We start from the raw sequence: 57,671 nt of genomic DNA on the forward strand, positions 1-57,671 counted from the left end.
GGGAGTTCGGCAGGAGCACCACGGCGGTGGTGCCCCCGTACGGTGACGTGCGCAGGTGCACCCGCACACCGTGCCGGGCCGAGAGCCGGCTGACCACGAACAGCCCGAGCCGGTCGCTGTCGAACAGGTCGAGGGCCTCGGACTGCTCGATGCGCCGGTTGGCCTCGTGGAGGGTCTCTCGTCCCATGCCGAGCCCGCGGTCCTCGACCTCCAGGACGTATCCGGCGCCGACGGGCTCGCCGCTGACGCGGACCTTGGTGTGGGGCGGGGAGAACTGGGTGGCGTTCTCGATGAGTTCGGCGAGCAGGTGCGTGAGGTCGGCGACCGCACCGCCGATCACGGCGGCCTCCGCCAGCTGGCGGACTTCGACACGCGGATAGTCCTCGATCTCGGAGACGGCGGCCCGTACGACGTTGGTCAGCGGGACCGGCATCCGCCAGGCGCGCCCGGGAGCGGCGCCCGACAGGATGATCAGGCTCTCGGCGTGCCGGCGCATCCGCGTCGTGAGGTGGTCGAGGCGGAACAGGTCGCCGAGTTCGCCGGGGTCGTCGGCGCGCCGCTCCATCGAGTCCAGCAGGGTGAGCTGCTTGTGCACCAGGACCTGACTGCGGCGGGCCAGGTTGACGAAGACGCCGCTCACCCCGTTGGCGAGCTCGGCGCGCTCGACGGCCGCGCTGAGGGCCGCCCGGTGGACGGTGGCCAGCGCCTCGCCGACCTGGGTGATCTCGTCGTCGGCGGGCGGTCCGGGCGGGTTCTCGACGTCGACGTCGATGTCCTGGCCGGCCCGCAGCCGGTCCATGGCGTGCGGGAGCTTGCGGTGGGCGATCTCCAGGGCGGTGTTGCGCAGCGAGACGAGTTCCACGACGAGGGCGCGGCCGATGCGCACGGAGATGACGAGAGAGGCGGCGACGGCGGCGAGGCCCAGCAGTACGGCGGCTCCGGCGGGGCTGAGCCCGGCCTGGGCGAGGGGGTCGGTGCGGTCGGCGGCTGCGGCGTGCGCGGCGGCCCCGATCTCGTGCATGGAGGTGCTGATGCTCGTGTACGCGGCGTCCCAGCCGGCCGGCACGCCGCGGGCCGCGTCCTTGGCCGACCCGGTGGCCGCGCCCGTGGCCGTCCCAGCGGTGATCACCCGGTCCTCGGCAGCGGTCAGCTCGGCGTAGGCCGCGCTCTTGGTCACCGACTGCCAGGCGGCCTGCTGGGCGGCGGGCAGGTCGTCGGCGGAACTCGCGGTGAGGGCGCGGCGGGTCTCGACGACGCCGACGAGGCGCCGAAGCGTTTCGGCGGTGCGCGGACCGGGCGCGGCGATCAGCGCGTCCTCACGGGAGAGGAGCTCCCCGGCGCGGGCGAATTCGAGCAGGACGCGGGCATCGGGGCCGAGTTCGGCCTTCTGACCGCCGGAGAGGGAGCCGTCGACCGAGAGGGCACCGTCCACCACGCGGGTGTACGTCTCGTACGCCGCGTCCGTGGTCGCACGCCGCTCCGCGACGTCCTTGCGGGTGGAGCCGAGTCCCTCCGCCGCGGCGACGAAGGCCCCGACCCGGACGACGACTTCGGTGCGGTAGTCGCCGGACTCGGCGACTGTGTGCCGCTCGCCGAGCCGCAGCCGCGCGACCGCGGCGTCGGTGCGCCGCGACTGCTGCTCCAGGGCGGCGCCCTGGTCGGCGGCGGGGTCGGCCAGGTAGCGGACGGCGGCGCGCCGTTCGGCCTGGAGCTCGGTGACGGCGGCGGCGACGGGGGTGCGTATCTGCTCGTCGACCCGCTGGACGCGGCTGAGCCGGGCGATGTCCTGGGCGGTGCTGACGGTCGCGAAGCCCCAGAGGGCGAGCAGCGAGACGACGGGGACCATCAGGAGCGACACGATCTTCGCGCGGACGGTGGCGGGGCGCAGCCGCAGCCGCAGCCGGCGGGACCCGTCATCGGAGCCGGCCGCCGGGCCGGGACGGCCGGTCGGCCGGTCCTGCTGCGCCGCCGGTTCCTGGGCGGGCGGTCCGGCGTGGGCCCGGCGGCCGCGCGCCGGGGGCGCGGGCAGCTGCGGCGCCGCTGCTTCCGGTGGTCTGCGGGGTGTGCGCATGGGCTCCTCGTTCGGGGTGCGGTCCAGCGGGGTCGGGTCGGGGAGTCGGGCCGGGGTCGGGCCGACGGGCCGACGGGCCGATCAGGCCGAGGTCAGCGGTTCAGCGGGCCGGCGCGGCCGACGCGGCCGACCCGGGTGCCTGCTCGCCCAGGTGCCGGGCGGCCGAGGCGGAGGCGGCACGCTCGTCTGCGGTCGGGGAGAGCGCGACGAACGCCGAGGTGATGAACAGGTACGAGCCGAGCCCGACGGCGAGCGGGAAGATGAACTGCATCGCGGTGGCGCCCGGCAGGACGCGGTCCGAGGGGACGACACGGACGGCGACCGCCATCATCCCGGTGTAGTGCATGCTGCTGACGGCGGCGCCCATGACGAGCGAGGCGACGGCCACTGCGGCCGGCGCCTTGATGTTGAGCGCGGCCCAGAGCGCGGCGGTGGCCGCGACGACGGCGATGGCGACCGAGAGCCCGACCGTGAGCGGGTCGTACGAGATGCTGCCGTGCAGGCGCAGGGCGGCCATGCCGAGGTAGTGCATGCTGGCGACGCCGAGGCCGGTGGTGAGCCCGCCGAGGACCAGGGCGCGGCCGCGGTCCCTGCCGTAGCCGACGGCGAAGACCCCGGCGCCGACGACGATCATGGCGACGAGCAGGCTGAGGATGGTCAGCGGCACGTTGTAGTGGATCTCGGTGCCGGTGACGTTGAAGCCGAGCATCGCGACGAAGTGCATCGTCCAGATGCCGGTGCCGATGGCGGAGGCCGCGGTGAGGAGCCAGTTGCGGCGGGAGGATCCGGTCGTCGCGGCGAGTGCGCGGACGGTGCAGCGCAGCCCGAGGGCGGCGCCGATGGATGCCATCACATATGACAGTACGGGTGTCAGCCAGCCATAGGCCGCGTGGTCGAGGTGTCCCATGGCCCCGGGACGCTAGTCCGGGTGAGGGCACGAACAAGGGGCGCATTTCGAAAGCAGCTGGAACTGCTGGAATATGACAGAGCTACGTTCATCTTCGATCACGCCACGTGCCACCTTGCGCACGCACCGCACGCACCGCACGTACCGCATGCAGTGCACACGCAGCTCGCACCCCCGGCACAAGCCCGTGGGGGATCATGTCCACATGAGCGAAGACCACACGCACGTGCAGGAGTTCTTCGGGGCACGCGCCGCCGACTGGGACCGGAAGTTCCCCGATGACGGGCCCGCGTTCACGACCGCCGTGGCCGAGTTCGGCCTGCGCTCCGGGGACCGGGTGCTCGACGCGGGCTGCGGAACCGGGCGGGCGCTGCTGGCGCTGCGCGCCGCCGTCGGCCCGGCCGGCACGGTGCTCGGCACGGACCTCACCCCGCAGATGCTGGCCGCCGCGCGGCAGGCCGGCCGGGGCGCGGCGGGCACACTGCTGCTCGCGGACGTGGCCCGGCTGCCGCTGCGCGACGGGGCGCTCGACGCCGTCTTCGCCGCCGGGCTGATCGCGCACCTGCCCGACCCGGAGGCGAACCTGCGGGAGCTCGCCCGCGTCGTGCGCCCCGGCGGCCGGCTCGCCCTGTTCCACCCGATCGGGCGAGCGGCCCTCGCGGCGCGGCAGGGACGCGAGCTGACGCCGGACGACCAGCGGGCCGAGCACAACCTCGGCCCGCTGCTGGCCGGTTCGGGCTGGGACATGACCTCGTACGCCGACGAGGACACCCGCTTCCTGGCGCTCGCGGTGCGCCGCGCCTGACTCGCCCACCTCTCACACACATGCGTACGCCGGCACCTCGCCCGGGGTCCGGGGAGGTGCCCCGGATCACGCCGGAGGCTGGGCCTCGGCCCCGGCCGGCCGGCGGGGATGCGGCACGGGGCATCCCCCCGAGCCGGGCACGGGAAACGTGCCGAGCTCGCCCACGTCGTAGCCGCGGGGGTAGCCCTTGATCTCCGGGTTCTGCCGGGCGTAGTGCGGGGCCTTGCGCGGCGGGAGCAGCCGGACGGCGCGGCCGCGCAGCTTCAGGGCACCCCGGAACAGCGCCTTGACCTGCGGGCGGGGGCTCTCGTAGCGGAAGGCGGACAGCAGCGGCTCGTCGAGGAGGGACAGGCTGAGGGCGCGCACCGCGGGGGCGAGCGGCGCCGGGTACCAGGAGGCCATCAGGCCGATGGTGGAGTCGGCGACCTTGCGGCCGCCCTCGTCCCAGCCGAAGTGGGCCTCCTCGTAGGCGTTCAGGGCCTCCTCGAACTCCTCGTAGGAGTCCGGGATGTCCGTGATGCCCATGTGCCGACCGAGTTCGGCGTAGTAGTTCGCGCTGGCCCGGCGCTCATGGTGGGTCATCGGGCGCCAGCCGTACGCGTCCAGCCAGCGCGCCGGAATCACCACGAAAGTGCACAGGACGTAGCGCATGTCCTCGTTGCCGATGTCGTAGGCGCGGTGCATCTGGTTGACGCGGCGGATCGCGGTGCGCGCGGTCTCGCTCTCGAATCCATGCTCCACGACGGCGTCGAGGAGCAGCGCGGTGTCGTCGTAGCGTTTCTGCGGGCGGTCGGTGAACTCGGCGGTCTCGGCCAGCAGACGGCCGATGGCGGGCACGGCGTAGGTGCGGAAGAGGGCGAGCTCCAGCGCGCGGGTGAAGTCCCAGGGGAACTCGTAGGTGGCGGTGAGCCGGTAGATGGTGAGGAAGTCCTTGTCGGGGTCGAGACGGAGGATCTCCCTCAGCCGGTCGTAACGCTGCACCGGGTGTCCCTTTCTGTGGCGGGGACCCAACTCTACGTGCAGGTGGCGGGCTTGGAAATCGTCGCCCGCAGGCTCTCGACGCGGGGGTTACCCGCTGGTTAGGGTGCGCCGACGAGAGAGCGACCGGGAGGCCACGTGTCCGACGAGGAGGAGGGCGGTTCGCTCTATGTGCTGACCGCCGTGCTGCTGACCCCTGCGCAGTTCCCGAGCATCCTGGGCGACGATTTCCCGGAGGCCTGCGCGCTGCTGGGCGTGAAGCCGGTGGCGCGGGGGTACGGGCTGGTGCTCGGCCAGGACGAGGAGGGCGCGCGCTGGACCGTCGTCGTGGACGACGTCTCGCTCGTGGCCATGGCGATCGCCTCCTGGGACTGCGGCATGGAGTACGACCTGTCGCCGGACGAGCGGACGATCGTGGTCTCGCTGGCGGGCTGGCCGCTGGACCTGTCGGTGGCGACGCCGGGGATCCCGGATCCGCACGACCCGGAGCAGGGCGCCGACGGCACCGGGCGAGTGCCGCTGGCGCCGCCCTCCGCCGAGGCGTGGGGTCCGGTGCAGCGGCGCATGGGCGCGGACCAGATCGCCCGGGAGTGGTCCGACTGGCGCGAGCGCATCGCGACGGACGGCGGGGCGGCCGCCGCGGCGCACCCCGGGCTCGCGCGGGCGCTCAAGGAGGCCGTGGAGTACACGCAGAGCCCGCCGCCGCCCGGGCGGGTGCGGTCGTCCTTCGCGGGCGAGGGTGCGCGGACCCTGCGGGTGGACGGGCCCGGGTGGTCGCTGGTGGCCCGGACCGACGACGCGGCCTTCGTACTGCTGGACGAGGAGGCGGGCGAGGTGCTCGCGGTCCCCCGCGACGGGGATCCTGATCTCGGTCTGCCGAAACTGCCGGAGCTGCTGGCGGCGCTGGACCGCATCGCCGTACGCCCGGTCTGAACCCGAGGGAGATGCTGTGCTGGTGGAGTCGGAGCCGGTGGCCGTGGTGGTGGGCGGCCGCGCTGAGGTCGCCGACGACGACTGGGGGCGGGAGACGGCCGTGATCCGCCTGGACGCCGGGCGGTTCGGCCCGGAGGCCCTGTACGGGCTGGCGGAGTTCTCGCACCTCGAGGTCGTCTACCACTTCGACCGCGTCCCGGTGGAGAAGATCGAGACGGGCGCGCGGCACCCCCGGGGCAACCCGGACTGGCCGCTTGTCGGCATCTTCGCCCAGCGCGGCAAGAACAGGCCGAACCGGCTGGGTGTCTCCCGGTGCCGGATCCTGAAGGTGGACGGTCTGGACGTGCACGTGGAGGGCCTGGACGCGGTGGACGGCACCCCGGTGCTCGACCTGAAGCCGTACCTGGCCGAATTCGGCCCGCGCGGAGAACTGCGCCAGCCGGAATGGGCCACGACGCTGATGCGGGACTACTACTGACCTGATGACCCGGGGCCCGCCACGGCGGAGTGCGGGCCCGGACGCCCCGTCCGGGCCCGGGCCGGCCGGCCGACCCCGGGTACGGGCGGTCATCCGCGGATGCGGCCGCGCCCGCTCAGCGGCCGAGCTGCTTCCTGGATATACCCCGCAGACGACGCCGCTGGGAGGAGTCCAGCAGCAGATAGGCGGCCGCCGGCACCCCGATCAGGACCAGCAGCCCTGCCCAGAACCCGACCGTCCAGAACAACACGATGGCTGCCGCGACTCCGGCAACCGCGACCTTGCCGCGCTTGGACATCTGCGGACACCTCCAGCTGTCGTCGACCACTACCCCCTCAACGCGCCACCGCGACCCCGCGTTCCCGCCCCCGCTCCTGACGAAGACGCCGTACGCCTCCCGGCCGAGGCCTCCCCCGTCCGGGCCCGGTCCCGCCGGTCGGCGGCTACCGTGCGCGACCGGGCCGCCACGGACCCGGCCGCCCGGGCCGGGGGCTTCGGCCCGGCCGCCCGGCAACCCCTGGCGGTGTATCGGCGTCGAGTGGCCGACGCAGTGCTTGTCGGGGCCCGGGGCCGGGACGACGATGGGGGCGCTCCGGGTACCGCGGCACCACGGGAGGGTGACATGGACGATCCGTCGGTGGCGCTGGCGGGCGGGGCTGATCCCGCCGAGCGCACGCGCGTACTGCGGCGGGCGCACACCGCGTTCACGCAGGACGGGCTGGTCGAGGCCCCGGTCCGGGCGGTGATCGCGAAATCCTGGCGGCGGTGTGCCCGGGCCCGGGTCGGCCCGGAGTGCACGCCCCGGGTGGACCTGGCGGAGGCGGAACTGCGGTCGTACCGTGCGCAGCACCCGCTGGCCCGGGTGATGCCGGTGTTCCGGGACCTCGTGGGGGCCTTCGCGGCGCACGGGGCCCATCTGCTGGCGGTGTGCGACGCGCGGGGCAGCCTGCTGTGGGTGGAGGGCGAGAGGGCCACGCTGCGCCGGGCGGAGGGGCTCGGCTTCGTACCGGGCGCGCGCTGGGCCGAGACGGCGATGGGGACCAACGCGCCGGGTACGGCGGTCGCCGTCGGGGAACCGGTCCAGGTCTTCGGGGCCGAGCACTTCAGCCGTCGGGTGCACCCCTGGACGTGTGCGGCGGCCCCGGTCCGCGACCCCCGTACCGGCCGGCTGCTCGGCGCGGTGGACATCACCGGCGGCGACGGCCTGGCCCATCCGCACTCCCTCGCCTTCGTGCAGGCGGTGGCCCGGGCCGCGGAGGCCCAGCTGGCGCTGCTGGACCCGTTCCCGCAGGCCGCCGGGGACACCCTCGGCGCCCTCGGCCGGGACGAGGCGCTGCTGATCGGCGGTGACGGCGCGAGGATCCGCCTGGGGCGGCGGCACAGCGAGATCATGGCGCTCCTCGCGCACCATCCCGAGGGTCTGTCGGGCGAGGAGCTGGCGATCGCACTGTACGAGGACGAGTCGGTGTCACCGGTGACCCTGCGCGCCGAAATGTCACGGCTGCGCGGGCTGTTGGGCGCCCGCGCCCCGCTCTCGCGGCCCTACCGTACGGCGGCGCCGCTGGAGGCGGACTTCACCGTGGTGACCCGCCACCTGGCGGCCGGCGCCGTGTCGGCGGCGCTCCACCACTACGCGGGCCCGCTGCTCCCCGGCTCGACCGCGCCGGGCATCGTCCGGCTGCGGCGCCGGATCGAGGACCAGGCACGGGCCGCCGTGATCGCTCGGGCGGACGTGGGGCTGCTGACGGACTGGGTGTGCGCCCCGTGGGGCGCGGACGATCCGGCGGTGTGGCGGGCGCTGGCCGCGGCGCTGCCGCCGGAGGGACGGCCGGCCGCGCTGGCCCGCGTACGGGCCCTCGACGGCGAACTCGGCATCGGGCCCGCGCTCAGGACGGGCGCCGCACCCGGATTCGCCCCCGGCTCCGGCTCCGGCACCGCACCCGCACCCGCACCCTTCGCCGGACCACCCCCCACCCGGCGGGAGCCGGCGCGTCCGGGACGTGCGGGACGTGCAACGTATCCGCAACCTGCCCGCTCCTAGCCTCCTCCCGAGCGCTGTCCGACGGCGGCCGGCGCCCGGCAAGGGGAGGACACCATGGCCCGTTACGCTGCGCCCGGTACCGAAGGCGCGCTCATGTCGTACGCGTCCCGCTACGGCCACTTCATCGGCGGCGAGTACGTCGAGCCCGCCCTCGGCGGGTACTTCGCCAATCCCTCCCCCGTCAACGGCCAGCCGTTCACCGAGGTCGCGCGCGGCACGGCGGAGGACGTCGAGCGCGCCCTCGACGCGGCGCACGCGGCCGCGCCCGCCTGGGGGCGCACCTCGGTCACCGAGCGCTCGACCGTCCTGCTGCGCATCGCGGACCGGATGGAGCAGAACCTGGAGGCCCTGGCGGTCGCGGAGACCTGGGAGAACGGCAAGCCGATCCGGGAGACCCTGGCCGCCGACATGCCGCTGGCCATCGACCAGTTCCGCTATTTCGCGGGCGCCCTGCGCGCCCAGGAGGGTGCGCTGAGCCAGCTCGACGACGACACCGTCGCCTACCACTTCCACGAGCCGCTGGGCGTCGTCGGGCAGATCATCCCGTGGAACTTCCCGATCCTGATGGCGGTGTGGAAGCTGGCTCCGGCGCTGGCGGCGGGGAACACGGTGGTGCTGAAGCCGGCCGAGCAGACCCCGGCCTCGGTGCACTACTGGCTGAGCCTGGTGGCGGACCTGCTGCCGCCGGGCGTGGTGAACATCGTCAACGGCTTCGGCGAGGAGGCGGGCAAGCCGCTGGCGTCAAGCCCGCGCGTGGCGAAGATCGCGTTCACCGGGGAGACGTCCACGGGACGGCTGATCATGCAGTACGCGGCAGAGCACCTCAAGCCGGTCACCCTCGAACTCGGCGGCAAGAGCCCGAACCTGTTCTTCGACGACATCTGGGCCACGGACGACGACCTGCGCGACAAGGCCCTGGAAGGGTTCAGCATGTTCGCCCTCAACCAGGGCGAGGTGTGCACCAGCCCCTCGCGCGCCCTGATCGAGCGCGGCCGGTACGGCGACTTCCTCGACGCGGCCGTGGCCCGCACCGAACTGATCGTGCCGGGGCACCCGTTGGACACGGAGACGATGATCGGCGCGCAGGCCTCCGAGGAGCAGCTGCGCAAGGTCCTCTCGTACGTGGAGATCGGCCAGCAGGAAGGCGCGAAGATCCTCACCGGTGGCCGGCGGATCGACCACGGCGGTGACCTGGCCGGTGGCTTCTATGTGGAGCCGACCATCTTCGAGGGCGACAACCGGATGCGGATCTTCCAGGAGGAGATCTTCGGCCCGGTCGTGTCGGTGACGTCCTTCCAGGACTTCGACGACGCCGTCCGCATCGCCAACGACACGGCGTACGGCCTGGGCGCCGGCGTCTGGACCCGCGACGTCAACACCGCCTACCGCGCGGGCCGCGCGATCCAGGCCGGCCGCGTCTGGACGAACTGCTACCACGCCTACCCGGCCCACGCCGCCTTCGGCGGCTACAAGCAGTCGGGCATCGGCCGGGAGACCCACAAGATGATGCTGGAGCACTACCAGCAGACGAAGAACTTATTAGTAAGTTACTCCCCCAAGAAGCTCGGCTTCTTCTAAGAAGTTAAGGACGGCGCCTGACCTGCATAAAAGACACGACCGGGCACCGTCCTCTGGCCTCGGTGAAGCAATCAAAACCGGTCGATTCCAGAGTCGCTTCTCTCCCATAACCTAATTCAGAGACAAGATCCGGGCCATACATGGGCCAGGGCGACCTCCGGACAACCCGGCTACCAGCAGACCCTGGTCGCTACACCACCCGACAGCCCAAGACCGACGCACGGCGTTGGCCCGCGGCTGAGGTCGGCTGAACGCCAGGGACGCCGGAGGCGTTGACGCTCCCGCTACACCTCTGGCAACCCCCGGGCCAGACATGACCCACGGCACAAGTCCGGGCGCGGGCTGCCCTTGGGCCCGCGCCCGGAGCCGGGTGTCAACCAAGTTCGACGACGGTCCCGCTGGAGCCCGGTACTCCGCGCTTCGCCGTCCGGGACGACGTCGTGCTTGCCTACAGCGGCGGCGACCCGCTCAGCGGCGGCTCCTACCAGTTCGTGGACTTCCAGCACGGTGTGCCGCTCGCGTCCGCCATTACGACCGGTTCCGGATCGCGCCAGATTTCTTCAGCCTCGAGGATCTCGGGTGTCAGCGTGTCCCCGGGTATCCGGTCACCGTGGCCCGCCGCGCGCGGAGCGGCGGGCCGACCGCTCGCGTCCCCTATCTCGGGTGGTTCTCGATCAGCCCGGCTTTCCTCAGCTCCTCGAAGTGGTTCCTGATCTCCGTGGTGAGGTTCTCGGCCGTCAGGCCCCCTTCTCCGTATGCCTGATAGAGGCGAATTCCGAACATGATCGAGGTGGGGTCGCCCGAAAAGATGGGCTGACGCTCTTTCACGTCGACGGCGCTCGCGGCCCCCAACAGCACCTCGGGGCTGAACCCGGCCGCCGTACCCACGTAGCCGTAGTGGACGTTGGACCAGAAGTCGTCCCGCATCCAGAAGCCGGTACCGGGGATGCTGGTCGAGTTGTTGACCTTGCCGTCGTTCAGGTCCGCGATCAGGCCCTTGTGGTCCCACGGGCCGCCGGTCTTGACGAATTCCTTCCACGCCAGCAGCGCCGCCGCCTTGTCGGCGTACCAGTTCGGTTTGACCCACTTCGTCACACCCTGGACCGTGTTGATCTCGTGCATCTTCTGCACCGGGCCGGAGCGGGAGTTGGTCGACATCTCTTTGGCCATGCGGTCCGCGATCTGGTTGTAGACAGGCACCGGCACCTCGGGAGCCCGTCCGGTGGGGTCGACCAGCTTGACGGGGTTGTTGTGCGCGTAGGTGTAGGCGGCGAGGTTGCGGGGTTCGGAGATGCCGCCCGCGAGCTTGGTGTCGAGGTACTCCGGCAGGGCCGGGTCGGCGCTCGCCCACAGTTGGGTTCGCGGGTTGTAGTAGCGGGCGCCGTGGTAGTTGAGGCCCGTCTCGCCGTCGAGTTCCTTGCCGGTGTACTGGTACGGCGTGTCCGCCTGCCCGGCCCGTTCCTCCACCCAGGTCTCCCCGGACGCGAAGTACTCCAGGTGCTCGGTCACCGCGCCCGTGTTGTCCGTGACGTACCCGGACGACCCGAGGTGGTCGGTGTGGAAGAACGACCGGTCGTTCTCGACTCCGCTCGCGACGGTCTTGGTCGTCAAGCGGGTCTCGCCGATGAAGACGTGCTTGTACCCGGTGCCGTCACGCTCGCTGTAGTTCTGGTTGGGGTACAGCGACAGGCTTTCGCCCTTCTTGACCACGCGCTCGCCCGCCGCGTCGTACACGTAGGAGACGGTGGCGCCCGCACAGCCCGCGGGACCCTGCTCCACCGCCGAGGCCGTGGTGTCCTGGTTGCAGGCGAGGCGGTTCTCCTCGTCCCACACGTACTGCCTGCGCTTGTCCGCCGCGGCGGTGTTCACCGTGGCGGTGAGGTTGCCGTCGGCGTCGTAGGCCTGGGTGATCGGGCCGACCTGACTCGGCGCGTGGGGCTTGCCACCGGCGTAGGTGTAGCCGTAGTCGTAGCTCGTCCTGTCCTGCACGTCGGCCGGGTTCGACGGGTCGTCGACCGGTTCGATCGGTCCGGGGGACCCTGCGCCGGGCGGGAAGGCGGGGACGCCGCCGGTGATCTCGTGGCGCTGGGACTTGCTCGTCGTGTTGTGGAGGGAGTCGTAGCCCAGCGTCAGGGTGTACTTGTTGACCTGGTTGTTCTTGTCCGTGTACTGCCCGGACGCCGACGTCAGCCGGTTCAGGTCGTCGTAGCCGTAGATCTGGGAGCTCGGGCCGCCGATCGCCGAGCTCCGCGGCGCGGAGTTCGCCAGCGCCGTGACGTTGCCGGCGTTGTCGTAGGTGTAGCCCAGGTCCTGGAACGTCGACCCGGTGGGTGCGTCGGACTTAATCGTCGCGAGCCTGCGGTCCTCGGCGTCGTACGTGTAGGCCGTGCGCACCCCGTTGCCGGTCTCCTGGAGGGTCTTCTGACCGAACTTGTCGTAGTCCAGCCGTTCCAGGTAGGTGTAGTCGGTCCCGCCCTTGACCCCGGTCGCCCGCGTGACCTGGCCACCGGAGTCGTAGCCGTAGGTGAGCACCTCGCCGTCGGGGTAGGTCAGCTGCAGCACGCGGTTGAACGTGTCGTAGCGCCACGCGGTCGTGTAGGTGCGCGGTGACCCGCCGGCGGCGGTGATCGTGCGCGTCTCCCTGGTCAGCTCGCCCAGCGGCCCGTAGCCGCGGGTGGTCGTCCCGGCCGCGTCCCGGACCTCGGCGATCCGCGACGCGGCGTTGTCCGCCGCGCCCGGGGCGCCGTAGGAGTAGGTGACGTCGTTCGCCGGGAACTTCGGGTACCGGACGGCCTTCACCCGCGCGTAGTCGTAGTCGTACTCGATGCTCTGGCCGGCGGCCCGCAGGTTCGCGGTGATCTTCGCCGTGACGTTGCCGGCCAGGTCGTAGCGCGTCTCGGTCCGGCCCGCGTCCGGGTTGTCGAACACCGTGCGCCGCCCCAGGCCGTCGTACTCGGCGCGGGTGACGTTGTCCTTGTCGTCGGTGATGGCCGTGACCCGGCCCAGCGGGTCGTTCGCGTAGCTGGTCCAGACCGCCGTCGAACCGCTGAACTCCTTCACCGCCGAGGTCGTGTCGCGGACTCCGGTGTAGATGCGGCGCTGCTTGCCATTGGCATCGGTCACCGTGTTCTCGAACCGCGTCGTACCGGCCCGGTCCGGCCCGAATCCGTACCCGTTGGTCGTGCTGACCCCGTCCGGCCGCACCGTCCTGACCGGCCGGTCCAGCACGTCGAACGAGTCCTTCGTCGGGGCCACCGTGTCGAACGCGGCGTTGAGCTTGGTGTTCGCCGCGCCCTTGGGCTCGGTCACCGGGTAGTACTTCTCCGTCGTGCGGCCGAGGAAGTCGAACTTCAGCCGCCCGGACACCGTCATCACCGGCTGCGGCGCCGTCCCCGGCGACGCGGCGACCGACGCGTCCTTCTTTGTCTGCAGCGCCCGCTTCAGACCATCGCTGAACGTGACGGTGTCGATGGTGTCCGCCCGCACGCCGCCCGAGTCCCGGTCCAGGTTCTTCGTCGTCGCGTACGGGACGGCCGCCTCGGGGTGGTACTCGAAGTCGATCGTGACCTTGCCGCTGCCCGCCTCGTACGGGCCGGTGACCGAGTCCAGCCGGCCGACGCTGTCGTACGCCATCGACAGCGGCTGGTCGTTCTGGTCGGTACTCCGGTCCGGCAGGCCGTACTTCAGGTTGTGCGTCGTGGCCGACCGGTACCCGAAACTGTCCACGACGGACTCGACGTGCACGCCGACGACGGTGTCGTAGCCGTACTCCAGCTTGTAGCGCTGACCGGACTTGTTCGCCGGACGGGTCACCGACCGCAGGTTCCCGTCCGGGTGGTATTCCAGGTCCGTGACCGCGATGTCGGCGGGGGTCGCGTACTCCCTGATCTGCCGAAGCGCCCCCGTCGCACAGTCCACCGTGGCCTCGCGATGCCGGAGCGAGGTGTCTGTCGCGGTCGCGCGCTGGGACACGGACCGGGCCAACCCGACCAGGTTGCGGTCCCGGCACGCCTGGTCGGACGCGGTGTACCCGAAGTCGGTCTGGACGTCGTCTTCGACGCCGTCATCACCGGCGTCGAACGATCCCGTCAGGTTGCCGTACTCGTCGTAGGCCATCACGGTGTGCGTGGTCTTCGCGGGTTCCTGCGCACCCTCGTGGAACTTCTTGTCCACCCGGGTCAGCTGAGGGAACACCGACGCCGTGGTGCCCGCCGGATCGGCCGCCGTGCCGGTGGCGATGTCGTGGAGCTGATAGGTGTTGACGGTCTCGGTGAACGGTCGGCCCGCGCCGTCGGTGGTGAGAGTGCGGGCGAGCAGGCCCCTGGTGTAGACGCTGCCGGTCCTGTACTCGTCGCTCACCGCCCGGTAGAGGGCGTCGCCCGCGCCAGGATCGCGGACCTCCGAGACGACCTTGCCGAAACCGCGGAACTCGCGCTCCAGCCGGTCGTACGTGCCGTTCTCGTAGCGGTAAGTCGTGAGTTGGTTGTCGGCTCCGTCGCCGGTCTGACCGTCGAACACGGTGGTGCGGGACAGGACCCAGCGGCTCTCGGGCATGGCCTGGGTGTTGCCGGTACGGGAGTAGTCCAGTTCGATCCGCGCGCCCATCGGGCGCGAGACCGTGCGCAGGAGGTTGGTGCGCCCGGTCTTGTTGGTGGCGACCAGCAGCTCGTTGTCGCGGGTCGACTTGACGTGGTCGGCGAGGCCGTCGCCGTTGACGTCGCGCAGGCTGGTCTCGGCCCGACTTATGCCGGTGGACGCGCTGGCGCCGGGGTTGAAGACGAAGACGCCGACGGGAGTGGGCAGGCCGACGGTGAAGTAGACGCCCGCGCCGAGACTGGCGTTCTTGTCGACGGCGATCTCGGGGAAGCTGCCGCGGAAGGGGGCGGGTGCGGTGAAGCTGGTGCCGGTGTTGACCGCGACCTTGATCGGGTTGGCCCCGTCGGTGAACACCCGGTCGGTGAGGCCGTCGCCGTTGACGTCCATCATGCTCGCGTTGGTGAACGAGGTGCCCAGCTCGGCGGAGACTCCGCCCGCGAAGCCGTAGCGGTCGACGTTGAACCCGAGGTTGACGCCGACGTTGCGGGTGGACGCGTCGTTGATCGGTCCGGCCGACCAGGGTTCGCGGGCGGCGAAGGAGTAGCCGAGGTTCAACTGGGCCTCGCCGTTGCCGAACACCTTGTCCGGCAACCCGTCCCCGTTGATGTCGATCAGGTCGACGCGGGCGTCGGACTCGCCGCCGCCGAGGCTGCCGCCGATGCCGAGCGACGGCTGGACCGAGCCGGTGGTGGCGGTGTTGGCGCTGGTGCCCGCGTCGGGTGCGGCCATGCCCAGTGCGCTGGCGATGGTGGCGGTCTCGCTGCCCGCGGAGAACGACACGTTGCCGGAGACGTTGTCCGCCTCGCGGACGTTGCCGCCGAGGGTGCCGCGCTTGGCGCCGAGCGCGCCGGTCATGTCGGAGAACTGGATCTCCTTGGCGCCGACGACGTCGGGGTAGCCGTCGCCGTTGAGGTCGAGGTAGTCGACCGAGCCCGCGGTGATCCCGCCGACCACGGTGCCGCCGAACGGGCCCGCCGCGAGGGTGGCCGACACCTGGCCGGTGACACCGCGGCGCATCACCGCCCGGTCGCCCGCCACGTCGGCGTCGGTGACGACGTCGATGGTGTCCGCGCCGAGGCGGGAACTGGTCGCCATCGCGGCGGTGATCCAGGAGGACTCGTCCTGAGCGGCCCAGCCGCCCTTGGCGGGAACGGGGGCGAACACCGCGAGGCGCGGCATGGTGAGCCGGGGATTCGCGGCGAAAGGCGCGACGTCCGCTTCCTTGGGCTCCTTGGGAAGCGCGTCCTTGAAGCTCTGGTCCAGCGTGAGTTCAGCCTGCTTGAGCGGCTGGGTGGCGCGGTCGCGGTTGCCCTGGTAGCCGATCACACCCCAGCCGCGGTAGGGCTGGGCGAAGGCGCCCTGCCCGACGGAACCGTGCATGGCGCTGGGCGCCGGGGTGAAGGCCGGCCAGTTCGAGGTCACGTCATAGGTGACCGACGCGGACTGCTCGACGAGCAGGCCGAGCAGTCGGGTCTCCGTCGTGGAGTAGTCGATGTAGAGCTCATCGCCGGCGGTGACCGGCACCGTCAGGTCCAGTTTCGTGCCACCGAAGTAGGTGTCCCTGGCCTGGAAGATCCGTTTGCCGACCAGCTGCCCGCCGCGCTTCTTCACCGTGAACGCAATCTTGGCGTCACCGAGGAGGTTGAGGTTGAAGGACAGATTCGGCCGCACCTTCAACTGGCCGGTCTTGGTCGCCTTGTAGGACTGCTGCGGCGCGGCGAGGGTGTCCGCCGGGTACATGTCCATGTCGTACGGCGGGGTGATCACCAGCGTGGGATTGCCCGCGGCGTCGACGACCGACTCGACCCCCTGCGCGGCCGTGTAGTGCGCCTTCGGCGCCCAGCTCACCGCCGAGGCGTCGATCGGGGAGTCGGTCTTCAGCTTCCACGACATCTTCTCGAACGTGCTGACCGGAATGCTCACGTCGATCGCGGAGGTGCCGGTCGACGCGGCGGGCAGGACCTTGCGGAACACCTCCGCGCCGGGGTGGACGCCGTTGCCCTTTTCGATCACGACGGTCACGTCGTCCGAGGTCGCCTTGTTCTTGACCACGTCACCGGTCAGCCGCAACGTGCCGTTCACCGGCACGGTCACCAAGGACGGCCTGCCACCGAAGGTGAAGTCGGCCGACGCGCGGAACACGGTGTTCGCCAACCCGTTCGCGTCCGTGCCGGCCGGCAGGTTGGTGTAGGTGATCGCCGGGTCCCACGCCACGGTGTCGTACTTGCCGTCCAGAATGGACTGTGTGCGGAAGTAGAGCGCGTCGCCCTTCTTCACCGGAATCGATGCCACATTGCCCGGGGTGAACTCGGTGTGGTCATCGGGGCCGATCCGCTGTGCCCAGAGTTCGGAGTCCTTGTGCTGGATGGTGACCCGTACGCCGTCGGCCTTGGTGTAGGCCGCCCGCGCCGGGGAGGGGTCCTGGGTCAGCTGCACGCGGCCGTCCACGCGGACGTTGCCGTCGAACGGCGCGACCCAGCGGCGCACCGAGTCCAGCAGCGGCGAGTTGTCCACCTGCTGGTTGAACTGCGCGGTCTGATCGCCGACGATCTCGCCGGTCACCGCGCCGCCCCCGATCGGCGCCGGGGTGTGGGTGGAGTCCGCACTATAGGCGGGTTGCCCATTGGCGTCCAGGTAGCCGAACAGCACGCCGCCGTTGTTCACCAGGTCGGTTATGCCGTCGCCGTTGACGTCGCTGAAGAACCGGTCCGAGGTGGTCGTGGTGCCCACGAAGTCCAGCTGGGCCGAGGTGGTGAGGACGTACGCCTCGGCGCCGATGGTGCCGGACAGCGTGCGCTCGGTCGAGATTCCGGGGAGACCGGTGAGCTTGACCGGCGTGTCTCCGAACTTCGGCTCACCACCTGGTTTGGCCAGATTGGGCCGGTAGAACACGTCGTTGTTCTTGCGGAACACCTTGTCCGGCAGGTTGTCGCCGTTCACATCGGTCAGCGTCGACAGGCCGTCGGATTGGCCGGCGCTGAACCCGACCTTCAACCCGACGGCACCCTCCTTGGTCGGCAGCCCCTGCACGTTGTAGCCCGCGAACAGGTGCGCGCCGAAGCCGACCGATGTGTTCGCCGAGATCGCGCTGGCCTCGCCTTCGCGGATGTTCACCCCGAGGTCGTCATCCGGCACCGACCAACCCGCCGCGTCGGCGAAGGCGTTGTAGTTGCCCGACTGGTCGCGCACGTCGTCGAAGTAGTCGAACGTGTGGGTGTTGAACAGCTGGTTGCTCTCGCTGAACTGCGACACCGAGGTGAGCAGAGTCTTGGCGAACGCGCCGGTCCGGTAGTTCAGTTCGTAGGCACGGATCAGCTGGTCGTCCAGCTTGACCTCGACGCGCCGTAGCAGGTCGGCGGTGACCTTTTTGAACCCGTACCTGGCGTCGATCCGCACGTCCGCCCGGCGGGGCTCCCCGCGCTCACGGTCCCGGATGAAGGTCACCGAGTACCTGCCGTCGGTGTCGCCGCGGCCGGTGTAGGTGATCTTCTGCAGGTACAGCTCGCTGCCCGGCACCGCGGCGCCCGTCGTGCCGCCGTCGGCCACCTTGGCGTACCGGTAGCGCAGGAGGTTGTCGTTGCCGTCGCGGATCTCCCGCGCCGCCCAGGTGGCGACGCGACCCGTGCCGTCGGCCAGCGTGCTGTCGGCCGTGCCGCCGAAGAGCGTGCGGACACCCTGCTTGTCGGTGACCTCCCACCAATAGTTCGTGGGGCTGTCGCCGTGGCGCACGATCCGGTCGAACCGGCCCTCCACCCGGGAGTGGAACACCTTCTCCGCAGTGCGCGCCTGCAACTCGCTCCGGTGCGCCACCGGGGTCAGCTGCTCGCCGTTGAGCAGGTAGGTCTCGGTCTCCAGCCCGGCGTCGTAGCGCGGCACACCCCACCGTGTGTCGACCGTGACCATCGGGGTGGTGACGCCCCACCCGACGCCAAGCCACCCATTCGTCCCCGACGAGTTGTAGGTGACGGCCAGCTTCGGCTCCAGGCCCGCGCGGCCCTTCGGCACCTCCAGCGGGTACGACAACCGCGCGTCACCGCTGTTGTTCGCCAAGGGCGCCTCGACCAGGTTCACCCCGGAGCCGGGGTCGGCCGCCTTGATGTCCTTGATCTGGTTCGGGTTGAACGACGTGCCCTCGGGATGCTCCGGGCTCTTCACCGCCGAGTCGGCACCCGCCTGCGGTCCCGCTGTCGTGACCCACCCCGGCGGCGCCACCCCCAGCATCGGCAATACGATGACGAAGGCCACCAGCAAGCTCTTGACGCGCACACGAGCCGACGCGAGGACGGTCATGCCCCCGACCCCCTATGGAGACTGAACTCGACCTGGGACAGGGCACTTTCCGTGGAATCGCGGCCAGTAGATCCACCCCGGCGACCGCCCGGCGACCGTACAGGTTCACAAGGATTGCGGGCAAGGTCGGTAATCGGACTCACGCCAGGCGGTGGCGCGATCGTCCGGTCCCCGGAATGTCGGTGGGGCGTGGCATCGTCACGCGTAAGGGCTATCAGGAGTTTCCGGCGGGCCGTGCGGGCATCGCCTGTCTGTGGCGGCGGACTCTGCCGGTGCCCGCCGAGCACCGGATCGTCCCGGACGGCTGCGCCGACGGTCCAGCAGGAACCGTGCGTCAGCCAACAGGCGGTGGCTCCGGCCGGTTCCGGACGGGCCAGTGGTCACCCCATTCCTCCGCCGTGACGGCGAGCGCGGGACGGCCCCCGCCGGCTCCAGCTCGTGCAGGCAGTCCCGGAACCCCACGGCGGGCGGCGGGCGGCGGCTCGAAGGAGTACGCCGGCACGACGTAGCGGGCATCGTTGGTGCGGTCGCCGTCGATCCGCAGCCAGCCGCACGGATCCGGGACCTCGCGGTGCATCAGGGCGGGTACGTCCTCACCCCGGCCCTCGTGACGGCGCGAACCCGCGGCGAGGAAGACGTACGGTTCCTCCGGCAGCCGCAGGGCCGCCGCGTTCCACGGCTGCGGCGGCCCCGCTAGGCTCCCGCGTCGCCTCGGGGACAACGGCCCGGTTCCCCCGCTGGGGTTGGCAATGCCTTGCCGCCACTCGCGAGCGCGCCGTCGCACAGCCCAAACCCTGAGGCCCTCAATCGACGACCATCGCTTCGCCTGGCCACGGAACCGACCAAGATCCGGGCCAGTAGCGGGCCAGCACCGGACCACCGAGGACAGGCACCGTCATTTTGCCTCGTCAGGAGCGGTGTGGCGTGTGTACCACCAGTACACGAAGAACATTCTTTGTAGCTACTCCCCCAAGAAACTTGGATTCTTCTAGAGCCATGAAGTTGGGTGCCTGGAAGGGACGTTGCCCCCTCCAGGCATCCAGCACATCAGGCACATGTGGACATCATGCGAATACTGTACGTAACCAATGGTCCATTCAAGGGCATCTCCCGGACCAGTCACGGTCCAGAACGGCGTACTCCAGTCGCACACGCCCACAGCTACTCAAAGCTGATCCTTCAGGAAGTGGAGGGCTGGCTGCTGCCGCCCGCCGAGATGGACGAGATGCTCACCATGCCCCCCGCTCCGCCGCATGGAGCTCCCCTATGCCCGAGAGCCCCTTGATGCTCCGGCGCGGACGCCTTCGCCTGCCTCACCTCACTTGCCTGACCTGCCATCAGAACCTCCTCGACTGCACGATCGAGCCGACGCGAGGATCAAGACGCCGACCGCAAGCCCCGGTTCCCCATCGGCTGAAAAGTCCATCTCTGTACGGGCGCCGGGTCATCCTCAAGTGCTGAACGGCCGTCGGAGACTCCTCAGCGAGACGTACGCCGACCCCGGACCGGCGCTCTGACCATCGGCACTGCCTCTGTCGTTCATGCAGAGCGTCCGGCCTCCCAGGCAGGGCAGCGCCCCGGCGATCGACGCGCCGACGACCGGCTCCTTCCCAGAGCCTCCGCACCCCTGTCACCGCCGCCATCGCCACCGCCTGCACCTACGCTCCCCAGCAGATGACGCCGCAGTGGCCGGACTTCGCGAGACAACCGAGGAGTGTCGATCAGTGCGTTCGGAGGGCAACACCGCTATCCGGGACCTACCGTTGATGTGCGCTGGATACTTGGGAGTGTGCGATGGACCCTGAACTGGCAGCACTGGCATCGTCTGCCGCGACGGCACTGATCGCCGCGTGGACGACAGACGCATGGACGAGCGTGAAGGAGAGGCTCTCGCGGCTTCTGGGCCGCGGTGACGACATGCGAACAGCCGTTGCCGACGCTGAACTCGTTGCCCTTCGAGGTTCGTTGGTGAGAGCGGTGGAGTCTGGTGAGCCTGCGCGGGTTGCCGAGGCTGAGAGGCAATGGCACAGGCGCCTCACAGACCTCCTGCGCGATGAACCGGCTGCCGCCGCTGACCTTCGAGCCGTTCTCGATGAACTCGAAGGTCAGGCCGCCTCTGGTGAGAGGCCTTTCGCTGGAGATCACGTGGAGATCCATGGCAACACGTTCCATGGCCCTGTCCAGGTAAAGGGAATCCAGCACAACCACGGGTGAAGGACGATGATGACCGGCGAGGGGGACACGTTCGATGTTCACGGAAGCCACTTTCGCGGGCCGTCCCAGCTGAGCGGGACTCAGAACAACTACTTCACCTCCGAGGGGGCTGCCTCTCCCACAGCCGGCGACTGGATCCCGGTCACACGCGCCGATCCACTGGCGTTGGGTGTGCACCATCCGCGGCAGATCGAAGGCCAATCGACGCTGCCGACTTACGTGATGAGGGACGTGGACGCGACGGTCCGTTCCCACATGTTCGCAATGCGCCAGAGTGGCGGCTTCATGGTGCTGACCGGCGACTCGACGGCAGGCAAGACACGATGTGCCTTCGAGTCGATGCAGAGCGAGCTTCCCGACTACCGTGTCTGGGCTCCCCCACGCCGTGCCGACCTCCGCGGCCTGACCGGGTCATCTGCCAGGGCGACGAGCGGCCTCGTGCTCTGGCTGGACGATCTCGAAGACTACGTACGTGAGGATGGCCTGGATCCGACACTCCTGGCTGGCCTGATGCGGCAGCGGGTGGTCGTGCTGGCCACCCTGAGGGATGAGTTCGTCGATCGGTTTCAGCGTCAACGCCTCGCCCTGAGCCGAGTCGAGCCGAACCTGCGATTCGCGGACCACCTCGGAGCCCGCCTGTTGAACATGGGCGAACAGGTACCGCTCGAGCGGCTGTGGAGTGCTGCGGAACTACGCCGCGCCGCAGAGGCGAACGACCCAGGACTGGACGATGCCCTCGCCCATCACGACGCCTACGGCATTCCGGAGTATCTGGCCGCGGGCCCCGCCCTCCTGCAAGAGATGCGCCGGGCAGGCAGAGCCGGAGGACAACCCCGAGGCTACGCGTTCGTCAAAGCCGCCATCGACCTCTGCAGGGCAGGCATGGACGAAGTGCCGCTGGCAGCGCTGCAGGAACTGCACGTCACCTATCTCGCCGCAGTGCCCGGGGCACGTCCGGAGAGCGCCACAGATGCGATGTCCTGGGCAACGCGCATCCGTTATGGCGCGACAGCCATGCTCAACCCCGCCGATGTCACGTCCGACTCGTGGAAGCCATTCGACTACCTACTCGACGCCGCCCACCGTGAGGACCCCGAACTTCCCTTGCCTCGAGCGGCATGGGCCGTTGCGAGGAAGTACGCGCGGAGCGACTTCCATCTCTTCGTCATGGGGCTGCTCGCAGCCGTCTACGACGAGTACGCCATCGCAGAAGACATCTGGCGCCCCCTCGCGGAAGCGGGGCACGCGGACTCCTGCTTCCGTCTCGCCATTCTGCGTGCGCGCAACGGCCACCGGGCTGAAAGCGAACTGCTGTTGTCCCGAGCCGCTGATCTCGGACATGAAGACGCTCCCTACGGCCTGGGCCTGCTGCTTCGGGACCAGGGCCGGACGCAGGAGTGCGCCGTCCAGTGGCAGCGCGCCGCACAGGACGGCCACGCAGAGGCCGCCTACAGCCTCAGCGCACTCCTCCACGAGGAAGGACGCCTGGCCGAGGCGGAGTTGTGGCTGCGGCACGCCGCCGACCTCGAGCAGAGCGAGGCCCTCTACACCCTGGGCCTCCTTCTCGCCCAGCGGAAGCAGTACAAGGAAGCCGAGTTCTGGGCCCGACATGCCGTGGCAAGGCGTGTGGATAAGGCCGACGAACTCCTGGAGTTCACGTTGCAGATCCAGGAGACGTTGAGGGCCGTCGAGGATCTTCGCGAGGAAGCGCAGGCCGGAAACACCGATGCCGCCTTTGTGCTCGGCGAGCTGCTCCTGGGCCTTGACGAGCAGAAGGAGGCCGAGACCTGGTGGCATCGCGCTGCACGCGACGGCCATCCCGAGGCCGCGATGAGGGTCGGACTCACACTGGGCGTCCTCCGGGGGAAGCCCGCAGAGGGAGAGCCCTGGCTTCGCCTGGCGGCAGCGACAGGCAGGGCAGACGCGATGTATCAGTTGGGGCTCAACCTGGGGATGCAGAAGCGGGTGCGTGAGGCTGACGACATGATGCGGCAGGCTGCCCGTGCCGGGCACCCGGACGCTGCTGAATACGTGCATCGGATCAGGTAGCAACCCCTCAATCCGCGCTGCAGCGCAGGCCCTCTACGGCACGGGGCAGGAAGGGTGACGACTCCCGGGGAAAGGTGAGGGCCGTGGGTGGCTTGACGTCGAGCGGCGACATACGGATCGGGCCCACCCCGGGGCGCGTTCCCGATGAGTGCGGCTCGCAGCACCCCCGCCGCGACAAAGATCCGGACCATTCCCGGACCACGACTCTCACCGAGAGCCCGGCAATGTTGTTTGCTCCTGGTCAAACGGGTCGCACTTCCTGTACCACCAGCAGACCAAGAACCTCCTGGTCAGCTACTCCCCGAAGAAGCTCGGCTTCTTCTAGGCCCACGAGAAGCGGCGCCTTGGGCGAGGCGCGGTGGTACCCCCCGTGGGTCCTGGCGCTGTCGACGCGGGTAACGGCTACGCGGCGCTGACGGCGGCAGGTGGCGGCGCATGCGTCGCCGCCTGCCGCCGCCGGACCAACGGGCTCCCCACGCCTGTCGATCTTGACCGCACCCGGTGAAGGTGAGCCGCAGACCGCTTTCTAGGCTGGCCCCATGTCCGACGAGTCACCTCTCATCCGTAGCCTGCGGGCCGCTGTCGCCGCCGCTCCCGAAGACGTGCCGCTGCGGCTGCACTTCACCGAACTGCTCCTCGCGGAGGGGAGGCACGACGAGGCCGTCACGCAAGCCGCGGTCGCGCTGCAGCACGCGCCGGGCGACGAAGCCGTACGGGACCTGATGGTCCGCGCCATGCAACTGCCCACGGTCGGCACGCGCCCCCCCGCCTTCGACTGGGCCGCCGCCGAGCAGGAAGTCGCCGGCGTCGTCGGCCCCCGCTTCGCCTCCGGCTCCACCGATCCCACTGACCCCGCCGACGCGGGCCACGCCACCGAGGCCCCCCTGACCACGGATGGCGGGGGCGACCCGGCCGATGCGTCCGCCTGGGACATCGACGCCCCCGGAGACGTAAGCCTCGCCGACGTCGGCGGCATGCAGCAGGTCAAGGACCGGCTCGAAGCAGCCTTCCTCGCCCCGATGCGCAACCCCGAACTCCGCAAGCTGTACGGCAAGTCGCTGCGCGGCGGCCTGCTCCTCTACGGCCCGCCCGGCTGCGGCAAGACGTTCATCGCGCGGGCCGTCGCCGGCGAGCTCGGTGCCGGATTCATGTCGGTCTCGCTCTCCGACATCCTCGACATGTACATCGGCACCTCGGAGAAGAACGTCCACGACATCTTCGAGGCCGCCCGCCGCCAGGCGCCCTGCGTGGTCTTCCTCGACGAGCTGGACGCGCTCGGCGCCAAGCGCTCGCGCATGCACCACAGCGGTCTGCGCAACGTCGTCAACCAGCTCCTCACCGAGCTCGACGGCATCAACGCCGCACGGAACGAAGGCGTCTTCGTGCTCGCCGCGACCAACGTCCCCTGGGACGTGGACCTCGCCCTGCGCCGCCCCGGCCGCCTGGACCGCACCCTGCTCGTGCTGCCGCCCGACGCCCCGGCCCGGGAGTCGATCCTCCGCTACCACCTGCGCGAGCGCCCCATCGAGTCCGTCGATCTCGGCAAGATCGTCAAGGTCACCGAGGACTTCTCGGGTGCCGACCTCGCCCATCTCTGCGAGAGCGCGGCCGAGTACGCGCTCCTGGACTCCGCCCGTTCCGGCACCGTCCGCATGATCGGCACCAGGGACCTCCTGAACGCGGCCAAGCAGATCAAGCCGTCCAGCGAATCCTGGTTCGCGTCCGCCCGCAACGTCGCCATGTTCGCCAACGACGGCGGCATCTACGACGACCTGGTCACCTACCTGAAGAAGAAGCGCAAGCTGTGACGACACACCCACAGGTCCAACGGGCCCGGATGCTCTACGAGATGATGCGCCCGGAGGAGGCGCGCGAAGCGGTCGGCCGCCGCCTCGCCGAGGACCCCGACGACCACCAGGCGTGGAGCCTGCTCGGCCAGTGCCAGCTGACCCTGGGCCGGTACTCCGAGGCCTTCGCCGCCGCGCTGGAGTCCCTGCGGCTCGAACCGGGCTTCCTCGATGCGCACTTCGTCCGCGGCTACGCCCTGCGCCACCTGGGCCGGCTCGAGGAGGCGGAGGCGGCGCAGCGCTTGGCGATCCGCATCGATCCGTATGCCTGGGGCCCCCGACGGCAGCTCGCCGAGCTGCTGTTGGAACTGGCCCCGGACCGCCCGGAGGAGGCGCTCGAGCACGCCGAGGTCGCGGTGCGGGAGGGACCGGAGGAGACCTACACGTGGGCGACCATGCACAAGGTCGCCACGTTCCACGAGCGGACAGAGCTGGCCGACGAGGCCATCCGGCAGATCCTCCGCGTCGACCCCACGCACACCCTCGCCGTCACCGTGTCCACCGAGCGCGAGGCCGCCAAGGCCGGCACCTCCGCCGCCCGGGCCGCCGAACTGTACGCGGGTGGGCTCGCGGCCGCACCGCACTCCGACGCGCTCCGCAAGGACCTCGACAGGGCCGTCTACCGGATGCTCCGCGGCACCCGATGGCTCGCCCTGCTCTGCCTGGTCATGGCCGCCGTCACCGTCGACGTCTTCCCCGCCGGGGGCGAGGCCAAGGAGCTGCCCGTCCATCTCGGCACCCGGCTGTGGGCGCTCACCCTGATGGCCGCGGTGTGGGGCTTCGGCGCCTGGCGCCGCTACCGGCGGCTGCGGACCGGGGCACAGCTCACCGTGTTCACGCTCGTGCGCCGCTCGTTCTGGCCCAGGGTCGTGCTCGGCCAGGCCACCTGGGCCACCCTGTGCGCGCTGTTGCTCGTCGCTCTTCCGTGGAGCGAGCGCACCGTCCCTCAGGTCCTGTTCTGGCTGGCACTCGTACCGAACCTGCTCAGCATCACCCACGACCGGGACAAGGTCTGATGAGCCGGGCCCTGCAACAGGCCGACGCCCTCTTCGACCTGGGGCGCCACGAGCAGGCCGCCGCACTCGCCGCCCAGCACCTCGCCGGCGCCCCCGACGACGCCGCCGCACTCGTGCTGCTCGCCCGCTGCCGGCACGGCCTCGGCGACGAACGGCAGGCGCTCACCACCGTCGAACACGCCCTGCGCGTCGCACCCGAGTCGGTGAGCGCCCGGCTGGTGCACACCCACGTCCTACTCGCCCTGAAGGAGCACAAGCAGGCCGAGGAATCCGCCCGGCGCGCCGTCGAACTCGCCCCGCAGTTCTGGGCGAGCCACTACACCCTCGGCATCGTCCTCGACCGCGGCCGCCGCAGGAAGCGCAAGCGGGCCGCATACGAGTCGGCCCGCACGGCCGTCGCCCTCGACCCGGAGGAGAGCGACGCGTACGTCCTCCTCGGCCTGACCGCCCACCACACCGGCAACCACCGCGTCGCCCGGCAGGCCTACGAGACGGCGCTGCGCCTCAACCCGGACAGCAGCGCGGCCCACAACAACCTCTCGCTGCTCCATCTGCACCGCCATTGGCTCCGTCCCGGCTCGTGGACCCGGGCCGCCGAGGGCTTCGTCCGGGCCGCCGCCCTCGACCTGGACGACCGCCATGCCCGCTACAACCTGGAGAACATGGCCTGGGAAACGTTGATGGGCTCCCGCTGGGTGGCCTTCGCCGGAAGCCTCGCGGTGGCGTTGGGCTCTGCACACCTGCGGGCGGGCGCCGCCGGCACCGACGCCCTCGTCACCTACCTGGCGTGCGCGGCCGTGCTCGTCGGCGGCTGGGGAGGCTGGCTGCTGTGGCAGGCCCGGCGGGTCCCGCCCCACCTGCGCCGCCCCCTCCTCCTGGTGGCGCGCGGCTGCCGGGAGGTCCTCGGGGTGGCGCTCCCCATCGCGCTGCTCATCGTCCACGCGGCCTTGGCGCTGGTGCTGTGGCGCAGCGCCCTGTTCTCCGCTCTGGCGATGCCGCTGGTCTTCTTCGCGCTCGTCATGTCCGTGGTCGGCCACACCGCCCTCCAGCAGCGCGCGCCGAAGCAGTAGGAGGCAACCCCGTGGACGCCTTCGGCGACGCCGCCCACTCCACCGGCGACGCCCGCCGGCCCCTGGAACGGGCGCGGCACCGGCTGCTCCTCAGGCCCGCCGCGCCCGCAACCTCCGCCGACTGATCGACCTCGGACCAACCGCACCGGCGGTGCCGGCGCCTCGGCCTGATGCCGTCGCATCGGCGCGGGCGATCACGGTGCCGTCGTCGTGCTCGAGGATCAGCCTTCGGCCCGCCAGGGTGAGCGTGAGTTGCTGCGGGGGGATGGTCGGCTGCGGCCCCATCGGACGACGCAGACCCTTGTCGCAGGCCCGGTGGATCTGCAGCGCGACTGACTCACCGTTCTAGAGCCGTACCGGCGTCGGCCGGTGCGATGGCAGCCCGGCGGCTCACCCTCAATGCGGACGTCGGGCAAGTCATCCCGGTCACGCGCGTTCGGCCGGCCCGCGGCCCGGCGGGTTCCGGTTCGGCGAGAGCGAGGCTGGTCCGGTCGAGCGGGCGTACTCGGTGGGAGTCTGACCGTAGTGCTTCTTGAAGGCTCGGGTGAAGTGACTGCCGTCCGCGAACTGCCAGTGTGCGGCGAGTTCCGAAATGCTCAGGCGCCCTGACGGCGAGACAAGGGCGAGCCGGGCCTCATGCAGTCGCCGGTGGCGGATGTAGGTGCTCACCTGCTCACCCACCGCGGCGAATGCCCGGTGCAGCGTACGGACGGAGACGTTGAGTTCACGCGCGAGCATCGCCGGAGAAAGTTCGGGATCGGCGAGCCGACGGTCCGCGAGGTCCTTGGCCGCCTGGGTGAGCGCGGGAGCCAACCGGGGTTCCACGTCGTCGAACCGGCCCTTCACCACCGCCTTGGTCAGCTCGATCAGGGTGCCTTGGGCAGCTTCCACACCGGCCGGGCCGAGGTCGGCCACGGTCATGTGAATCATGTCTGCAAGGGCCGTCAGCAAGCGCATCTCTGCCGAGTCCGCCGGCCCGGTGACGACCCGGTTCCCGAGCAGAGGTCTGAGCTCGCCGGGGGGCAGGACGAGGAACTTCGCCGTGAGGTGCGCCGTCGTCTCGAAGGCCGTCAGGCGCCCGAGGTGCCGGACGAGGAACTGCCCGGCAGACACGGTCCGGTCGCCGTGACCGGACGGGCCTCCCAGAGTCCATGCGCCGCTCCGCACGACGTACATGGCAAACAGATCCTGATCGCCGCCCGGGACGTCCGCGGTCCGGGTTGCCGACGCGGCGTGGAGATCGGCGATCGCCGCGCCGTGCACCTTGGCAACGTTGCCCTTGACCCGGAAGTCACCGATCGTGTCCGGGCTGAAGGCCGGCAGTTGGAAGACATCGTCGCCGACCTGCGTCTGCCACCCGCGCCGGAAAACGTCGAGTCCCCGCGGTGCGGAGTCCGGGGCGGTCGAGTCCACTGCGAACGCTCCGCGCGCGCCGTCGACCTCCGCTCCAGTACCGTGCATCCCTCTGCGATCCTCTCGTCTTCATTGCTTCAACGCCGTCCTGTGGTGATCGTGTTCCGCAGGACGCCGCCATGACCCATGTGGACACCGTGCCAATCTTCCTATGGACGGCTCGCATTGCAGCGCCCGAGAGGCAGAGCTGATGCTTCTGGTTCGGCGAGATGAGCTGATCACCCGAGTACGCGCCGCGGTCGTCGGTTCGCCCCCGTTCCGTGGCCGGCGCGCAGTTCGCGGTGTGGGCCGATGGCGTCGGCCATGCCCAGGCAGGTGCTGCCCGGGCCATGCCGATCGTGCTTGCACATCCGTCTCGGCCCAGATCAGCCCGTCGCGATCGTGTCCCACCGGGAACCCATCCGTGCCGGTGCCGGCTGCGGTCACCTGCGGCTTGTGCGGCTCGACGGTCAGCGGGCGATCGAGATCGCGAAGGGGGCGAATCCCCTGGACCGGATCACGTGGGGCACGAAGAGGATGGCGGCCTCTGTGGCGCGGGCGGTCCGGATCCCGCCGAGGTCGGTGATCCACTCCTTGTGCCAGCCGAGGTCGGTGAGCAGTTCGCCGACCGTCTGCTTGGCCAGCGGGTCCTCGCCGGAGAGGAACGCGGTCGGCGCCTGGGTGAGCGTGGCCGGTGCGGTCATCACCGGGAAGAGCATGGTGTTGAGGGTTTTCACGACCTGTGTTTCGGGGAGCGCTGCCTGGAGTTGCTCGGCGAGGCTGGAACCGGGGTAAATGAGGTCGGCGGGCAGTCCGTCGGGTCCGTCGACCGTGGCGTTGGAGACGTCCACGAGGATCTTGCCGTGCAGCTCTTCGCGCAGGGCGGCGAGGCGTTCCAGGGAGCCGGCGCCCGGGGTGGCGTTGATGACGATCCGGGCCGCCCGGGCGGCGTCGGCGGCGGCCCCCTGCGCGCGGTCCGCGACGGTCACCTCGTGCCCTGCCCGGATGAGGGCTGTGGCCAGGTTGCCGCCGACGCGGCCGTTTCCGAGAACTGCGATCGTGGTCATGATGTTCTGGTCCTTGCGTGGGTGCGGGTTGTGGTGTGCGGGGTCAGCGGGAGAGCGTGGTGACGGCTTCGGCGTGGACGCCGGGCGCGGCGGCCAGGAAGCTCTCGCTCTGCGGGGTCCAGGGGCGGCCCTCGGCGTCGGAGATCCGTCCGCCGGCCTCGGTGACGAGCAGCGCCCCGGGCAGCAGGTCCGCGCGGGCACCGGCGAACTGCCAGAAGGCGTCGATCCGGCCGGCGGCCACGTTCGTGAGGTGCAGGGTCGCCGGTACGGCGGTGCGGACGACGAGCGCGTCGAAGAGCATCGCGGTGATCGAGGAGCCGACGCGCCGTACGACCGTCTCGTCCTCGTCCGGCCGGGCCTGGCTGGTGGCCACGATGCTCAGGGCGAGGTCCGCGGTCGGGGAGACGTGCAGCGGCCGGCCGTCTAGGTAGGCGCCCGCGCCGGTGAGGGCGGTGTAGGTCTCGCCGGTCAGCGGCAGGTGGACCACGCTGAGCACCGGCCGGTTCTCCCGCACGAGGGTGGCCGTCACCGCCCAGTCCGGCAGGGCGTGCAGGTGGTTGACGTTGCCTTCGGCAGGGTCCACGACCCACCATTCGCCGCTCGGCAGCGCCCCGCCGTCCAGCTCGTCCTCCACCCAGCCGGCCTCCGGGCGCAGGCTCGTGAGGCGGGGGCGCAGGATGTCCAGGGCCGTGTCGTCGTTTGCGGCGAGCGCACGCATCAGCTCGTCACGGGTCTCGTAGCGGACCACATCGCCGAAACGCTCGCGCAGCGCCGCACCGGCGGCGCGCACGGCGGTCGCGGTGCGGTCGAGCAGGTCGGCGTCGGAGGTGACGACGTCAGTGGCCTGAAGCGTTTCGGACATGGTGGTGCTCCTGTCTGAGGAGGGGTGATGAGGCCGGTCGGGGCCGTGTTCGACGCACGACGGGGGGATGAAGCGCGTTGTGGAAGCGCCGTGGGCGCGGAAGAAGGCTCAGTCGAGCAGTTCGGCAGCCCGTTCGGCGATGGCGTAGACGGTCGCGTTGGTGTTGGCCGAGGGGATGGACGGCATCACCGAGGCGTCGGCGACCCGCAGCCCGGCGATCCCATGTACGCGAAGGTTCGCGGGATCGACGACGGCATCGGCGTCGGTTCCCATGCGACAGGTGCCGGTGAAGTGGAAGTAGGGGCCGGTAGCCTTGCGGATGAACTCTTCCACGGATTCGCCGCTCGTCTCGGAGCCCGGCACCGCCTCCTGCTTGCGCCAGTCGGCGAACGCGTCGGCTTCGCCGATGCGGCGTGCCATTGCCAGGCCCTTGCGCATGACCGCCAGGTCACGGTCGTCGCTCAGGTAGCCCGGGTCGACGACGGGAGCACTGGCGGGATGGGCGTCCGCCAGGCGCACGGTGCCGCTGCTGTGCGGAGCCATCGCGGAGAAGGCTATGGAGTAGCCGTTGGCCGGCTGCCGGCCCCATGCCGACGGGAGCGGTGCGGCGACGATGTAGACCTGAAGGTCCGGCCGGGCCGCGGCGGGGTCGCTGTACAGCAGGCCCATCATTTCGGCCGGTGGGTTGGCAGGAACGAACGGTACGGGCCGGCGGGCCTCGTACACCACTGCCGCCATCGGATGGTCCTGCAGATGGGATCCCACTCCCGGCAGGTCGGCGACGACGCCGATGCCGTGGTCGCCGAGGTGTCGTGCCGGGCCGATCCCCGACAGCATCAGGAGGTGCGCGGAACCGATGGCCCCCGCGGTCAATATGACCTCGGCGCTCTCGACGGACAGGTGCTCGCCGCCCACGGTGTACTCGACGCCGGTGCAGCGGCCCGCGGTGATGCGCAGCCGCTGTACGGTCGCGTCCGTGACGACGTCCAGGTTCGGCCGGTCGAGGAACGGACGGATGTAGGCGTCGGCCGCGCTCTGGCGGGCGCCGCCGGGCAGATTCATGTCACTCCACCCGAACCCGGTCTCCAGCCCGCTGCCGATGTCATCGGCGCGTGTGAACCCGGCCTGCACCGCGGCGTCGACGCCCGCCGTGGCCAGGGGATGGGGTTCCGCAACCGGGGCGACCACGACCGGCCCGTCCGTGCCCCGCACGGAGGCATCACGACTGCGAGTGCTCTCGCTGCGGCGGAAATAGGGCAGCAGATCGTCGAAACCCCAGCCCGGAGCACCGAGTCCGGGCCATTCGTCGTACGCGGAACGGTGCCCCCGCAGGTGGTAGAGGCCGTTGATGCTCGACGATCCGCCGAGCGCCTTACCGCGCAGCACGTCAGCGGCCCTGCCTGTACCGGCCTGCACGGTCGAGGCGCCCAGCCAGAGGGATGACGGGTCGAACCCCAGGAACCCCCAAGGAGATGCCATCACCTCGGTCGCGTCCCCGGCTCCCGCCTCCAGCAACAGCACCCGCACGCCCGGGCGTTCCGAAAGCCGGGAGGCGATCACGCACCCCGCTGTCCCCGCTCCCACAACGACATGGTCATAAGGACTCTGGCCCATCATGTCTCCGCTTCCCACGGCAGCACTTTCCGACCACCGGGTTTCAGGAAAAGGCTCCTCGACGATCGAAGAGCCGATTGCTTGCATGTACTCAAGGGGCCGAGAAGTCGGGATGGTTCTCGTCAGGTCGGCCCTGTACCTCGCTCGGCCGCCTCCGAGCTCGGCGCGCAGAAGGCGTGGAACCGGCTGATCAGCCGCGAGCGGGCTCCAGTTGTCCTTGGTGCGTACCCATCCCGGAACAGCCCGGGTTTTCCATCTGCCGTCGAATCCTAGGAATACCGACACGGCGCGTACTTGAACCTCCGCGACGTTCGTTCGGAACCTCAGCGCCATACGAGTGGCGAGAGGGCGTCCACCGGGGACAGATCGCGGCAGGGAGCCCCGCACGGTGGCCGCTCCCCGATGCCCTCACCGTCGCGGACCAGCTCCGGACCAGCCCAGACCAAGGGGGCGCATCGACTGACGTTTCCGCTGGTCAGCGTGGGTGCCGTCGCTGTACCACCAGGAGACGAAGAACGTTTTAGTCAGTTACTCCCCCAAGAAGCTGGGATTCTTCTAGAGAAGTGAAGTCCTGCGCCGGGACCGGGCGTTGCGTCTCTTGCCGCAACTCAGCAAAGTCACTCCAGGTAATCAAGTTGCTACCCTATGTCACTCTCTGCTCGCCTAAGGTAGTCCTTCCGGACCAGTCACGGACCAACGGCGTGTCCTTCATAGACACGGAAGACAAGATGCTGTGCTGCGGCCAGCCGCGCTCCAAAGCCAAGACCTCCGTTTGGCGGAGGTCCGGTGAGGAGGCCTCTCGGGCCGATGCGGACCGCCCCCTGGCGGCTCTGGACACCGTCAGGACAGGGGATCGGCAGCCGACCTTCGCGGCTGGCTCGGGAGTCAAGGCCTGTGTCGGCCCGGAGGTGTGCCACCACGCCTAGCATTTCGCAAACCCGGGCCGGACCTCGGCCACGACATCCCGGTGACTCTGTTCACGAGAGCGTTCTCGTGAACAGAGCCACCATGGTTAACGAACCAGCCGATCAGGACTGTTGCCGCCTCCATCTGCTCGCCAGCAAGGCGCCGGTAACCTACCTGCGGCGCCCTTTCCGCCGAGCACGGGTAGTACGCGAAGGCTGTCGGCGGGCTGCCGTTGCGGATAGTTCGGAACTGATCGGACCGGGCTGGATGCGCACGGAGACGAGGGCGGCCGCAAGCAGTCCATTGTCGCTCGCTTCGGCGAACCGGTGGTGGACTTCTGCAGGGTTCGATATGAGTTGCCGATGCGCGGCCGGGTCGCTGAGAGTAAGGCCGTAGCCGTACAGCACGAGCACGCTGCCACGGTCGCGGGCTACCTGCCGCCACCGGCCTGATGCCGTCGCATTGGCGCGCGCAATCACGGTCCCGTCGTCGTGCTCGAGGGTCAGTCTTCGGCCCGCGATGGTGAGCGTGAGGTGCTGCGGTGAGGGAATGGTCGGCTGCGGCCCCATCAGACGACGCAGACCCTTGCCGCAGGCCCGGTGGATCTGCAACTCGACTGACTCACCGTTCTCGAGCAAGGTGGCGCCGAGCATCTGATGAGGCTCAAGGATGACCAAAGCCCTCGACGCCGGCAGCAGCTTCTTGACTTCAGGCAGCAGAATGTCCAAGGTGGAGCGGCCGGCGAGGAACCCGTAAACGGGGTCGGTGGACAGCGACAACACTGATTGGCAGCCGGCCTCTTCGTACACGGCACGCAGGTCCTCATTGACCTGCAGCATCGGCGAGAATTCGGCGAGCACGGAATCGCCGGCCTCTTGCTGGAGGCGGTGTGCGGTCTCCCCCGCAACGGCTGATAGCCGCGGAATCAGCCCCTGGTAGATCCTCTCCCACACACTCCCGGCGTCATGCGGATCGGTGAACGTCTTGTCCCTCAGGCGGGCAATCAGCCCAAGCGGATCCGCGTCGTCGGCGCGCTCGTGAACGGCGCGCCAGCCTTCGTGGACCGCCTGCAACAAGATGAACCGGGCTTCGTCGGTGCCCGTCTCGTACGCCGGATTGTCGGCGATGCAGGTCTCTTGCAACAGGCGCCCGAGCAACTGCACCGCACGCTGCTCCCCAGTCAGCACCCATTTCCATGCGGCCTGACAGCCGACGTTGTGCACCAAGTGATGAACGGCAAACCCGTGGAGAGTGTGGGGCCCAACATAGGGCAGGAAGTCGGTGAAGGCAGCATCGGCCTCGACCCATTTGTCCTGCAGAGCCAACGTCTCAACCAAGAGACGCCTCAGGTCGGCTGTGCTCGAAGACCACGGTTCGGCACATCTGACCAGGGCCTTGGCAGCGGCACGCCGGGCGCGCTCTGCCTCTCCCCGACCGATCAGGTCCTGGATCACCAGGAGATCCTTCGCCGTTCGCTCCTTCTCGCCTGAGGGCAGACCGTCGACCAAGGCACGAAACCCCTTCAGCAGGTCCTCCAGCCTAGGGTCGGATTCTCTGCGTAACTGCATCTGCAGGATCAAAGACGCCTGGGCTGGCAGGTCGGCGACGTTATCGTGCAGACGGCCCCCAAGCCGGCGCAGATAGGTCAGCACAGGGCCTAGGTAGCCGGCCATGCAGGCGGCGCCGTCCTGCTTACGCAGATGAACGAGATGGGCGAGCGACGTGCGTGCCTGGGCAGCCATTCCCTCATCCGGGTCACCAGCCTGCACCAGCCATTCCAGTTCCAGCTCCAACAGCCGCTGCGCGGACTCGTACTGGCCGTGGGCATGATGAAACGCGGCGAGGTTGCCCATGAGCAGCGCCGTGAACGTGTCTGCTGTCCCTGCCGAGCGGATGTGCCCCACAAGGGCAGTAGCGTGCTGGGCCAGCTCCCAGGTCCGCTCGGCCTGGCCGGTCAGCAGAGCTCCACGCAGCCAGCGGTCCGTGTGGAAGGCAAGAACGGACAGACCGGCCGTGGCCTCTTCCCCGTTCATCCCCAAGTACCGGGAGATAATCTGCTGCAGTACCGAGTTCATCGACACGGTGTCATCACTGCCCGGGAACGACTCGCCCCGGGCCGGCAGCGGCTCGTCCCACCGCACGAGGGAGACGTTGAGCAACTCGCGCATGACCTCCCTTACCGGCACATGAGCCTCATCGAAGACCAGCCATCGGGGAGAAGGGGGCATGTTCTGGGGCTCGTAGAACGCGCATGCCGCAGCCAGATGCACCGGCACCCGGCGCGGTGCGAGCCAGCACAGCGCCGCTACCGTGATCAGAGTCGGATGCAGCAGCCCACGGCCTTGCGCACTTCTCGCTAGGCGATCCATTGTCAGCGCGACTGCTGCGGCCAGAGTTCGCGGGTAGCCGGCGGGCACCGACTGCTCATCGTCGGCAGCCCGGTGAACCAGGGTCTCCGTATAGGCTGCAATCCGCTCCACGCCCACGCCGCAGCTGGCCAGATAGCCACACGCCACCTCGATGGCCAACGGCCAGTACTCCAATGCGTCCGCCAGCCGGAACAGCGCCGATGCGTGCTCGGCGGCCTCCTGCGCACCGACCGACAGCCGCAGTTGCAACAGCTCAAGTGCTTCCTCGCGACTCATCGGGTCCAGATCGATGCGTCCATCCACCCTTGGCCAATGACCACCCAGTGCCGTCGCGATGACCCGGCCGCGCCCCTGCCGGGGAATCCAAGCGCCCACAACGGACGCGCTCGCGTCGTCAAGAACCATGAGCCAACGCCCTGGCAGCGACTGCAGCTCGGCGTGAACCCGCTCACGTAACAGCCTCGGATCCCGCGCCTCCGTCTGCTCCGCCCTACCTGTAAGGTGCGCCAGCACCCGGACGAACGACGCCACCAAGGATTCTTCGGTCTCAGCATCGACCCAAAACACAGCGTCGTAGCGGAAGGCCTGGCCCGCGACGTACGCGGCAGCGAGACTGGATTTCCCCAGGCCCGACAAGCCCGTGATGACACACATCCGCACACCCTGCTCTGAATCCTGTCCACCCAGCAGAACCTCGCCCACCTTCTCGACGAGGTGTGCCCGGTCCACCTCCGGAACCGGAGGCACCTGCCCGAACACGATGCTCAGATCCTGCCGCCCCAGAGCCGAACGCAGCTCCTCATCACCGACCAGCACCGACCGGCGGAAATCACTCACATCCCACTGCGCCAGACCGGGATCAGCCGCCCGACGCATCACCTCGGCCACCAAACAGCCCAGCACAAGCCCACCGGCCCGACCGGACAACCCCCGCCCAGCCCTCTCCCGCTCCAAACGCAGCGCACTGTGGAGGTCTTCACGCAACTGCTCATCACTGCGGTCATCGAACTCAATGCCCGCACGCCCCAAGCGCTCCCAGTGCTCCTCGGACAACGCCTGGCAGAGGCCCCAGGCGGCCGGAGCCCGTACCAGGAGTTCCTCGAGCCCCACCTTGAGATGCGCAGCGTCACCACCGTGACGCTTCAGCAGCTCACCCAGATGCAGACATCCTTCGTCCGGCACAGCGGACGTGATCAAACGGTACTGGTCGGCTTCGAAGCCGGTGACCAGATGAACCAGCACCGACACAGCCTCGCGTGCCCTCACGGTCCGTCCCGCACCAGCACTCTTCACCTGCACCGCGAGCAGCGAGCGACCAGAGGCATCGACCAGATCGAAATCGACCGAATCCACATGGCGGACGGACACCGCATTCCCGGGCCCCTCGACACGACAAGCAGTCGCCTCACCCTGCTGCATGCCGCCCAACAAAGCCTCTACCGTACGCAGGTACTGATACTGGAACCCGCGAGCAGCAACGCGCCCACCGTCGATCGCCACGCAACCCCCTCGAAGTCGAGCCCTACTTCCGGGATTCAGACTAGGCGCGAGGTAGGACAGCGAAGGGCGGCCCGGCCACATGTGCGATGGCTTTCAGCCCAGAGGAGCTCATCTCCAGATGCGAGGCCAACTTCCGTGACGGCTCCCCCCAAGCCCGCGGGCAGGTGACGTACCGCTACGCCTGGCCTTTCCGTCCCTCTGCCACCCCGGCGGAATCGTTGTAGTCGAGGCCTGTGTCAGTGCGCCACGTTAGGCTCGCAAGCTGAGACCGATGGGGGAGTTACGTGCTCGATCGTGCGCTGACCGCAGATGTCCCGCTTGGCCCGTTCCAAGATCACCCCATTCCCGTCTTCTCGGCGAAGGGTAGAAACTCCAAGTTGCACGCCCGCCTCACCTGCACCCGGCTGCGCGCCGACGGCGCCGTGACGTCCGCGGTGCCGCTGAACTCCGACATGCTCGGCCGGATGTGCTCCAGCTGCGCGCACCACGGCGATTGGGGCCGCCCTGACGGCGGCGTCGGCCTCTTCCTCCGTGCACTGGGCGGCTTCGGTCTTCTCTACCAACTCCAGCGGTACACCGAGACGGACCCGGACTACGCGGTGGACCAGGACGAGGAGCACGACGACGAGGCCTGGGAGGTCCGCGACGATGCCGAGCGCCTGCGCGAATCGGTGGCGTCCGCGTGGCGTGATGCCGCGCGCAGTCTCCACCTCGCCCAGGCGACCGTCGCGGCGTTCCCTTGGCTCGCCGACTGGGCCCGGCCGAAGGTGGCCCTGAAGGAGCAGTACCTGGAGACGCTGCGCGGGCAGGCGGCCCTGTTCCTGACCCCCGCAGGGCTGCTGGCTGCGGCGGTGGCTGCGAGCATGGACGAGCCCGAGCCCCCCTCCGGCGAAGGTGCGTTCGCCGCCATCGGCGACAGCACGGAGGTAGCCAGGCGGCTGCGGGCGATGTGGTCCGCCTGGCAGAGCAAGGCCCTCGGCAGCTGGGGCCTCCCCGGCGACTCCTTGTTCACCTACGGCGCCCTCCACGGCATCCGCCAAAGCCGCAAGGGGTACGCCGAAGCCCGCGTAGCAGTGGGCCGGTTGCTGGCGTCGTGGGAGGACGAGGCACGCCGGATCGCCAGTGCCGCGGATATCGGGGCAACGGCGGTGGTGACTGTACACCTTCCGGAGATCCGGGAGGATGAGACGTACGGGCCGCACCGGCACGAGACGGGCCTGCTGGTCGGCCTCGACGACTGGACGATCGGGGTCCTCCTCACCCATCTCACCGGCGCCGACTGGGGCCGCCGCCGCCTCACCGTCTGCGTGCCGCGGCTCATCTCCGACCGGCTTCTCAGCCGCTCCTCGCTCCTGCACTGCGAGCCCGCAACCGCCACACCCGAGGCGGTTCCAGCCATGGCCGAGGCGAGCCCACTGGGCCCCGGCGTCTTCGACGACACGACCGTGCACCAACGTCGGCCGCTCACGGCGGACCACCTGCGGCTGCTGCGCTCGGTCGGGACTGCCGAGGACGAGCTGTACATGGTGTTTTCCACGGACGGTGGGGCAGAGGTCCTGCCGTTCCCAGAGCTCGAGCGCCGGGCCGCCCGTGGCTGGCGAGGTGTTCTCATCGCCAGCTCAGCGGACCTGCCCGCCGCCCTGCTCGAACCGTGGTCAGGCGAGGTCGGTCAGCGACCCGCGGACCAGGACAGGTGGTGGCCGGAGCGCATGCGCAACGCTAACGACCCACTGTTCGGTGAGGAGCTCGGCCTGAACTCGGGGGCCCAGCAGGCCGCGTGGGTGGTGTTCGGTGACGAGGCGAGGCAGCGGGAGCGCAATCTGCGTCTGCTCGCGGTGGCCCGTGGTGTCCGGGACCTTCGGAGTCTCGATGCCGGGTACGACCGGGCCGGACGCTCCCGCAGTCTCCCGAGCGCGGTGTGGCACGGACTCCTCGCCCACGGCCAGGACTTGGACCTGGAGCCGTTCGAAGCACCCGGGGGCAGCGGTTGGACGCCCGGTGGCAGCGGCATCCCCCTCGGGGTCCTCGCGGACGTCCAGGTGTACGCGGCCAACGCGGACCCCCGGTTCCAGGGCAAGGGGCACTCACCGTTCTGCTCCCACACCCGCGAACGCGGCGTAGTCGCCGGCGATGATCTGCTCACCGTTGCGGACCTGCTCAGCGGCAAGGACTTCGACTGGTGCAGCAAATGCTCGGGCTACGCAATCCGCCGCTTGACGGACGTCCAACTCGCCCATTACCGCGCCGCCCACAGGCTCCACGACATCGCCCAGCAGCTGGATCCCGGCCGTAGCGGGTACGACCCCGGCCGTCTCGAGCAGCTCGCCGAGCAGCTCCGGGAACTGGAGAAGTGGGACCCCGACGTTGAAGACCGCTGCTACACCGAGGACTCCCGCCGGTGGCGCCGCATCGTGCACGAGCTGCTGGCCCGGGGTCACTCCGCCCGCGCCGACAACACCTGAACCTCCAATCTGCCGAACTGATGAGGACCCCATGGACAGCGCTCTGTCGCAGCAAGCACTCGCGACTCGGCTGCTTAAGCGGCTCACCACACCGCTGCGGCTGGCCGGCTGGATCGAGGAGGAGCAGTGGTACGAGGAGGAGGAGGGGATCCCGGCTGACGCCGCCCTGTCGGTGGAGCTGTCCCGATCGAACTTCCACCTGCACGTCAGCTGGTACCCCGGCAGCTGCCACCTCGTCGTCGACGATCCCACCGACGGCTGCGACTGGGTCGAGAGCCTACCCCCGCTGTTCCCGCTCGACGAGCCGCTCAGCATTGACCTGAGCACCCATCCCACTCAGGCGGCGAAAACCGAGGCCGCCCGTCGAGCTTTTGCTGCGGCTGGACTCCTCGACGCGACCCGAATCCACCTGTCCAAGGACGCATTGGCTCTGTGCCACAACCTGGTCCTGCTGCTCTGGGCCGACCACATCCACGATTCGATCGCCCGGCACCGGCGAGGTAGCGACGGCCGGGCCGCAATCGAGGCTCTTGGCGAGGAGTTCTCCTGGCGGATCGGCAGCGGACTGCGTACCTATCCGGTGATCGTCCCCGACGCAGTGCCGGCCGCGGCGGCCCGTGGCATCGCCGAATGGTGCTGGCGCCGCGAGAGCGACGTCGAGCAATGGCATTTCAAGATCGACGACATCGCCATGGCGCGCGCCAACATCGCAGCCACCCGGGCCGTCTTGCCCCACGTCCACCCCGAAGGCGTCGACTGGCCGGCCGTGCGCCTCGCTCTCACCGTGCCTTCCCGTCGGCTCGCGAACGGCCAAGCCCTACAGGACATCTTCGAGGAGGGATGGGCGCCGGTTCTTGCATCCATCCACCGGGAGATCGACCTTTGGCAGCAGGTCGACGAGAACCTTGGCCCGGAAGCCACCCTCCGCCTGCTCTCCATGCACGGCTCCCACACCGAGTCGATCGGCGAGTGGTGGGGATCCGGCTGGTACGAGACGATGGTTCGCCGTGCAATTGTCCGCGCGGCGAGCGACGGAAGCCTCCCATCGGTCGTGCCGAGCGCTTTCCCCGATGTGGAGCAGTTCGCCGAAGTGGCCGCCGGGCACCCCGACCTCCTCGACGACGACACCCTCTCCTGGCTCACCAGAGCCGTTTTCGAGGAAGGCTCTCTCCTCCGGAGCGCCGGCTTGCCGTCCATCACGGCAGTCACCCTTCCGGACTGGGCCGTACAGGATCTCCTTAGCCTCCTCCCGCCTGATGACGAAGCGGCGGAGGTCCCGGAGAGCTGCGGTGAGTGAGCCAGCCAACGATTGCGCCATCTCATTGCCGGAAGGCCGAATACTGGTCGAGATCGTCGCCGCAACGCAGATCAGTCTGTGGGATCCTCGGAGCTGAAAACTCGTACAACATTTCGACAACCCCTTAAGCAACATGTCCGTCCCAGTACACCAGGACGGCGAGGCGGAGCTGCTTGCCAGGGGAAACGGCACCGACCTGCGCCTGCGGAATCCCCCGCCGTTCGGCTGATCCATTCCCTGCTCGCTGCGACCCCGGTCACGAACATCGTGTAGACGAGTGCCGATGGACTCCTGCATGTGAGCGGCCCCATAGGCGCGCACAAGTCCGCTGGTCACATGGGCAGCGACACTGCAATCTGCGGCAGCGGCGGACACCGCTTGCATTTCAGGAACCTGGTTCCTGCCCAACGGTCAGTGCCCCGGACGCTGCCGCGCGGACGTGGAGCGAACAACTGGCACGGGGTCACATCCGACGGCCCCACGCTGCGGATGTGCAGCACAGCGCCCCCTCCCGATAGCCCACCACCCTCCCGATCATTCCCAGAACTTCCCAGCGCACCCCCATCCCCTCCGCCCCAGGACTGCCCGGACCAAGATCCGGACCATTTCCGGACCAGCCCACGCCTAGGATCCGCACCAACTGCCGTTTCCGCTGGTCAGCGTGGGTTCCACTGCTGTACCGCCAGCAGACGAAGAACCTTCTCGTCAGTTATTCCCCGAAGAAGCTGGGCTTCTTCTAGAGCCTCAAACCGGGTGCCTGGAGCGGCCGTTGCGCTTCGGGCATCCCCTTTCGCCTCAGATGCCTATTGACAAGGGCGCATGGGTGCGGACCATGAGCTCCCGGCCCGGGTGTGTAGGTTGGCTGCCCGTCGCTGCCCCGCTCGGGCTCGGCGCGACTCTCTCCCCCACAGCTCCAGGAGGCCCCGGCATGCCCTCGTTCCCCTCTTCCCCCGTCGGCGCCCGCCCCGGCGCGGCCCCTGAAACGGCAGCCGCTGTGTGGCAGGTGATCACCACCATGTACGAGGCCTACTCGGCCGGGGACCGTCCACGGGTCGACGCCTGTCTGGACCCGGAGGCGACCGTATGGGATTCCGGGACTGCCGGGCTGCTCTTCGGGAAGCCGGACCTGGACCGGGTGCGCGAGGAACGACCGGCCGGTGGTGGGGGGCCGGTGGAGATCGGGCTGGAGCCGTACGGGCAGGTCGTGGACGTCTTCGGTGACATCGCGGTGCTGCGTTTCTGGCTGCGGGTGGACTTCGCGCCCGACCCGTCGGCCGGTGAGCTGCGCCCCGAGCTGGTCCGCAACACCGCGGTCTTGCAGCAGGGCGTCGACGTGGGGTGGCGCATCGTCCACCTGCACGAGGACGTGCAGCAGCCGGGCGGTGTCCCCGTCGGCGATCGCTGAACCGGGCACGGCGCACTGCGGCAGTCCACCACCTGTGCGCCGTGCACAGCCCTCCCCGGAAGCCTCGGGCTAGCGTCCTCGGCGATCCCCTGAGAAAGCCGGGAGGCGGCATGACATACCGGGTGGCCATGGACATCGGTGGGACTTTCACCGATGTCGTCGCCTATGACGAACACAGTGGTACGTATTTCGCGGCCAAGGCGCCCACGACGCCGGGTGACCTGGCCGAGGGAGTCTTCGCCTCGCTGGGCCGGGCGGTGGACTCGCCCGGCGACATCTCCTTCTTCGTGCACGGCACCACGCAGGGCCTCAACGCCCTGCTGGAGCGCAAGGGCGCCCGCGTCCTGCTGCTCACGTCGGCCGGGATGCGGGACGTGTACCACATCGCCCGTGGCAACCGGGACCGGATGTTCGACCTGCACTACCGCAAGCCGGAGCCGCTGGTCGAGCGCTGCGACACGATGGAGGCGGGCGGCCGCTTCGATTGGCGCGGCATCGAGCTCGAACCCCTCGACGAGGACGCCGTGCGGGCCGCCGCCCGGCGTGCGAAGGACGAGGGCTTCGACGCGGTCGCCGTCTCGTTCCTCTTCTCGTACGTCAATCCGGACCACGAGCTGCTGGCCGGGAAGATCCTGGAGCAGGAGCTCGGCGAGGACAGCGAAGACTTCGTAGTGGTGCTGTCGCACCGGGTGGCGGGCGAGTGGCGCGAGTACGAGCGGACGAGCTCGGCTGTCCTGGAGGCGTACACGGGCCCTGTGGTGCGCCGCTATCTGGGCCGGATCGAGGGGCGGTTCGCGGAGCACGGCCTGACCGTCCCGGTGCAGGTGATGCAGTCCTCGGGCGGCATCGTGAACGCCTCCTACGCGCGCCGCCACCCCTTGCAGACCCTGCTGTCCGGGCCGGTCGGCGGCACCATGGGCGGCGCGGCGGCCGCTGGCCTGTTGGGCCGGCGCAACGCGATCTGCGTGGACATGGGCGGCACCTCCTTCGATGTATCGCTGGTCCTCGACGGCCGTCCCGATGTCTCCAACGAGGGCTCGGCGGACGGCTTCCCGGTCCTGATGCCGCTGGTCAACCTGCAGACCATCGGCGCCGGCGGCGGCTCCCTCGCCTATGCCGAGGCCGGGGGCCTGCGCGTGGGCCCGGAGTCCGCCGGAGCCGTCCCCGGCCCGGCCTGCTACGGGCGCGGCGGTACCCAGGCCACCGTGACCGACGCCAACGCGGTGCTCGGTCGCGTCGACCCGGACTGGTTCGCCGGCGGCCACATGACGCTCGACGTGGCCGCGGCCCAGCAGGCCGTCGCTGCTCTCGCCGGTGAGCTCGGTCTGGAGCCGGTGGAACTGGCGAGCGGGATCTGCGACGTGGCCAACGCCAAGATGGCGCAGGCGATCCGTACGCTCACCGTCGAACACGGCCTGGAGCCCGGCGAGTTCGTCCTGCTAGCGTTCGGCGGCGCGGGCCCGATGCACGCCGTGGAGATCGCCCGCGAGCTCGGCATCGGCGAGGTCGTCGTGCCGCGTTTCCCCGGCGCGTTCTCCGCCTGGGGCATGCTCGGCACCGAGGTCCGCCGCGACCTCACCCGCCAGTTCTTCACCCCGGGCGCCGACCTGGACGGTGAGGCCATGGCCCGCGCCCTGGCCGACCTGGAGGACGAGGCGCTGGCCGCACTCGCCGAGCAGGGCGTCCCCGTGGAGCGGCAGCGGGTCGAGCACGTCGTCGACATGCGGTACGAGGGCCAGGACTACACCCTCGCCGTGCCGCTGCTCGCCGCCGCCGAACCGGCCGGCGAGGATTTCCTCGCCACCGCCGCCGAGCGCTTCGCCACGCTCCACGAACGCCGCTACGGGCACGCCACGCCCGAGGCGCCCGTCGAGTTCGTCACCCTGCGCAGCACCGCGCTCGGCGCGCTGCCCGAGTCAGCACCGGTGCCGTACGCCGCCGACGAGGCCGGCCACGACACCGTCCGGCAGCGGCCGGTCGTGTTCGGCGGCCGCACGTACGACACCACCGTTCTGCGCCGCGAGCGGCTCGCGCCCGGGCAGTGCCTCGACGGCCCCGCGGTCATCGTGGAGGCCACCTCCACCACCGTCGTCCCCCCGGACTCGTCGGTCGCCGTCGACGAGAACGGCTTCCTCGTCATCAAGGTTGGAGCCACGGCATGACCGACACCGGCAGCCGGGTCGTCGACCCGGTCACCACCGAGATCATCCGCTGCGCGCTGCTGCAGGCCGCGGAGGACATGAACACCACCCTCATCCGGTCCTCCTACACACCGACCATCTACGAGGCGAAGGACTGCGCGGTCGCCCTCCTCGACCGGGACCACAACGTGCTCGGCCAGTCCTCTGGCCTGCCGATCTTCCTGGGCAACCTGGAGGTGTGCACCCGGGCCACCGAGGAGATGTACGGCGCGGACGTCTGGAAGCCCGGCGACGTGTGGGTCCTCAACGACTCCTACATCGGCGGCACCCACCTCAACGACGTCACCGTCTACGCGCCGATCTTCACGGAGGACACCGCCGACGGTGAGCTGATCGGCTTCGCCGCGTCCCGTGCGCACTGGATCGACATGGGCTCCAAGGACCCCGGCGGTTCGATGGACTCCACCTCGATCTACCAGGAGGGCCTGCGGATGGGCCCGTTGAAGATCTACGAGGGCGGCGAACCCTGTGAACAGGCGCACTCGTTGATCGCCCGCAACGTCCGCTTCCCGCAACCCACGCTCGGGGACATGCGCGCCCAGGTGGCCTGCGCCCGTACCGGCGCGAGGCGGTTCGCCGAGATCGTCCGCCGCTGGGGGCTGCCGACCGTGCTCGCCGCGCGGGACGCCATCTTCGCGCAGACCGAGCGGCTCGAGCGGGAGCAGATCGCCGCCGTTCCCGACGGCGTCTACGAGGCGACCGGCTACCTGGACAATGACGGCATCGACCTGCGTACGCCGCTCCACGTCACCGTGCGCGTCGAGATCGACGGCGACCGGATGACCATGGACGTGACCGACTGCGCCGACCAGGCGGCCGGTCCCGTCAACTGCGGTGCGGCGCAGACCGTCGCCGCCTGCCGGGTCGGCTACAAGCTGCTGGTCAGCGGCGATGTCCCGCTCAACGGCGGTTCGTTCCGGCCGCTGAAGGTGGTCACCCGGCCGGGCACCATGCTCGCCGCCGTCGAGCCGGCGGCGTGCCAGTACTACTACTCACACCTCGGGCTGGTCATCGACCTGGTGGTCAAGGCGCTGGCGCCCGCGGTGCCCGCGCGAGCGGCCGCCGCGAGCTACGGCGACTCGATGATCGTGCAGTTCACCGGGACCGACCCGCGCAACGGCAGGCTCTTCGTCTCCCAGGAGGCGACGGTCGGCGGCTGGGGCGCGTGGCAGACCGACGACGGCGAGTCCTGCCTGATCAACAACGTCAACGGCTCCCTGCGAGACATGCCCGTTGAAGTGCTGGAGACGCTGTTCCCCGTACGAGTCACCGAGTATGCGATCCGTGCCGACTCCGGCGGGGCGGGCCGCACCCGTGGCGGCAACGGCGTGGTGCGCCAATACACGTTCGAGGCCGACCAGAACCTGTCGCTGTGGTGGGAGCGTTCGGTGACCCCCGCGTGGGGTGTCTTCGGCGGCGGCGCCGGCGCGGCACCGCGCGTCGTCCTCAACCCCGGCCGGGACGGCGAGCGCGAGCTGCTCAAGGTGAACGCGCTGGCCGTGCGCCGGGGCGACGTGCTGCGCTGCGAGAGCGGCGGGGGCGGCGGCTTCGGACCCGCCGCGGAGCGCCCCGCCGAGGCGGTACGGGAAGACCTCCGGCAGGGCCTGCTGAGCCGTGGGCGGGCAGCGTCCGCCTACGGCGTGGAGGCCTGACGTCCCACCGCTCCAACTCCACCCCGAACCGGGCCCGGTTGCCGAATCCCCCACGCGGCGACCGGGCCCTCCCCACGTGAGGGCGCGGTCACCGCCCCTTCCCGCTCAGGACTCGGCCAGCAGGACGCGACAGGCCAGGTGCAGGGGGAGGCGCTGGGCGGGGTCCTCGGGGTCGAAACCGAGCGAGCGGATGCGCTCCAGGCGCGCCGCGACCGTGTTCCGGTGGACACCGAGGATCTCGGCCGCCGCCGAGGGGGCGGCGCCCTGGTCCAGGACGACCGCCAGCGTACGCAGCAGCGTTCCGTCCCGGTCCGCGGCGAGCAGCGGGGCCAGCACGACCTCGGCGGGCCGCCGCAGCGCTTCCGCGGGCAACGCGGACAGCAATTGGGCGGGCCCCATACGGTCGGCGCGGACCACCGACCCGGGTACCGCGGCGACCGCCGCGGCGGCCCTGGCGTCGGCGAGCGCCACGCCCAGCGTGCCGGTACCGCCGGCCGGACCGGCCACTCCCCCGGCGAGCGGCAGCTGGTCACCGATCGCCCGGACGGCCGTACGCAGCTGGGCCTCGCCCTGCCGCAGCCACACCTCCGGGTCCGGGGCCGGACTTCCGACTGCCGCGGAACGCCATGACACCCAGCAGTCCTCGTACGCGATGAGCGGTCCGCCGATGCCGTACCTGGCCCAGAGCGCCCGCAGCGCAGGTCCCGGTGCGGGCCCGGCGCCGGCCTCCGCGGCGCCGGCCGGTCGTAGGGCGAACGCGATCAGGGGCCCCGTCAGCGGCCAGCCGAGCGCCGCCGCCTCGGCCCTGACGTGGGCACGGGCCCGCTCGTCCCCCTCTTCGGAGAGATGCGTCAGCTGGTGCAGCAGCAACTCGCTGCGGCGGTCATGCTGTTCCTCCGCGAGGCGGCGGGTGGCGGCCCATGCGGTCAGCGGGGGCGCCGCCAGCCGCAGCACCGCTTCGACGGTCGACGCCCAACCCGCCTCCTTCGACCGGGAGTCGGCCACGAGAACCGCGAGCGGGTGTCCGTCGGGCCCCGGCACGTCCAGCCGCACCGGGTGCGCGGAGTCGAGTGCGGCCCGCCGCCCGGCCAGCATCCCACCCACCGGGTCGGTGAGCGCCAGGGATGTCGAAGGCAGCGCCGCGTGCAGCGCCGCCAGTACGCGCTCGGCGTGCGGGCCGGCGGCGGCGAGGCGCTGGGCGGCGTCGGCCAGCAGCGCGGTCCGGCCGGCGTCCGGCCGGGACACGGCGGAGGCGATCCGTACGGCGCCCTCCAACGCGTCGCCGCCGATCAGCAGCAGTGGAACGCCGAGGCGGTCCGCGAGTGCGCCCGGCGGATGCGCGGCCACCGCCGTCTCGGGTACGACCACGCAGGCGGCCGCCTGCTCCCAGGCCTTGCGCAGGGCCATCTCCACGATCCATCCCGACCGGGCGAGCGCCTCGGTGAGGACGACCGCGGTGTGCGGGCGCAGGTCGTCGAGGGCTTCGCGCCGGTCCACGATGCGCACGTCCAGGACCTGGGCGTCGCGCCCCGTCGTACCGAGTATGCGTACGCCGGGCAACGGGCCGTACTGCACCAGCTCCGCGACGGTCATGGGTGCGGGCGGGTCGGTACGTCTCACCACCGGGTCTCCTCGGGTCGTTCCGCGTCGGCGTGTCCCGCCTGCCACGCATCCGGCTCCGGGTCCGGGCTCAACAGGATGAGCCCGCCGGCAGCAGCCAGCCGGCGGCCTTGCGGGGTGTGCCAGGCGGGTGCGGCGGGGATCACGACGATCTCCACCTCGATGCCGGGCATGGCACGTTCGACGTCGAGCACCCGCTGGTCGGCCGCCGACAGCATCAGGATCTGGTCCGGCGCCGCCGCGGCCGGCGCGCCGTCGGCGAGGACCAGCAGCACCTCGTTGTGGGCCTCCAGGCGGAACCGTCTGTGCAGGCCCTCGCTCTCGGAGACGACCACGCTGGTCGGCCGGGACGGCAGCGCCGCGCCGCCGGCGGTGTCCGGCCCCGGCGTCGCGGGGTGCTCCACGGCGGCGATCCGCCCGATGCCCAGTCGACGGGGCCGCGGCTGCCACTGCGCGAAGGGATCGCCATGCGTCGGGCGCCCCGCCGCCAGGGCCCGGCTCACGGTGCCGGGAACCACGGCGGCCGCCAGTCGGTCGCCGTCCACGGCGTAGCAGGCGGCGACCGCCCAGCCTCCGGCGGCGAGGACCAGCGGCCGTACGAGCTCCTCCACGCGGCTGCCGACCGCCTCGACGACGACCACGTCCCCGGCGGGCGTGGCCAGGGCGACCGGGGCGACATCGATCCCGGTGATGGTGAACGTGGTCTGTTCCAGCAGGGGGAGCACTCGTCCGCAGCCGTCCCCGTCCACCAGTGGCAGTCCGCAGGACGCCGCCGTGACGACGGCGAGCAGGGCGTTCTCGGCCGCGGTGTTGAGCGGCACGACGGCGTCCGCCGCCCTGCCCAGGCGGCGCTCCAGCGCACGGACCGCCCGGCGCGGCTCCTCGCCCGTGGGCAGCTGCTCGGCCAGCGCGGCCGAGGAGCCGAGCAGGCTGACCGTGACGCACATCTGGCCGGAGCCCAGGTCGCCGGGGCGGATCAGCGGCACCGGTCCGTGCTCTGCCAAGGCTGCCCGCGCCCAGTCGAGGCTCGCCCGGTACGAGGAATGCTCGGCGCCCGCTGCGAGTACCAGCGCCCCCTTGGCGAGATCCTCCAGCCCGGCGGCGTCCACCACGGTCTCCTCCCCGGGCTTCATGTGCGGCGGCTACGGGTCATGACGGGATTCCCGAGGGGGATCCGACGGCACGGACGCGGAGGCGGTGAACACCCTCGGGCAGGTAGGACACGGGGGTGTGGGCGGCGAACGCGACGTGGGCGGTGGCGGGGGCGGCACCCGCGGCGACGACCCGGGCCAGAGCCTGGTCACGGGCGAGCCCGAGGAGCCGGTCGAGTTCGGCACGGCCCCCGGCGACGGCGACCTGATCGACTTCGGCCACGATGTCCGAGCGGGCGGCTCCGTAGGCCGCGGCGGCGATGGCGGCCGCCGGATCCTGGGCCCGTACGGGCACCAGCCCGCAGTCGCCGCCCGCCGCGAGAAGCACACCGCCGGGGGTCCGTCGCCGGACCCTTTCCACCAGGTCGGCGACCTGCTCGGCGCCGGTCCGGACGAGGTCGGCACGGGGCAGCACGTCGGCGCGGATCCGGGCCAGGTCCAGGTCGACGCCGCCAAGGCCGGGGCCGACGTCGAGGCGTTCCACTTCGCCGTCGGTGACGCTCGCGCACCGGAATTCCGCGGCCCCGGCGTCCACGACCACGGCGCGGTCCGCCCCGGCCGCGAGCGCGGCACCCCGCACGGCGCTCGCCGTGGTGGAGGCGATGGCGAGGACCGGATAGTGGCGGAAGTACGCGGCGGAAACCAGTCCGCCGGTGTTGCGGGCCAGGTGCAGCGGCGCCCGGAGACCGCCGACGCGCAGCGCGCGTTCAGCCGTGTCGCTCACGCGTGCCGCCCACGGCCGCAGGGCGGCGTTGAGGACGGCGGTGTTCTCGCGTTCCCGCAGCCCCGACCGCCCGATCTCGTGCGACAAGGTGATCTCCGCGCCGGGCACGGCTTCGGCGATGACCTCGGCGGCGGCAAGCTCCGGGGCGGGGCGGGTCAGCGCGCCGGCCGCCGCGACCGAGAAGGCGGTGACACCGTCGTCGGCGGCCCGCCGCGCGAAGTCCGCGACGGCCGCCCGGTCGAGCGGGGCCAGTCGCCGCCCGGTGAGCGCGGATCCGCCCGAGACGACCGCGTGGAGCGGCCCCACCTCGTGGGCGGCCTGCGCAGGCCAGCCCGCGAGCGGCCCGAGGGACGGATGGCTGGGCGGGGCGATCCGCAGTGCGGCTACCGGTCGCAGCCGGGACGGACGGCGCTCCAGGTCCGTGGTGAGGCCGACGGCGTCCACCTCACCGGCCCGATCCCCGGGCAGCTCGGCGAGCACCGCGCGCAGACATTCGCCGAGGCCGGGAACGCTGTCCACCACCGCGCGCGCCACCGTCCGACCGCCCGGCCCGACCAGCACGGCGACGGTGGTGACGCGTCCCACGTCCACTCCCAGCCTCACCTGCATGATCCTGTCACCATCTGCCCCTATATATCACTCCAGATCGCGGCCCTCGGTCTCCGGCAGCGGCACGGCCACAACCAGCGCCACCACCAGGAACGCAGTGATGAACAGCACCGTGGAGGAGAATCCGGTGGCACGCGCCAGCAGGTACCCGACGGCCGACGGTGCGACCGAGGTGGAGATCAGCTGAGCCGCAGTGGCCCAGGAATACCCGGTGGCGCGCAGTGCGGTCGGGTAGAACTCGCCGTTCCAGGTGTTCCAGACACCCCACGCGCCGAGGCTGAAGAACGACAGGGCGAAGTTGGCGGCGTACAGCTGCGTGAGGCTGCCGGAGCAGGCGAACAGCACCCCGCTGACCGCAGCGGCCGCCACGTAGGGCAGGAAGACCTTCTTGCGGCCGAAGCGCCCGGTCAGGTACGAGGCCGAGACGTAGCCGGGGATCATGAAGAGGGCGCTCAGCGCCACGAAGCCGAGGCTGCTGGACATGCTCAGCCCCTTCTCCATGAGCAGGGTGGGCAGCCAGGTCTGCAGGCCCCAGTAGCCCCAGTTGAACGCGAAGTTCACGATCAGCATGAGCACGGTGATGCGCAGCAGCCGGCCGCGCAGCAGGGCGAGGGGGTTGCCGGCCCGCTCGGGCTCGACCACGGCGAAGCGGGCGCCCTCGGGAACCTCGGCGCCGAGCTTCAGGAGCACCGCCCGGGCTTCGGCGTGCCGGCCACGCGCCGCCAGCCAGTACGGGGACTCGGGCACCCAGGCCCGGATCGCGAACACCCACAGGGCCGCCAGCGCGCTGGCCACGGCCACGACGTGCCAGCCCATCCCGGACAGCGCCTGGGTCACCCCCACGGCGGCGAGCACGCCGATCGGCCAGCCGATCGACAGGTAGACGGCGGCCCGGCCGCGCAGCCCGACCGGGAGCAGTTCGAGGAAGTAGGGGAAGGTGACGGTGTAGATGCCGGCCAGGGCCGCCCCCGAGAGCACCCGGGTGACCATCAACGTGGTGAAGTTCGGCGAGAAGGCGCTGGCCAGCGCCACGGCACCGTACGAACCGAGGCTCCACAGGCACACGCCGCGGCGTCCGATCCGGTCGGCCACGGGCCCCCAGACGAGCGCGCCGGGGATCATGCCGAGGGCCACGGCCGACAGAACCCACCCGATCCGTCCGGCGTCGAGGGCGAAGGCCTCTCCGAGATCGGCGGAGACGTAGACGAGAGCGAGCTGCTCCCACGATTCGATGACGAAGGCCATGAACAGCGCGAGGGCGATCAACACGTGGGCCTTCCCGAACGCCATGCGTTCGAAGTAGGCACCCACGGGCTGCGGATCGCCGGCCCCGTCCGGGACTCCGGCGACTCCGGACTGTACTGAGACTGCGCTCATCGGCTGCCCTCCTGACATTGGTACCGAGACGCACACCATCGGGTTCGGTGTGAATGCGAGGCACCATAAACAGGCCACCACGACCGGAACCATGCTGCGAGCACAGCCAACCTGGTGGTGAGTGTGCCCGGCGCACAGACATCCACCTGCCGCCGCTCCGATGCGAGGCAGCACCCGTCTGCAGGTCAGTTGCTCCCCCGATAGGTGCGCAGGGCAATCAGGCGGCAACCACGAGAGCCGAGTCTGCGCGCCGTGAAGGTCGGTACCGCTGTTCAACGGGGGCTGGTCCATGCACAGCCCCCATCAGTCGGCGGCCCGGCGCCTGCCCCGTCGGCGGCGCGGGTACGGGAAGAGCCGTGGCGAGCGTTTGGCGGCCAGGTCCTCGACCCAGCCGAAGGTCAGCACCAGCAGGCCGAGCAGCGGGATCGCCACCAGCAGCGTGAACCACGGGCTGGCCAGCAGCCACCGGAGGTTCGTGTAGAAGAAGTGGACGCTCCAGAGGGGGTCGATCAGCGGAACGGCGACCACCAGCGCGGCCTCGTGCCAGAGGTAGACGCTGACAGCGCGTGCGTTGACCAGGCTGACCAGGCCGTTCCAGCGTTCCAGCGGCCTGGGCCACTGCTCCCAGGAGGGGCTGACGTGGAGCAGGATGGCGACGAAGCCGAGGGACCACAGGGCCTGGGCGACCGGCCAGGACTCGATGTCGGTCGGTTCGGTCGGATCGACCGGCCGGGTCTGCAGGTACCAGAGGCCGGCCACCATGATCAGCGGTGCGATGGACGGCAGTACGTACTGCGGGATCTTCTTGAGCAGCCCCTCCTGGTGGGCCATGCCGAGGATCCAGCAGGAGCCGAACATGGTGAAGTCGTTGGCGGTCTCCCACACCCGGCTGTAGATGAACTCCTGGTCGGCGAAGAACGTGTTCATGACGATCGTCAGCGCCAGGGGCGTGAACAGCGTCACCACCGGAAACCGCCGCAGTGCCCCGAGCATCAGCGGTGAGAGCAGGACGTACCAAAGGTAGGCCCGGAGGTACCAGAGCGGGACGATGATCTGCGCCGCCCAGGTGTGTTCCACGTGATGGTGGAAGCCGGCCAGCTCGTCCGCGTACGGCGGGGTGCTCAGCGGCAGGATCCAGAAGGCCAGCTTGGCCCACCACCAGCTGGGGTGGCCCTCGGAGTGGGGGCCCCAGCCGTCGAGGATCTCGAGGGCGATCATGACGGCGCCGAACAGCCACATCGGCGGCAGCAGCCGGCGCAGTCGGCCGCGGATCACGCCGAGAGCCGGACGGCTGAGCGAGCGGGTCATGAGCGAGCCGGCCAGCGCGAACATCACGCCCATCGACGGGAAGGCGAGGGGCAGCCAGAACCAGCCGAAGTTGTGGTAGAGCACCACGCGGCCCAGCGCCAGCGCGCGCAGCAGGTCGAGATAGCGGTCCCGGCCGCCCTTGCGCTCGGTCGGCGCCTCCGGCTCCGGCTCCTGTCGCAGCGCGGCGGGGACCCTCAACTTGACGGTGTCGTGGGTGCGCCCGAGGTCGATGGATGCAGTCACGGTCGGGCCTCCACGGGAACAGCGACCTCGCCGGTGCGCCGGAGCTTCTGCCACCGAAGCCGGCCACCGGTCATCGCCGTGATCGCGGACTGCAGCAGGACGATGTACATCAGCTGCCGGTAGACCAGTTGCTGGATCGGCAGGCTGATCAGATGCCAGGGCTTCTCGCGGTCGAGCCGGAAGGCGTACCAGGACAGTGCGGCCTGGAGCAGAATGAAGCCGCCCCAGCTGGTGAGGGTGATCGGGGCGTCCCCGAACAGCACGCCGTACAGCAGGAACATGTCGACCAGCGGCGCCAGCAGCGGGGCGACCACGCCGAACAGCACGACGAGCGGCAGCCCGAGTCGGCCGAAGCGCCCGGCCGGGCCGCGGGAGGTCACCGCGCCGCGGTGCTTCCACATCGCCTGCATGCTGCCGTAGCTCCAGCGGTACCGCTGGGACCAGAGCTGCTGGAGGCTGGCGGGAGCCTCGGTCCAGGCGCGGGCGTGCTCGGCGTAGACGATCCGCCAGCCGTCGCAGAGCACCGCGATGGTGATGTCGGTGTCCTCGGCGAGGGTGTCGTCGCTCATCCCGCCGACCCGCTGCAGGGCCTCCTTGCGGAAGGCACCGACCGCGCCGGGAATGGTCGGGATGACGCCCAGCATGTCGTACATCCGGCGGTCCAGGTTGTGGCCGAGGACGTACTCGATGTGCTGCCAGGCGCCGATCAGGCTGTCGCGGTTGCCGACCTTGGCGTTGCCCGCGACCGCGCCGATCGCCGGGTCGCCGAAGGGCTGGACCAGCTCGCGCACGGTGGACGGCTCGAAGACGGTGTCGCCGTCCATCATCACGATGATGTCGTGCGAGGCGGCCGCGATGCCGGTGTTGAGCGCGCTGGACTTGCCGCCGTTGACCTGGCGGATCAGCCGGACGAACGGCAGGTCCATCCCCTCGACGATGTCCGCGGTGCCGTCCGTGGAGCCGTCGTCGATGACGATCACCTCGATCGGATAGTCGCTGGCAGCCAGGGAGTTGAGGGTGTTGGCTATGCACTCGCGCTCGTTGTAGGCCGGGACCAGTACGGTGACCGGCCCGGTGACCGGCGGTCCCCAGGCGTCCCGCCGCTTGGAGCGGCGGGCGTGGATCGGTGCGAGAACGAGCATCAGCGCGAACCGGCCGAAGTTGAGGAAGCCGACGAGGGCCAGCAGCCAGACCAGCACCGGCAGGGTGAGCACGGCGACGTGGGTGGCCCAGATGAATCCCTTGCCCGCCCACAGCTGGAAACCGTGCACCGGCACGGTGGCGCTGGAGGCGCCGAGTGCCTCGGAGATGGTGGTGAAGCGGTAGCCCTGGGCCTGCAGCTTGTCGATGATCTGTACGAGCGCGGTGACGGTCTGGGTACGGTCGCCACCCGCGTCGTGCAGCAGGATCAGCTCTCCCGCACCGGGCTTGGACGGCATCGCCGCTTTGACGATCTCCGCGACGCCGGGACGCTTCCAGTCGTCGGTGTCGCGGTCGATGAACGCGGTGAGGTAGCCGCGCGCGCCCACGTACTTGATCACCGGGTAGTTCCAGTCGTCCAGCGCCGAGGCGTCGGAGGAGTACGGCGGGCGGAACAGCGCGCTGTGGACGCCCGCGACGCCGGCCAGCGCCAGCTGCGTCTGCGCCATCTCCCAGCTGATCCGGGCGTGGGACTGGTACACCAGGTCGGGGTGGGTGAAGGTGTGCACGCCGAGTTCGTGGCCGCCCGCGACGATCTGCCGGATCAGCTCCGGGTTGCGCGTGGTCATCGCGCCGGTCACGAAGAAGTCCGCACGGATGTTGCGGGCCGCGAGCACCTCCAGGATCTTCGGGGTCCACTCCGGCGAGGGACCGTCGTCGAAGCTCAGCACCACGGTGCGGTCCGGGATGTGATGGCTCACGGGGTGCTCGTTCTTGCTGCCCCGCGCGTCGATGATCGGACCACCCTTGAGCAGGTTGTCCGGCACGGTCGTCTTGTCGACCGAGATCGCGATCCGCGAGTCGTGGAACGCCTCGTTGGTGGCGAGGCCGCGCAGGACGAGGAGCGCGAGCAGGCAGGCCAGCAGGGACAGCGGCATGAAGAAGCGCAACGGCGGCGCGGCCAGTCGGCGCGGCCTGAGCAGGGACTGCCGGCGGCGCTGGTGGCGGGACAAGGGCGCTCCTGGAGATGGGTGGTGCGGACGATCAGGGGCGCTTGGTGGGTCGCTCTGAAGGCTTTGCCCCGCGCGGCGCGGTGGCCGTGGCCTTCGATGTGGTGGCCGTGAGCTTCGGTGTGGTGGCCGAGGTCTTCGTCGTGGTGGCCGAGTTCTTCGCCTGGGGTGTCGCAGACCGCGTGGCCGTCCGGGCTGCGGACGACGCGGACGACGGGCTGGGCGACGGCGACGGCACGGGTGAGGGCGACGGGGCGGGCAGCCGTGAGGGCTGCGCGGGTATGCCCATCGCCGGGGCGTCCGCCTGCACACCGATCAGGCTGCTGCCCATGGCGACCGCCAGGATCGCGCCGACCACGGAGACCGGCCAGCCGAAGCCCCGCAGCAGACGACCGCGCAGACCCGACTGGTCGACGAACACCGGCGCGGGAGCAGCTTCCTCAAAACTTGACTCAAACATGCCAGGATCCGCCCGGCGCGCCGATTCGCGGTCGATGGAAGTGATGACTGGGCGCACCTTGCGAGGCCTTTCAGTGCAGGGTACGTAGACCGCGGGACAGCAGGGCGAACGCTAGTGCACCGGCCTGAATCGAATTTGGCTCGATGTATGCATTTGGCGCGATCTGCTCAGGTGTTGTAATCAGATCGAAATGCCAATGGGACGTACCGATCAGTAGTCAGAATTCACGGTCGCCGGGTACTGATCGACCACTTGCGAGACACCTTCCGAGCCGACGGCCTCCGGCTCGAGCACGTCCGGATCCCGGCCGCGCACGGGGCGGTAAAGCCCGCACACTTCGTTTCGCTAGGATGCCCCCCTCGTGTGATCAGTCATTTGATCCTCATGCAAAAGGGCGTGTCCAGGTACCGCCTAAACGCCCCAAGGAGCCCGTGTGAGCCAGCCCCGCCGCACCTCTCGTCGCCGCGCGTGGACCGTGCTCACGCTGCCCGCCCTCCTGTGCGTGCTCGCCGCGTGTTCCGGCGGCCCCGCACCCGGCAGGGGTGCCGATGCCGCCGGCGCCTCGCCGACCCCGTCCGGACCGCCGGGAACCCTGTTCGACGACTTCCACTACAGCGGCCCCGACGACCCCTCGCTCACCGCCCACGGCTGGGAGGTCCGTACCGGCGGGGGTGGCCCAGGGATCAAGGACACCTGGTCCGGCTCCGGCGCCAGCTTCCCCTCCGACACGACCGCCCAGGGGGGCCGGATCCTGCAGCTGCAGGCCTCCACCGACGGCACCAAGCAGGGCACCAAGCAGGTCGAGGTGCAGAGCACCGGCACCGACCTCTTCACGGGGACCTACGCCGCCCGGGTCTACCTCAGCGACAAGCCCACGAGCGGTCGCAACGGCGACCACGTCGTCCAGACCTTCTTTCCGATTTCCCCCTCGGACTCCTCGGCGAACTACAGCGAACTCGACCACGAGTACCTGCCGAACGGCGGCTGGGGTTCGGTGGGTCCGCAACTCGACAGCGTCAGCTGGTACAAGGCCGATCCGCCGGACCGAGTCAGCCACACGTTCAAGCAGCACCTTGAGGGTTGGCACATCATGATGATCACCGCTGTGAACGGAAAGGTCACCTACTCCCTGGACGGAAAAGAGCTGTTCACCAGCTCCGGCAAATACGTCCCGCGCGAGAAGATGGACATCCACTTCAGCAACTGGCTCATCGACCTTCCCTTCACCGGTGGTCCGCGCACGTGGAACATGAAGGTCAACTGGTTCTACTACAAGGCCGGTGAGGCTGTTTCACAGGCGGAGGTCCAGAAAACGGTGGACGGCTTCTACAGTTCCGGCACCAACTACATCAACACGGTGCCGAAGTCCTGACTCCGGACCGGGGTCCGGCGGCCGCCATTCGTTCCTGCGATCGGCCAACTGCCGCTCCGAAAAAGGCAAAAGCATCCCGCCGTTACGGCGGCGGATGATCCTCGGGCGGGTACCGGTGTGACTCGGGCCGCGGCTCCATGCGGGCCACCACGTCCGCGAGCCGCGCGCAGACCCGTTTGATCTCCTCATGCGTTCTGTCGCGTTCGGTGATGACGGCCGCGAGAAGGAGAGCCGTCAGCGCTGTCGTGCCGTTGAAGGCCTGGAGCGTGACCATGTTGGCAAAGACGTCCTCGCCGACGAACGGGCCTCTGTCGCCGTCGGCAGCCAGAATCGCCAGCGTCGACACGGCGAGCGCGCACGGCGCTGCGCCGGCCAGCCGGAAGCGGAAGGCCGCCCAGATCAAGAACGGCGAGACGAGGAAGAGCAGGTTCGAGTCGCGCGTGCGCGTCGCCAACAGCGTGACGAAGACCGTACCGAGCGCCAGCGCCAGCGCCTCGAACCATCGGCCGGGCCCGGCCCGCGACGGCCACCGGGCCTTGCGCAGCACGAGCAGGAAGGGTGTGACGACAAGGATTCCCATCGCGTCACCGGTCCACCACACCGACCACGTCGGCCAGAAGTCGCTCGCATCCAGTGCTCCGGAGAGGACCAGCACGCCGCTGCCGATGGTCGAACTGATCACCATCCCGGCGAGCGCGCCGAGGAAGACCAGTGCCAGTACGTCCCGCAGGCGGTCGAGGTCGTTTCTGAACCCGGCTCTGCGCAGCATCAGGCAGGCGCAGACCGGCGCGAGGGTGTTGCCCGCGGTGATGGCCAGTACGGCGACCAACGACGGCCCGAGGAACACATTGACCAGGAACGCGCCCAGTGCGATGCCCGGCCAGACGCGCAGCCCCATCACGAGCAGCCCGGCCAGCGCGACGCCGGTCGGCGGCCACAGGGGGGTGACCTGGTCACGCACCAGTTGCTGGAGAAGGCCGACCTGTGCGGCCCCGTAGTAGACGGCGGCGACGGCGAGGATGCGCAGAGCGGCGGACCCGAGACGCCCCATCTCTGC

At 70.2% G+C, this 57,671-nt stretch carries 35 protein-coding genes (1 of these 35 cut by a window edge); 17 read left to right on the forward strand and 18 right to left on the reverse strand.

What is annotated here, in order from left to right; translation table 11 throughout:
• On the reverse strand, positions 1 to 2,071 hold the 5' portion of the coding sequence (locus tag ACZ5WG_RS06385; protein ID WP_468721072.1) for a sensor histidine kinase. Its footprint begins 584 nt before the window's first position; only the first 2,071 of its 2,655 coding nucleotides appear in the window; it begins with the start codon at positions 2,069 to 2,071; the stop codon falls past the left edge of the window.
• Between the two features lie 100 nt (positions 2,072 to 2,171).
• Positions 2,172 to 2,978, reverse strand: coding sequence for an MHYT domain-containing protein (locus tag ACZ5WG_RS06390; protein WP_468721073.1), 807 nt, complete (start codon positions 2,976 to 2,978; stop codon positions 2,172 to 2,174).
• Positions 2,979 to 3,183: 205 nt separating this feature from the next.
• Between ACZ5WG_RS06390 and ACZ5WG_RS06395 the strand changes: the two genes are divergently transcribed.
• A complete protein-coding gene (locus tag ACZ5WG_RS06395) occupies positions 3,184 to 3,783 on the forward strand; it encodes a class I SAM-dependent methyltransferase (RefSeq protein ID WP_468721074.1) in 600 nt (199 codons plus the stop codon).
• A gap of 66 nt (positions 3,784 to 3,849) precedes the next feature.
• Here ACZ5WG_RS06395 and ACZ5WG_RS06400 read toward each other — a convergent pair whose 3' ends face one another.
• Positions 3,850 to 4,764 (reverse strand): oxygenase MpaB family protein, encoded by a 915-nt coding sequence (locus ACZ5WG_RS06400; RefSeq protein WP_468721075.1) that lies wholly within the window; start codon positions 4,762 to 4,764, stop codon positions 3,850 to 3,852.
• A gap of 135 nt (positions 4,765 to 4,899) precedes the next feature.
• Here ACZ5WG_RS06400 and ACZ5WG_RS06405 point away from each other — a divergent pair, with 135 nt between their 5' ends.
• Positions 4,900 to 5,694, forward strand: coding sequence for a hypothetical protein (locus ACZ5WG_RS06405; RefSeq protein ID WP_468721076.1), 795 nt, complete (start codon positions 4,900 to 4,902; stop codon positions 5,692 to 5,694).
• 22 nt (positions 5,695 to 5,716) lie between these two features.
• Positions 5,717 to 6,172, forward strand: coding sequence for an SAM-dependent methyltransferase (locus tag ACZ5WG_RS06410; protein ID WP_468721461.1), 456 nt, complete (start codon positions 5,717 to 5,719; stop codon positions 6,170 to 6,172).
• 115 nt (positions 6,173 to 6,287) lie between these two features.
• Here the strand turns inward: ACZ5WG_RS06410 and ACZ5WG_RS06415 are convergent, their stop codons facing one another.
• On the reverse strand, positions 6,288 to 6,470 hold the full coding sequence (locus ACZ5WG_RS06415; protein WP_030158088.1) for a hypothetical protein: 183 nt from the start codon (positions 6,468 to 6,470) through the stop codon (positions 6,288 to 6,290).
• 324 nt (positions 6,471 to 6,794) lie between these two features.
• Here ACZ5WG_RS06415 and ACZ5WG_RS06420 point away from each other — a divergent pair, with 324 nt between their 5' ends.
• Both ACZ5WG_RS06420 and exaC read left to right on the forward strand, forming a co-directional pair.
• Positions 6,795 to 8,213, forward strand: a complete 1,419-nt coding sequence (locus tag ACZ5WG_RS06420; protein WP_468721078.1) for a GAF domain-containing protein — start codon at positions 6,795 to 6,797, stop codon at positions 8,211 to 8,213.
• 54 nt (positions 8,214 to 8,267) lie between these two features.
• Positions 8,268 to 9,791: an acetaldehyde dehydrogenase ExaC gene (exaC, locus tag ACZ5WG_RS06425; RefSeq protein ID WP_468721079.1), complete on the forward strand. Its 1,524-nt coding sequence runs from the start codon at positions 8,268 to 8,270 to the stop codon at positions 9,789 to 9,791.
• A 654-nt stretch (positions 9,792 to 10,445) separates the two neighbouring features.
• Here the strand turns inward: exaC and ACZ5WG_RS06430 are convergent.
• On the reverse strand, positions 10,446 to 18,677 hold the full coding sequence (locus ACZ5WG_RS06430; protein ID WP_468721080.1) for a SpvB/TcaC N-terminal domain-containing protein: 8,232 nt from the start codon (positions 18,675 to 18,677) through the stop codon (positions 10,446 to 10,448).
• 334 nt (positions 18,678 to 19,011) lie between these two features.
• The gene (locus ACZ5WG_RS06435) at positions 19,012 to 19,398 is read right to left on the reverse strand and encodes a hypothetical protein (RefSeq protein ID WP_468721081.1); all 387 of its coding nucleotides are present in this window, start codon (positions 19,396 to 19,398) and stop codon (positions 19,012 to 19,014) included.
• A 1,073-nt stretch (positions 19,399 to 20,471) separates the two neighbouring features.
• Between ACZ5WG_RS06435 and ACZ5WG_RS06440 the strand changes: the two genes are divergently transcribed.
• The 5 genes from ACZ5WG_RS06440 (at position 20,472) to ACZ5WG_RS06460 (ending at position 26,873) form a co-directional block, all read left to right on the forward strand.
• Positions 20,472 to 20,891 carry a hypothetical protein gene (locus ACZ5WG_RS06440; protein ID WP_468721083.1) on the forward strand — a complete coding sequence of 140 codons (420 nt, stop codon included), beginning with the start codon at positions 20,472 to 20,474 and terminating at the stop codon, positions 20,889 to 20,891.
• Positions 20,892 to 20,897: 6 nt separating this feature from the next.
• Complete coding sequence (locus ACZ5WG_RS06445; protein ID WP_468721085.1) at positions 20,898 to 22,940, forward strand: tetratricopeptide repeat protein; 2,043 nt, start codon at positions 20,898 to 20,900, stop codon at positions 22,938 to 22,940.
• 539 nt (positions 22,941 to 23,479) lie between these two features.
• Positions 23,480 to 24,748 carry an AAA family ATPase gene (locus ACZ5WG_RS06450; protein WP_468721086.1) on the forward strand — a complete coding sequence of 423 codons (1,269 nt, stop codon included), beginning with the start codon at positions 23,480 to 23,482 and terminating at the stop codon, positions 24,746 to 24,748.
• A complete protein-coding gene (locus tag ACZ5WG_RS06455) occupies positions 24,745 to 25,803 on the forward strand; it encodes a tetratricopeptide repeat protein (RefSeq protein ID WP_468721088.1) in 1,059 nt (352 codons plus the stop codon). The genes ACZ5WG_RS06450 and ACZ5WG_RS06455 overlap by 4 nt, the downstream gene beginning before the upstream one ends.
• Complete coding sequence (locus ACZ5WG_RS06460; RefSeq protein ID WP_468721090.1) at positions 25,803 to 26,873, forward strand: tetratricopeptide repeat protein; 1,071 nt, start codon at positions 25,803 to 25,805, stop codon at positions 26,871 to 26,873. Before ACZ5WG_RS06455 ends, ACZ5WG_RS06460 begins: the two co-directional genes overlap by 1 nt.
• Positions 26,874 to 27,299: 426 nt before the next feature.
• Here the strand turns inward: ACZ5WG_RS06460 and ACZ5WG_RS06465 are convergent, their stop codons facing one another.
• The 5 genes from ACZ5WG_RS06465 to ACZ5WG_RS06485 all read right to left on the reverse strand — a co-directional run bounded on the left by ACZ5WG_RS06465 (position 27,300) and on the right by ACZ5WG_RS06485 (position 36,583).
• Positions 27,300 to 28,286, reverse strand: coding sequence for a helix-turn-helix domain-containing protein (locus ACZ5WG_RS06465; protein ID WP_468721091.1), 987 nt, complete (start codon positions 28,284 to 28,286; stop codon positions 27,300 to 27,302).
• 449 nt (positions 28,287 to 28,735) lie between these two features.
• The gene (locus ACZ5WG_RS06470) at positions 28,736 to 29,332 is read right to left on the reverse strand and encodes an NADPH-dependent F420 reductase (RefSeq protein WP_468721093.1); all 597 of its coding nucleotides are present in this window, start codon (positions 29,330 to 29,332) and stop codon (positions 28,736 to 28,738) included.
• A gap of 43 nt (positions 29,333 to 29,375) precedes the next feature.
• Positions 29,376 to 30,194, reverse strand: coding sequence for an inositol monophosphatase family protein (locus tag ACZ5WG_RS06475; RefSeq protein ID WP_468721095.1), 819 nt, complete (start codon positions 30,192 to 30,194; stop codon positions 29,376 to 29,378).
• Between the two features lie 108 nt (positions 30,195 to 30,302).
• Positions 30,303 to 31,808, reverse strand: coding sequence for a GMC family oxidoreductase (locus tag ACZ5WG_RS06480; RefSeq protein ID WP_468721462.1), 1,506 nt, complete (start codon positions 31,806 to 31,808; stop codon positions 30,303 to 30,305).
• A 1,076-nt stretch (positions 31,809 to 32,884) separates the two neighbouring features.
• The gene (locus ACZ5WG_RS06485; RefSeq protein ID WP_468721096.1) at positions 32,885 to 36,583 is read right to left on the reverse strand and encodes an NB-ARC domain-containing protein; all 3,699 of its coding nucleotides are present in this window, start codon (positions 36,581 to 36,583) and stop codon (positions 32,885 to 32,887) included.
• Between the two features lie 377 nt (positions 36,584 to 36,960).
• On the opposite strand from ACZ5WG_RS06485, the gene ACZ5WG_RS06490 reads away from it, so the two are divergent.
• The 5 genes from ACZ5WG_RS06490 (at position 36,961) to ACZ5WG_RS06510 (ending at position 45,600) form a co-directional block, all read left to right on the forward strand.
• Entirely contained in the window at positions 36,961 to 39,045 is a 2,085-nt protein-coding gene (locus ACZ5WG_RS06490) for a hypothetical protein (protein ID WP_468721098.1), read from the forward strand.
• 31 nt (positions 39,046 to 39,076) lie between these two features.
• Positions 39,077 to 40,342, forward strand: a complete 1,266-nt coding sequence (locus tag ACZ5WG_RS06495) for a hypothetical protein (protein WP_468721099.1) — start codon at positions 39,077 to 39,079, stop codon at positions 40,340 to 40,342.
• Between the two features lie 928 nt (positions 40,343 to 41,270).
• A complete protein-coding gene (locus tag ACZ5WG_RS06500; RefSeq protein WP_468721101.1) occupies positions 41,271 to 41,747 on the forward strand; it encodes a YybH family protein in 477 nt (158 codons plus the stop codon).
• A 110-nt stretch (positions 41,748 to 41,857) separates the two neighbouring features.
• A complete protein-coding gene (locus ACZ5WG_RS06505; protein ID WP_468721103.1) occupies positions 41,858 to 43,909 on the forward strand; it encodes a hydantoinase/oxoprolinase family protein in 2,052 nt (683 codons plus the stop codon).
• A complete protein-coding gene (locus ACZ5WG_RS06510) occupies positions 43,906 to 45,600 on the forward strand; it encodes a hydantoinase B/oxoprolinase family protein (RefSeq protein ID WP_468721105.1) in 1,695 nt (564 codons plus the stop codon). The genes ACZ5WG_RS06505 and ACZ5WG_RS06510 overlap by 4 nt, the downstream gene beginning before the upstream one ends.
• A 105-nt stretch (positions 45,601 to 45,705) precedes the next feature.
• Here ACZ5WG_RS06510 and ACZ5WG_RS06515 read toward each other — a convergent pair whose 3' ends face one another.
• The 6 genes from ACZ5WG_RS06515 to ACZ5WG_RS06540 form a co-directional block, all read right to left on the reverse strand.
• Positions 45,706 to 47,220, reverse strand: a complete 1,515-nt coding sequence (locus ACZ5WG_RS06515; RefSeq protein ID WP_468721106.1) for a PucR family transcriptional regulator — start codon at positions 47,218 to 47,220, stop codon at positions 45,706 to 45,708.
• Positions 47,217 to 48,353: a DUF917 domain-containing protein gene (locus tag ACZ5WG_RS06520; protein ID WP_468721107.1), complete on the reverse strand. Its 1,137-nt coding sequence runs from the start codon at positions 48,351 to 48,353 to the stop codon at positions 47,217 to 47,219. Before ACZ5WG_RS06520 ends, ACZ5WG_RS06515 begins: the two co-directional genes overlap by 4 nt.
• 16 nt (positions 48,354 to 48,369) lie before the next feature.
• Positions 48,370 to 49,704, reverse strand: coding sequence for a hydantoinase/oxoprolinase family protein (locus ACZ5WG_RS06525; RefSeq protein ID WP_468721109.1), 1,335 nt, complete (start codon positions 49,702 to 49,704; stop codon positions 48,370 to 48,372).
• A gap of 27 nt (positions 49,705 to 49,731) precedes the next feature.
• On the reverse strand, positions 49,732 to 51,081 hold the full coding sequence (locus tag ACZ5WG_RS06530) for an MFS transporter (protein ID WP_468721110.1): 1,350 nt from the start codon (positions 51,079 to 51,081) through the stop codon (positions 49,732 to 49,734).
• 303 nt (positions 51,082 to 51,384) lie between these two features.
• On the reverse strand, positions 51,385 to 52,632 hold the full coding sequence (locus ACZ5WG_RS06535; RefSeq protein ID WP_468721111.1) for an acyltransferase family protein: 1,248 nt from the start codon (positions 52,630 to 52,632) through the stop codon (positions 51,385 to 51,387).
• Complete coding sequence (locus ACZ5WG_RS06540) at positions 52,629 to 54,722, reverse strand: bifunctional polysaccharide deacetylase/glycosyltransferase family 2 protein (RefSeq protein ID WP_468721463.1); 2,094 nt, start codon at positions 54,720 to 54,722, stop codon at positions 52,629 to 52,631. Before ACZ5WG_RS06540 ends, ACZ5WG_RS06535 begins: the two co-directional genes overlap by 4 nt.
• A gap of 77 nt (positions 54,723 to 54,799) precedes the next feature.
• On the opposite strand from ACZ5WG_RS06540, the gene ACZ5WG_RS06545 reads away from it, so the two are divergent.
• Entirely contained in the window at positions 54,800 to 55,330 is a 531-nt protein-coding gene (locus ACZ5WG_RS06545; protein WP_468721112.1) for a hypothetical protein, read from the forward strand.
• Positions 55,331 to 55,675: 345 nt separating this feature from the next.
• The gene (locus ACZ5WG_RS06550) at positions 55,676 to 56,614 is read left to right on the forward strand and encodes a glycoside hydrolase family 16 protein (protein ID WP_468721113.1); all 939 of its coding nucleotides are present in this window, start codon (positions 55,676 to 55,678) and stop codon (positions 56,612 to 56,614) included.
• A gap of 82 nt (positions 56,615 to 56,696) precedes the next feature.
• Here the strand turns inward: ACZ5WG_RS06550 and ACZ5WG_RS06555 are convergent, their stop codons facing one another.
• Positions 56,697 to 57,665, reverse strand: a complete 969-nt coding sequence (locus ACZ5WG_RS06555; protein ID WP_468721465.1) for an MASE1 domain-containing protein — start codon at positions 57,663 to 57,665, stop codon at positions 56,697 to 56,699.
• Positions 57,666 to 57,671 lie beyond the last annotated feature (6 nt).

This window comes from Streptomyces sp. NPDC032745, assembly GCF_055579465.1.

Coding starts and splice junctions, on each gene's coding strand:
- ACZ5WG_RS06520 (WP_468721107.1), bottom strand. CDS start 48,353: ATGAAGCCCGGGGAGGAGACCGTGGTGGACGCCGCCGGGCTGGAGGAT.
- ACZ5WG_RS06430 (WP_468721080.1), bottom strand. CDS start 18,677: ATGACCGTCCTCGCGTCGGCTCGTGTGCGCGTCAAGAGCTTGCTGGTG.
- ACZ5WG_RS06545 (WP_468721112.1), top strand. CDS start 54,800: ATGGGTGGTGCGGACGATCAGGGGCGCTTGGTGGGTCGCTCTGAAGGC.
- exaC (WP_468721079.1), top strand. CDS start 8,268: ATGGCCCGTTACGCTGCGCCCGGTACCGAAGGCGCGCTCATGTCGTAC.
- ACZ5WG_RS06445 (WP_468721085.1), top strand. CDS start 20,898: ATGATGACCGGCGAGGGGGACACGTTCGATGTTCACGGAAGCCACTTT.
- ACZ5WG_RS06420 (WP_468721078.1), top strand. CDS start 6,795: ATGGACGATCCGTCGGTGGCGCTGGCGGGCGGGGCTGATCCCGCCGAG.
- ACZ5WG_RS06470 (WP_468721093.1), bottom strand. CDS start 29,332: ATGACCACGATCGCAGTTCTCGGAAACGGCCGCGTCGGCGGCAACCTG.
- ACZ5WG_RS06450 (WP_468721086.1), top strand. CDS start 23,480: ATGTCCGACGAGTCACCTCTCATCCGTAGCCTGCGGGCCGCTGTCGCC.
- ACZ5WG_RS06415 (WP_030158088.1), bottom strand. CDS start 6,470: ATGTCCAAGCGCGGCAAGGTCGCGGTTGCCGGAGTCGCGGCAGCCATC.
- ACZ5WG_RS06480 (WP_468721462.1), bottom strand. CDS start 31,808: ATGGGCCAGAGTCCTTATGACCATGTCGTTGTGGGAGCGGGGACAGCG.
- ACZ5WG_RS06475 (WP_468721095.1), bottom strand. CDS start 30,194: ATGTCCGAAACGCTTCAGGCCACTGACGTCGTCACCTCCGACGCCGAC.
- ACZ5WG_RS06500 (WP_468721101.1), top strand. CDS start 41,271: ATGCCCTCGTTCCCCTCTTCCCCCGTCGGCGCCCGCCCCGGCGCGGCC.
- ACZ5WG_RS06530 (WP_468721110.1), bottom strand. CDS start 51,081: ATGAGCGCAGTCTCAGTACAGTCCGGAGTCGCCGGAGTCCCGGACGGG.
- ACZ5WG_RS06495 (WP_468721099.1), top strand. CDS start 39,077: ATGGACAGCGCTCTGTCGCAGCAAGCACTCGCGACTCGGCTGCTTAAG.
- ACZ5WG_RS06395 (WP_468721074.1), top strand. CDS start 3,184: ATGAGCGAAGACCACACGCACGTGCAGGAGTTCTTCGGGGCACGCGCC.
- ACZ5WG_RS06555 (WP_468721465.1), bottom strand. CDS start 57,665: ATGGGGCGTCTCGGGTCCGCCGCTCTGCGCATCCTCGCCGTCGCCGCC.
- ACZ5WG_RS06460 (WP_468721090.1), top strand. CDS start 25,803: ATGAGCCGGGCCCTGCAACAGGCCGACGCCCTCTTCGACCTGGGGCGC.
- ACZ5WG_RS06525 (WP_468721109.1), bottom strand. CDS start 49,704: ATGCAGGTGAGGCTGGGAGTGGACGTGGGACGCGTCACCACCGTCGCC.
- ACZ5WG_RS06505 (WP_468721103.1), top strand. CDS start 41,858: ATGACATACCGGGTGGCCATGGACATCGGTGGGACTTTCACCGATGTC.
- ACZ5WG_RS06390 (WP_468721073.1), bottom strand. CDS start 2,978: ATGGGACACCTCGACCACGCGGCCTATGGCTGGCTGACACCCGTACTG.
- ACZ5WG_RS06510 (WP_468721105.1), top strand. CDS start 43,906: ATGACCGACACCGGCAGCCGGGTCGTCGACCCGGTCACCACCGAGATC.
- ACZ5WG_RS06440 (WP_468721083.1), top strand. CDS start 20,472: ATGGACCCTGAACTGGCAGCACTGGCATCGTCTGCCGCGACGGCACTG.